This is a genomic window from Sphingorhabdus sp. (assembly GCF_044338195.1).
Classification (GTDB): domain Bacteria; phylum Pseudomonadota; class Alphaproteobacteria; order Sphingomonadales; family Sphingomonadaceae; genus Sphingorhabdus_B.
In genome coordinates, this window is the sequence record NZ_JBIIMC010000019.1 from 1 (window position 1) to 42,521 (window position 42,521).

General features: G+C 56.7%; 46 protein-coding genes, 1 tRNA gene and 1 pseudogene. 26 read left to right on the plus strand and 22 right to left on the minus strand.

All coding sequences use genetic code 11. The features are described 5' to 3' along the window. The 3 genes from ACIQZK_RS06880 to ACIQZK_RS06890 all read left to right on the plus strand — a co-directional run. Window positions 1–410 (plus strand): Beta-galactosidase C-terminal domain (locus ACIQZK_RS06880; RefSeq protein ID WP_397575476.1); only part of this gene is annotated, 410 nt, incomplete at its 5' end. Between the two features lie 130 nt (window positions 411–540). After that, the gene (locus ACIQZK_RS06885; RefSeq protein WP_397575477.1) at window positions 541–1,335 is read left to right on the plus strand and encodes a DUF3703 domain-containing protein; all 795 of its coding nucleotides are present in this window, start codon (window positions 541–543) and stop codon (window positions 1,333–1,335) included. Window positions 1,336–1,530: 195 nt separating this feature from the next. Beyond that, entirely contained in the window at window positions 1,531–1,806 is a 276-nt protein-coding gene (locus ACIQZK_RS06890; protein ID WP_397575511.1) for a DUF4915 domain-containing protein, read from the plus strand. Between the two features lie 1,233 nt (window positions 1,807–3,039). Here the strand turns inward: ACIQZK_RS06890 and ACIQZK_RS06895 are convergent. The 5 genes and pseudogenes from ACIQZK_RS06895 to ACIQZK_RS06915 form a co-directional block, all read right to left on the minus strand. Continuing rightward, window positions 3,040–3,729, minus strand: a pseudogene (locus ACIQZK_RS06895) (alpha/beta hydrolase family protein); the annotation flags it as partial. Next, a complete protein-coding gene (locus tag ACIQZK_RS06900; protein ID WP_397575478.1) occupies window positions 3,692–3,946 on the minus strand; it encodes a hypothetical protein in 255 nt (84 codons plus the stop codon). The pseudogene ACIQZK_RS06895 and the gene ACIQZK_RS06900, both read right to left, overlap by 38 nt. 70 nt (window positions 3,947–4,016) lie before the next feature. Next, window positions 4,017–4,430 carry a holin family protein gene (locus tag ACIQZK_RS06905; RefSeq protein ID WP_397575479.1) on the minus strand — a complete coding sequence of 138 codons (414 nt, stop codon included), beginning with the start codon at window positions 4,428–4,430 and terminating at the stop codon, window positions 4,017–4,019. A 15-nt stretch (window positions 4,431–4,445) separates the two neighbouring features. Continuing rightward, on the minus strand, window positions 4,446–4,988 hold the full coding sequence (locus tag ACIQZK_RS06910; RefSeq protein WP_397575480.1) for a glycoside hydrolase family 108 protein: 543 nt from the start codon (window positions 4,986–4,988) through the stop codon (window positions 4,446–4,448). A 124-nt stretch (window positions 4,989–5,112) separates the two neighbouring features. Further along, window positions 5,113–5,189, minus strand: a tRNA-Pro gene (locus tag ACIQZK_RS06915). Between the two features lie 176 nt (window positions 5,190–5,365). On the opposite strand from ACIQZK_RS06915, the gene yajC reads away from it, so the two are divergent. The 3 genes from yajC to secF all read left to right on the plus strand — a co-directional run bounded on the left by yajC (window position 5,366) and on the right by secF (window position 8,350). After that, entirely contained in the window at window positions 5,366–5,692 is a 327-nt protein-coding gene (yajC, locus tag ACIQZK_RS06920) for a preprotein translocase subunit YajC (protein ID WP_324479720.1), read from the plus strand. A 68-nt stretch (window positions 5,693–5,760) separates the two neighbouring features. Next, window positions 5,761–7,359 (plus strand): protein translocase subunit SecD, encoded by a 1,599-nt coding sequence (gene secD / locus ACIQZK_RS06925; protein WP_397575481.1) that lies wholly within the window; start codon window positions 5,761–5,763, stop codon window positions 7,357–7,359. A gap of 10 nt (window positions 7,360–7,369) precedes the next feature. After that, a complete protein-coding gene (gene secF, locus ACIQZK_RS06930; protein WP_395636353.1) occupies window positions 7,370–8,350 on the plus strand; it encodes a protein translocase subunit SecF in 981 nt (326 codons plus the stop codon). A 94-nt stretch (window positions 8,351–8,444) separates the two neighbouring features. Here the strand turns inward: secF and ACIQZK_RS06935 are convergent, their stop codons facing one another. After that, entirely contained in the window at window positions 8,445–9,008 is a 564-nt protein-coding gene (locus ACIQZK_RS06935; RefSeq protein ID WP_397575482.1) for a helix-turn-helix domain-containing protein, read from the minus strand. A gap of 88 nt (window positions 9,009–9,096) precedes the next feature. Between ACIQZK_RS06935 and ACIQZK_RS06940 the strand changes: the two genes are divergently transcribed. Then, the gene (locus ACIQZK_RS06940) at window positions 9,097–9,612 is read left to right on the plus strand and encodes a DUF6456 domain-containing protein (RefSeq protein WP_397575483.1); all 516 of its coding nucleotides are present in this window, start codon (window positions 9,097–9,099) and stop codon (window positions 9,610–9,612) included. On the opposite strand, the gene ACIQZK_RS06945 is transcribed toward ACIQZK_RS06940, so the two are convergent. After that, window positions 9,609–11,411, minus strand: a complete 1,803-nt coding sequence (locus ACIQZK_RS06945; protein ID WP_397575512.1) for an ABC-F family ATP-binding cassette domain-containing protein — start codon at window positions 11,409–11,411, stop codon at window positions 9,609–9,611. The two genes, ACIQZK_RS06940 and ACIQZK_RS06945, sit on opposite strands and share 4 nt — an antisense overlap. 81 nt (window positions 11,412–11,492) lie before the next feature. Here ACIQZK_RS06945 and ACIQZK_RS06950 point away from each other — a divergent pair, with 81 nt between their 5' ends. From ACIQZK_RS06950 to ACIQZK_RS06970, 5 genes are all read left to right on the plus strand, one after another. Next, window positions 11,493–12,341, plus strand: a complete 849-nt coding sequence (locus ACIQZK_RS06950; protein WP_397575484.1) for a D-amino-acid transaminase — start codon at window positions 11,493–11,495, stop codon at window positions 12,339–12,341. Window positions 12,342–12,368: 27 nt separating this feature from the next. After that, window positions 12,369–13,082, plus strand: a complete 714-nt coding sequence (locus ACIQZK_RS06955) for an SIMPL domain-containing protein (RefSeq protein ID WP_397575485.1) — start codon at window positions 12,369–12,371, stop codon at window positions 13,080–13,082. 74 nt (window positions 13,083–13,156) lie between these two features. Then, on the plus strand, window positions 13,157–13,453 hold the full coding sequence (locus ACIQZK_RS06960) for a hypothetical protein (protein WP_397575486.1): 297 nt from the start codon (window positions 13,157–13,159) through the stop codon (window positions 13,451–13,453). A 72-nt stretch (window positions 13,454–13,525) separates the two neighbouring features. Beyond that, entirely contained in the window at window positions 13,526–14,191 is a 666-nt protein-coding gene (locus tag ACIQZK_RS06965) for a response regulator transcription factor (protein WP_397575487.1), read from the plus strand. 14 nt (window positions 14,192–14,205) lie between these two features. Next, window positions 14,206–15,585, plus strand: a complete 1,380-nt coding sequence (locus ACIQZK_RS06970) for an ATP-binding protein (protein ID WP_397575488.1) — start codon at window positions 14,206–14,208, stop codon at window positions 15,583–15,585. Here the strand turns inward: ACIQZK_RS06970 and ACIQZK_RS06975 are convergent, their stop codons facing one another. Further along, the gene (locus ACIQZK_RS06975) at window positions 15,586–15,873 is read right to left on the minus strand and encodes a chorismate mutase (protein ID WP_397575489.1); all 288 of its coding nucleotides are present in this window, start codon (window positions 15,871–15,873) and stop codon (window positions 15,586–15,588) included. A gap of 96 nt (window positions 15,874–15,969) precedes the next feature. Here ACIQZK_RS06975 and ACIQZK_RS06980 point away from each other — a divergent pair, with 96 nt between their 5' ends. The 3 genes from ACIQZK_RS06980 to ACIQZK_RS06990 all read left to right on the plus strand — a co-directional run bounded on the left by ACIQZK_RS06980 (window position 15,970) and on the right by ACIQZK_RS06990 (window position 19,855). After that, complete coding sequence (locus tag ACIQZK_RS06980; protein ID WP_397575490.1) at window positions 15,970–16,983, plus strand: polyprenyl synthetase family protein; 1,014 nt, start codon at window positions 15,970–15,972, stop codon at window positions 16,981–16,983. A gap of 65 nt (window positions 16,984–17,048) precedes the next feature. Continuing rightward, window positions 17,049–19,520: an ATP-dependent helicase HrpB gene (gene hrpB, locus ACIQZK_RS06985; protein ID WP_397575491.1), complete on the plus strand. Its 2,472-nt coding sequence runs from the start codon at window positions 17,049–17,051 to the stop codon at window positions 19,518–19,520. 56 nt (window positions 19,521–19,576) lie between these two features. Next, entirely contained in the window at window positions 19,577–19,855 is a 279-nt protein-coding gene (locus ACIQZK_RS06990) for an ETC complex I subunit (RefSeq protein WP_324479731.1), read from the plus strand. Here ACIQZK_RS06990 and ACIQZK_RS06995 read toward each other — a convergent pair. From ACIQZK_RS06995 to ACIQZK_RS07010, 4 genes are read right to left on the minus strand one after another with little or no spacing between them, the layout of a single operon-like run. Continuing rightward, the gene (locus tag ACIQZK_RS06995; protein ID WP_397575492.1) at window positions 19,852–20,370 is read right to left on the minus strand and encodes an NUDIX hydrolase; all 519 of its coding nucleotides are present in this window, start codon (window positions 20,368–20,370) and stop codon (window positions 19,852–19,854) included. The two genes, ACIQZK_RS06990 and ACIQZK_RS06995, sit on opposite strands and share 4 nt — an antisense overlap. Further along, a complete protein-coding gene (locus ACIQZK_RS07000; protein ID WP_397575493.1) occupies window positions 20,367–21,056 on the minus strand; it encodes a TPM domain-containing protein in 690 nt (229 codons plus the stop codon). Before ACIQZK_RS07000 ends, ACIQZK_RS06995 begins: the two co-directional genes overlap by 4 nt. A gap of 11 nt (window positions 21,057–21,067) precedes the next feature. Next, window positions 21,068–21,856, minus strand: a complete 789-nt coding sequence (locus tag ACIQZK_RS07005) for a TPM domain-containing protein (protein WP_397575494.1) — start codon at window positions 21,854–21,856, stop codon at window positions 21,068–21,070. Window positions 21,857–21,876: 20 nt separating this feature from the next. Beyond that, window positions 21,877–22,485: a LemA family protein gene (locus ACIQZK_RS07010; RefSeq protein ID WP_397575495.1), complete on the minus strand. Its 609-nt coding sequence runs from the start codon at window positions 22,483–22,485 to the stop codon at window positions 21,877–21,879. Window positions 22,486–22,753: 268 nt separating this feature from the next. Here ACIQZK_RS07010 and ACIQZK_RS07015 point away from each other — a divergent pair, with 268 nt between their 5' ends. The 5 genes from ACIQZK_RS07015 (at window position 22,754) to ACIQZK_RS07035 (ending at window position 28,101) form a co-directional block, all read left to right on the plus strand. Beyond that, window positions 22,754–23,950: a serine hydrolase domain-containing protein gene (locus tag ACIQZK_RS07015; protein ID WP_397575496.1), complete on the plus strand. Its 1,197-nt coding sequence runs from the start codon at window positions 22,754–22,756 to the stop codon at window positions 23,948–23,950. 145 nt (window positions 23,951–24,095) lie between these two features. Continuing rightward, on the plus strand, window positions 24,096–25,205 hold the full coding sequence (locus ACIQZK_RS07020; RefSeq protein ID WP_397575497.1) for a PotD/PotF family extracellular solute-binding protein: 1,110 nt from the start codon (window positions 24,096–24,098) through the stop codon (window positions 25,203–25,205). Between the two features lie 3 nt (window positions 25,206–25,208). Then, complete coding sequence (locus ACIQZK_RS07025; RefSeq protein ID WP_397575498.1) at window positions 25,209–26,120, plus strand: ABC transporter permease; 912 nt, start codon at window positions 25,209–25,211, stop codon at window positions 26,118–26,120. Between the two features lie 2 nt (window positions 26,121–26,122). Then, entirely contained in the window at window positions 26,123–26,959 is an 837-nt protein-coding gene (locus ACIQZK_RS07030) for an ABC transporter permease (RefSeq protein ID WP_395634580.1), read from the plus strand. A gap of 11 nt (window positions 26,960–26,970) precedes the next feature. Next, entirely contained in the window at window positions 26,971–28,101 is a 1,131-nt protein-coding gene (locus tag ACIQZK_RS07035) for an ABC transporter ATP-binding protein (protein ID WP_397575499.1), read from the plus strand. Window positions 28,102–28,129: 28 nt separating this feature from the next. Here ACIQZK_RS07035 and ACIQZK_RS07040 read toward each other — a convergent pair whose 3' ends face one another. The 4 genes from ACIQZK_RS07040 to ACIQZK_RS07055 all read right to left on the minus strand — a co-directional run bounded on the left by ACIQZK_RS07040 (window position 28,130) and on the right by ACIQZK_RS07055 (window position 32,512). Beyond that, the gene (locus tag ACIQZK_RS07040) at window positions 28,130–28,930 is read right to left on the minus strand and encodes an FKBP-type peptidyl-prolyl cis-trans isomerase (protein ID WP_397575500.1); all 801 of its coding nucleotides are present in this window, start codon (window positions 28,928–28,930) and stop codon (window positions 28,130–28,132) included. A 165-nt stretch (window positions 28,931–29,095) separates the two neighbouring features. Continuing rightward, entirely contained in the window at window positions 29,096–30,487 is a 1,392-nt protein-coding gene (locus ACIQZK_RS07045) for an aspartate aminotransferase family protein (protein ID WP_397575501.1), read from the minus strand. Between the two features lie 102 nt (window positions 30,488–30,589). Further along, window positions 30,590–31,324, minus strand: a complete 735-nt coding sequence (locus tag ACIQZK_RS07050; protein WP_397575502.1) for a gamma-glutamyl-gamma-aminobutyrate hydrolase family protein — start codon at window positions 31,322–31,324, stop codon at window positions 30,590–30,592. A gap of 27 nt (window positions 31,325–31,351) precedes the next feature. Next, on the minus strand, window positions 31,352–32,512 hold the full coding sequence (locus ACIQZK_RS07055; protein ID WP_333569027.1) for an isovaleryl-CoA dehydrogenase: 1,161 nt from the start codon (window positions 32,510–32,512) through the stop codon (window positions 31,352–31,354). Between the two features lie 102 nt (window positions 32,513–32,614). On the opposite strand from ACIQZK_RS07055, the gene ACIQZK_RS07060 reads away from it, so the two are divergent. From ACIQZK_RS07060 to fdxA, 4 genes are all read left to right on the plus strand, one after another. Continuing rightward, complete coding sequence (locus ACIQZK_RS07060) at window positions 32,615–33,850, plus strand: NAD(P)/FAD-dependent oxidoreductase (RefSeq protein ID WP_397575503.1); 1,236 nt, start codon at window positions 32,615–32,617, stop codon at window positions 33,848–33,850. A 4-nt stretch (window positions 33,851–33,854) separates the two neighbouring features. Continuing rightward, window positions 33,855–36,608 (plus strand): helicase-related protein, encoded by a 2,754-nt coding sequence (locus tag ACIQZK_RS07065; RefSeq protein ID WP_397575504.1) that lies wholly within the window; start codon window positions 33,855–33,857, stop codon window positions 36,606–36,608. A 15-nt stretch (window positions 36,609–36,623) separates the two neighbouring features. Further along, window positions 36,624–36,872, plus strand: a complete 249-nt coding sequence (locus ACIQZK_RS07070; protein ID WP_395637197.1) for an RNA-binding S4 domain-containing protein — start codon at window positions 36,624–36,626, stop codon at window positions 36,870–36,872. Between the two features lie 107 nt (window positions 36,873–36,979). Then, on the plus strand, window positions 36,980–37,318 hold the full coding sequence (gene fdxA / locus ACIQZK_RS07075) for a ferredoxin FdxA (protein WP_183941401.1): 339 nt from the start codon (window positions 36,980–36,982) through the stop codon (window positions 37,316–37,318). Here the strand turns inward: fdxA and ACIQZK_RS07080 are convergent. From ACIQZK_RS07080 to lipB, 3 genes are read right to left on the minus strand one after another with little or no spacing between them, the layout of a single operon-like run. Beyond that, the gene (locus tag ACIQZK_RS07080; RefSeq protein WP_397575505.1) at window positions 37,315–38,607 is read right to left on the minus strand and encodes an NADH:flavin oxidoreductase/NADH oxidase family protein; all 1,293 of its coding nucleotides are present in this window, start codon (window positions 38,605–38,607) and stop codon (window positions 37,315–37,317) included. The genes fdxA and ACIQZK_RS07080 overlap by 4 nt on opposite strands. Beyond that, window positions 38,604–38,900, minus strand: coding sequence for a hypothetical protein (locus ACIQZK_RS07085; protein WP_395634571.1), 297 nt, complete (start codon window positions 38,898–38,900; stop codon window positions 38,604–38,606). The genes ACIQZK_RS07080 and ACIQZK_RS07085 overlap by 4 nt, the downstream gene beginning before the upstream one ends. A gap of 15 nt (window positions 38,901–38,915) precedes the next feature. Then, a complete protein-coding gene (gene lipB / locus ACIQZK_RS07090) occupies window positions 38,916–39,593 on the minus strand; it encodes a lipoyl(octanoyl) transferase LipB (protein WP_397575506.1) in 678 nt (225 codons plus the stop codon). 78 nt (window positions 39,594–39,671) lie between these two features. On the opposite strand from lipB, the gene ACIQZK_RS07095 reads away from it, so the two are divergent. Continuing rightward, window positions 39,672–40,415 carry a hypothetical protein gene (locus ACIQZK_RS07095; RefSeq protein WP_397575507.1) on the plus strand — a complete coding sequence of 248 codons (744 nt, stop codon included), beginning with the start codon at window positions 39,672–39,674 and terminating at the stop codon, window positions 40,413–40,415. Here ACIQZK_RS07095 and ACIQZK_RS07100 read toward each other — a convergent pair. The 3 genes from ACIQZK_RS07100 to ACIQZK_RS07110 are packed head-to-tail and all read right to left on the minus strand — an operon-like array spanning window position 40,378 to window position 42,314. After that, window positions 40,378–40,992: a GNAT family N-acetyltransferase gene (locus tag ACIQZK_RS07100; protein WP_397575508.1), complete on the minus strand. Its 615-nt coding sequence runs from the start codon at window positions 40,990–40,992 to the stop codon at window positions 40,378–40,380. The genes ACIQZK_RS07095 and ACIQZK_RS07100 overlap by 38 nt on opposite strands. A gap of 6 nt (window positions 40,993–40,998) precedes the next feature. Beyond that, complete coding sequence (gene hemF / locus ACIQZK_RS07105; protein WP_397575509.1) at window positions 40,999–41,856, minus strand: oxygen-dependent coproporphyrinogen oxidase; 858 nt, start codon at window positions 41,854–41,856, stop codon at window positions 40,999–41,001. Next, a complete protein-coding gene (locus ACIQZK_RS07110; RefSeq protein WP_395634566.1) occupies window positions 41,853–42,314 on the minus strand; it encodes a tRNA (cytidine(34)-2'-O)-methyltransferase in 462 nt (153 codons plus the stop codon). The genes hemF and ACIQZK_RS07110 overlap by 4 nt, the downstream gene beginning before the upstream one ends. 26 nt (window positions 42,315–42,340) lie before the next feature. On the opposite strand from ACIQZK_RS07110, the gene ACIQZK_RS07115 reads away from it, so the two are divergent. Continuing rightward, on the plus strand, window positions 42,341–42,521 hold a 181-nt coding region (locus ACIQZK_RS07115), incomplete at its 3' end, for a hypothetical protein (protein WP_397575510.1).

Here is a 42,521-nt window from a genome sequence, read left to right on the forward strand (position 1 = left end):
TTTTCCCCGGTAAGGTCGTAAGGGTGGAAAGCCTGCGCCCAGGCCTGACACATCCCGGCAAGGATTGGGAGATTGAGCGATGGCTGGAACACCTTGAAACTGCCGCCGAACCTGAAATGATTGCTTTGGACGGCACAGTTGCATGCTGGCGCCATAGGCAAGTGCGCTATATGTCGGCCTGGCCCAACCAAGAAGTTGCACACGCCGTTCTAGCGCGCGCAGCCAAAGATGCCGGCCTTGCCACGCACGCTTTGCCTGAAGGACTCAGGCTACGTCGGGCTGGAAATAAGACTTTTATCTTCAACTATAGTAAAGAAACGGTTCACTTGCCGGACACCGTAACTGGGGATTTACTGCTAGGCCAAAGAACCCTTCCCCCGGCCGATGTATCGATACTCAAAGCCAACTAAGTCCTTTGCCAGCTCACCAATCTTCATCGCTTGACCATATCGTTGCTACAGGGTGTAGATAGATCTCCGGATCTAAATCTGCCGAGAAGGAAAAAATGTTTATCAAGCGTAAGATAACTGGAGAGACGCAGTGAAAGTAGATCTCTCAACCACAATAGACCTTCCGGCCGAGGCTGTCTGGGCGGAAGTGCAGACTGCGCCCTTACTGATGCACATTGCGTGGCCGCTAATGCGGTTTGTGCCAGTAGGTAAAGAGCCGCTTAACGCATTCAAAGATGGTGGCCGCTATCTTATGAAACTGCGCCTTTTCGGGTTCCTGCCGTTTGGAACGCAATGGATCGTAACCTCGCTGCACGAAGCTGAAAACGGCACATGGCCCAAGCGCCTTCGCGACGACGGCCACAGCGCGATGATCAGGAAATGGGATCATTGGATTACGGTTGCGCCAAATCCAGATGGTGGCACCGATTACCGAGATGAAGTCGAGATTTGGGCAGGTGTGCTGACCCCTTTTGTTTGGATCTTCGCGCAACTTTTCTACCGACATCGGCAGCGACGCTGGCGTGGGCTTGCGGCAACGTTGCATACCCGCCGTCTGATCAAACATGAGATGTCAGACTTCGAGAAAGCCTGCTCAGAAGGCGATAGGGACCCCGCATGGCGAGCACTCGAACGCGCACATATCATCTCGCAGCCCTTTCTTGGGCCTCATCTTGGCAATCACCGGGCAATGCTGAGATATGCAATCGAGCAGCGCGATTGGCGTGAAGTTACGGGGCAGCTAGTCAGACTTGCTCTTGCGCCACTAGGCGCGCTGACTGGACGTATTCCTATCGGCAACACTGGACGGTCGAACGTCAGTGCGTTTCAGCAAATGCCTATTCCAGATGATTTGCGCCGCGCAATCGAACGCAAGCTACCATGATGAACAATGGACGGCTTTTCGAAAATAATCACTGAGAGCCGCCTATCAGCATCCACCCACTTTCGATCATCTGTCTTTATAAAATTGTGTCTGCTTTTAGTTGTTTCAACCAGCATCGAGAATGTCTGCAACTGGGCGCAAAGCAGACATGGCGATGCTAACAAGGTACCGCTTTAATCGCTGTTTCAAAACACCATCCGCAACGGCTTTGCTTATATCGGCCTATCGAAGCCACGCTACAAACGCTTTGAAGGGCTGGCGCTCGATCAGAAGTTGAAAGACGCCGACAGCGAACCCTGGTGCGGGATCCAGATCATTGATCTGGCCAAGGGCACCTGCGCCGAATGGTTCCGCATTGATGGCGCGGTCAAAGAGCTCTTTGACGTCGCCGTCATCACCGGCCATGCCTGCCCCATGTCCATCGGCCCCAGCGCACCCGAAATTATCAAGTTCGTCACACACGCTGCTTAAGCGGCAATGGTCGCCTAGCATCAGCCGGTGGCGACCAGATCAGATTTGCGTCGCTGTTCCCGCAACGGTGTACAGCGTCACCAAAATTCCGGCTATCAGCCCGCCCGAACGATAGCTGCCCGTGCGTTGCCATGTGAATGTCGCGATGATGGCGATGGCAATCAGCACAGGCACGAACTGGATCGCAATGACGGTGCTGAGCGGATCAAATGCGGTAATCAGCGATCCGCTCATGAACAGCAGGCCGTAAATGACGCTCAACAAGACAATGAAGCCCGTTATGAGCGTGCATATTGCCGCCATGTAACGACGCCTGTCGCTGTCGCTGCGCACTGTCGCATTGGCCAGTGATTTGGTTGTGACCAGAAAGGCGAGGGTAAGCGGCACGACGTAGATCGCGGCAATCCCCCACTGGCTGGCGCTTGGTAACTTGACCGCGACGACCCAAAGCCGAAAATCTGTTAGGAACAATATATCGACGAGCCATAGCGCGGCATAGCCAGCTGCGACCGTCGCCAGAGCCAACAATATGGATTTAAACCATTCGGATTGATGCGTGGCAATGCGGCGTCCAGACAAGCGACCAATCAAAAGGCTCACACCAGCGCTGGTCACAGCCCAAAGGGTAATTTGCGTCGTCACCGCCTGCGGGAGCCATTGCGATGCCGGAAGAAGAAGATAGGCGGCAATGAACGTCGGAAAGAATAACAGAGCAGGAAGCGAGGTGCTTAATGCGAAGCCTTTCCACCACGCGCCATCGCGTTCTGCCGATGCAGGGACCGCTGTGCCTTTGACCGAAGCGAAGAACGGCAATCGGACAAGCGCATCAAACGCACCGAGCATGATCATCACAAATCCGATAAGGCCAATGCCCGTGCCAAATTCTTTCCAGTACCAAATTTGATCGCTTGCCGGCCTGGGTGTGCCACCGGTCAGTGTGGCGCCAAACCAATCAATCGCGTTTCCAATGGCTGCCGTGGACGCATGGTCACCGGGATGGGTTGTTGCCGGCTGATAAAGCTTGCGCGCGGTCCCGTCCGCAACGCTGCCATATAAACGATTTTCGACAACGGGGGCCTTCGTGCCAAACAATTTTTGCAGCTTGCTGCTTGTCGCAACATCCTGCGCACGGGCAACGCCCCACATCAAATTCGAAAACTCGTCATAGCGGCTGAAAACCACCGCAGCATTGCGTGGCCAATTGGGCGATCCTTCCTGCGCGAAAGGCGCGCCGGTGGATGATCCCTCAAGCACCATCGACGCATAGTCGTTGGGCATGGCCGCGGCCGCAGCAAGCACCGTCCAGCCGCCCATGCTGTGTCCTTCCAGCCCGATTTGATCAACATCGACCATCGGCAAGGACCGCAAATATTTCAAACCATCAGGGCCGCCAAAGCCATTTGAGAATGCGGGCCCCTGACTATAGCCATGGCCTGTTTGATCAAGGGACAAAACCACATAGCCTCTGCGGGCAAATTCAATGGCAAAACCGTCCTGCGTCTCGCGCGAGTTGATGTAACCGTGGACCGCAACTATGCCCGGCGCGGGTGTCGCTGGCGTAGCATTTTTGGGGACATAGAGCAAAGCGCTCATGACTGTCCCATTGGTGCCTTTAAACCGTATGTCGCGCACGATTGTGCCATCCGCCGTACGAACGCTTTGGGCGAGAAACGCCCCTGCCAGAACGATAGCCAATCCAATCAGGATCAACCACCAGCGGGGTTTTGTGTGTATGTTGTGGCCCATGTCTTCATCTGTGACTGACATTCGCAATACCCCCCGCCCGAATGTGCTTTTCCAGACTGCGCATAAGGTAAAATGAGATAAAAAAGCCCGCCGCTGCACTGGGCAGGGCGGACTTGATGTTTTTTCCGGAAAAAGACTCTTACTTGTCTTCTTCCTTCGTTTCATCCGCATCGGCATCAGCGGTTGCGTCGGCAGCTTCGCCTGCTGCTTCTGCAGTGGCGTCAGCTGCACCTTCAGCAGCCATCATGGCATTTTCTGCGCCAGCTTCAGCAGCTTCGCCCGTTGTTTCGGCTGCTTCTGCGGTTTCTTCAGCTGCCTTTTCGCCAGCTTCGCCGCATGCAGCGAGCGAAATTGTGAATGCGAGGGCGGCAACAGTTGCGACAACTTTCTTCATATTGGTTCTCCTCAGTCCCATAAACTCTATTGGGTATTGAGGGGTAACGGATGAAGGCCTGCATAGGCAACTATTTTTCCGTTCCCCGCGAAATCCCCCATTGGCGGGCGACGGTGTAGCCAAGATAGCCTGTACCAAATAGCGCGTATAATGGCTCTGGCAGGCCGTTGAGATAGGCATTCATGCCCGCGGCGATGTTGGCGGCGGTCTCGGGCTGGATGGCGGAAATCAGCCCCATCGGAATAGCCCAAAGCAGCATGGCATACATGACGTATAAAAAGCTTGGCCGCGCTCTGCTTGTCCATGGGTCCGCCGATTGCGCTTCGGCCAAGATGCCCGACAGCTGCGTCTTTATATTCTCGAGCTCCTGACTGCCCTGTAATTTAAGCAGTTCAAGCTTGGCGGTATCCCGCGCCTTCGGATCGGGAATGATTTTGTCGATGATGCTGGCAATTGGCCCAATTAATCCGTCAACAAGTGCCATAATGAAATCCTTTTTTTATCCAATACGGTTCGATAACCAGCCATACAGAAAGGCTTCCTGCGATGGCCGCGCTTCGGCCAACCGGACATAATGGGCGCCCTGCAGCGCATCCATTGCCTTCAGCAGAACATTTTCTGCGGCGCGTCCACGTGTGTCGAAAAAGGCAGACAGCGCCGACAAAGTTGCCGCACCCATTTTGCGATCCACCACAATATCCGCATAGTCGCGCCCATTCCGGTTCAATGCGTTCAACGCGCGTTGCAGAAATCCTGTTGCCGTTCCGGTGCCCATATTGACGCCGGTATCAAACAATTCCGCCGCCAATTTGGCCGCAATTGCGGCGACATCGGCAAAGCCGGGTGCGTCCCAATATATGCGTTTATAAATGGCTGCGGCTTCGGCCCGGGGCAGCTGGGTCATCTTATCATGATAGCCGTGCCGACGCGCCACCGCCTCAGTAATGCCCCAACGGGTCGGGCCGCCTCTGTCCGCCGGATGATGTACATAGTCGCCTTCGCGGGCAATCAGCTCATCAATCAGATCGTCAATATGTACCATTGTCGTCGAGTCCTCACTTTCGCAACAATAATAACCAATATGGTTATTTGTAGGAAAGTGAAAAACGCAAAGCCGCAGCGCTGGCGCGTTGCGGGCATATTTGATGAATATTTTTTGGAATAATTGGTCGGGACGACAGGATTCGAACCTGCGACCCCCACACCCCCAGTGTGATGCGCTACCAGGCTGCGCTACGTCCCGACCGCCAAAGACCTCGCCGAGGCCAGTGGAAGCGCGCCTATATGGCGCTGGTTTCCTAAAAGCAAGCGCGGTTTGGACGCTTTGACGTTGCGTCCGATGGGTGCAGGTGATAATCGCGCCCGATTGTTCAGGACCGCGCCTGCATTGGGCGCCTTTTTTAAAATGTGAGGTTTCCGATGGAGTTTGTTATCTTGAGCGCTGCAGCTGGTGGCGCGGGTGGTTCGGCATTTTTTGTGCAGCTGTTCCCACTGCTTTTGATCTTCGTCGTTTTCTACATGTTTCTCATTCGCCCGCAGCAAAAGCGCGCCAAGGAGCATGAGGCTAAAATCAACGCGGTGCAGAAGAATGATGAAGTCGTTACAGCAGGCGGCCTGATGGGCAAGGTAACGAAAGTTGCTGATGACTATGTCGAAGTCGAAATCGCGCCAAATGTGCGGGTGAAGGCGGTTAAATCCACCATCGCCAATGTCCAGCCGCGCGGCGCCAAGGCTGCTAACGATTAATCGCTGGGGTTGAACAGCCGTTCTGCCGACCCCAAATTCCGTTTTCCCAGTTCGTTCGGACCCAGCCTATGCTTGATTTCCCCCGTTGGCGCGTATGGATGCTCAACACCCTGATTATTCTGGGTGTGCTTTTTGCCATACCAAGCGTGTTGCCTACCCACATCAGGGCGCAGCTCGCGCAATTTGTGCCGACGCCGACCATCAACCTTGGGCTCGACCTTGCGGGTGGTAGCCACATTCTGCTTGAGGCCGACACCTCGCAGCTTGCCGAAACGCGGTTGGAAGCTTTGGAAGATAGCGTCAGAACGGCAATGCGCCGCGCCGAACCGCGGATTGCGATTTCGGATGTGTCGCGTGCCAACGGGCAATTGAGCTTCACCGTCGATAGCCCCGCGCAAATCGACGCAGCCCGCGAGGCGCTGTTGCCGCTGACCAGCAATGCGACCGGCAGCCGCGACTGGAACATCGGCGTGAACGACGGCAACCGCATGATCCTGACGCCAGCGGGCGCGGGCGATGAAACCGCTCTCGACCAAGCCATGGACACGGCGAAGGATGTTATCGATCGCCGCATCAACGCCTTGGGCACGCTTGAGCCGACGATCATTCGTCAGGGTGAAAATCGCATCGTCGTTCAGGTCCCCGGATTGGATGATCCAGAGGCGCTGAAGGCGTTGATTGGTAAGACGGCCAAGCTTGAGTTCAAACTTGTCGATGAACAAGCCGATCCCGATCAGACCGCGCAGGGCAAGGCCCGCGTTGGTAGCCAAGTTCTGCCCTATCCCGATAACCCCTCCGGTCTGCCGTACATTGCCGTGCGCCGGTTGGGCGGCATTTCGGGCGACAAGCTGGTGAAGGCAGACCCGACATTCGACTCGCAGACAAATGAGCCAGCGGTCACCATTCAGTTCGATAGCGAAGGCGGGCAGAAATTTGCCCGTATGACGCAGCAGAATGTCAACAAGCTGTTCGCTATCGTGTTGGACGGACAGGTGATTTCCGCGCCGCAAATTCGTGAGCCCATTTTTGGTGGTGTCTCGCAGATTTCTGGAAGCTTCACGACGGAAAGTGCGAACGCGCTGTCCATCTCGCTGCGGTCGGGCGCATTGCCCGTTGACCTGAAGATTGTTGAGGAACGTTCGGTTGGCCCGGATTTGGGTGCCGACTCCATTCGTCGCGGCATTTTGGCCGCGGTTATCGGCACCACTGCAATTCTGGTGCTGATGTTCCTCGTTTATGGTCGCTTCGGCATGTATGCCAACGTCGCGTTGATCATCAACGTCGCCATGATCCTTGGCGTGATGGCATTTGCCAATGCAACGCTGACGCTGCCGGGTATTGCGGGCTTCGTTCTGACCATTGGTGCTGCGGTTGACGCAAACGTGCTGATCAACGAACGTATCCGCGAAGAATTGAAACGGGGCCGCCGTGTCGTGCAGGCGATTGAATTTGGCTATAAAGAAGCCAGCCGCGCCATTTTCGACGCGAACAGCACCAACGTCATTGCCGCGGTATTGCTGTTCATTTTTGGCTCCGGACCCATTCGCGGTTTCGCAGTGGTATTGATGATCGGGATCGTCACATCGGTTTTCACCGCAGTTACCATCACGCGCATGTGGGTCTCACGCTGGGTGAAACGCACGCGTCCCCATGAACTGACGATTTGAGGATATTGACATGAAACTGCTCAAAGTCGTTCCTGACGATACAAATATCGATTTCCTGAAATGGCGGACCTGGGCCTTTGGCATCAGCCTGTTGCTCATGGTCGCTTCGGTTGGTTTGGTGGCCACAAAGGGCCTGAACTTTGGCGTCGATTTTATCGGCGGCCAAATGATCCGCGCGACATTCACGGAGAGCACCTCCGCGCCGGTCGGCGAGCTGCGCGAAACGGTTGCGAAGCTCGGCTACGGCGATCCGACCATTCAGCGGTTTGGCGCTGAAAATCAGGTCTCGATCCGCATGAAATTGCCGGAAGGCGCCGATAAGAATCCTGAGCTTGCCAATGCCATGGCGACAAAGATCACCGATACATTGAAAGCAGGTCACCCCGACGTCCGCATTGACGGTGTGGATTCGGTGTCCGGTAAGGTGTCGGAGGAATTGTTCAGCAAGGGTATCCTCGCGCTGCTCGCGGCGATGGCTGGTGTATCGATTTACATCTGGTTCCGCTTCGAATGGCAGTTCGGCGTGGGTGCCATTTGGTCTCTTGTCCACGACGTTACGCTCACCTTCGGCCTGTTTGCGCTGACGGGTTGGGAGTTCGACCTGAACATCATCGCGGCCCTGCTGACGATCATCGGTTATTCGTTGAACGATACCGTGGTTGTGTATGACCGTATTCGCGAAAATCTGATGAAATTCCGCAAGATGGAAATGGCATCGCTCTTGAACCTTTCGGTCAACGAAACATTGTCGCGTACGGTCATGACCAGCGTGTCGATCTCGCTGCCGTTGATCGTGCTCGTGTTGTTCGGGCCAGACGTTATTTTCGGGTTCAGCGCGGCGATGGCGTTCGGTATTGTCGTCGGAACATATTCGTCGATTTATCAGGCTGCGCCAATCCTCATCTGGCTTAAGGTCGGCTCGCACAGCTTTGTGCCGTCCGATGAAGCCGGTTCAAAGGCCGAGCGCATCAGCGAAGGTTTTGAATCTTAATCCTGGTGTCCGGAAAAAGTCAGCAAGTTGGCGGGCATTCTCTTTCCACGAGAATGCCCGCACGTTCGCAGTGACATATGCTGCTGCAATCGTTCTAAAGCTTGCGGACGAGCCGTACGGCTTTTGCAATCCACGCGGGGTCTGTGACGACCTGTTGCCGTGCGCCTGCTTCCAGCGGCAGCAAATGCAGCTTGCCCGCCTCGCGCCCCAACAATCGGCCAAAGAGGAAACGGCCACCGGGGCGTGGAATCAAAACGTCGAGATTGAGCGCAGATCCAAAAGCATCGGGCTGAATCTGTTCAAGCCATAATTCGTCACCACGGCGATATTCTCCCGTTGCCGCGGCAATACGCAGGCCGACCATCGTCCCGCCCACGTTCGGCACCATGATGCGCTCTTCCTTGGTCGGCGCATGTGTGCCGTCCTCGCTTAAGATAGCTGCCACCGGCAAAAACTGCTGGTCGGGCAGGGCCACCAAATCACTCGATTCAACACCCAAGGCGTCTGCAATGCGGTTAATCCAAATCAGCGACAGCACCCGCGTCCCGGTTTCGAGCCGTCCAATGGTCTGCGCCGTCGTTGCGGGTTTGCAGCGTTCGGCCACATCGGCAAGCGTCATCCCCTTGGCCCTGCGCACATCACGAATTCGGCTTTGCATAAAATACTCCATCACCAGATAGGTTTTTTCTTTCCTACAATATTTACCACATGGCAAGGGTGATTCGCTGATGAAGCGGAGAATAAATATGCCCTCAAAGTCCCATTCAAATCGCAACCTGCCCGATCCAAGGCTATTGGCTGAGCGCGGGTTGCGCGAAAGCGGGCCAGTGACGCGAAATGCGAAAACACGCCGCACGGTGACCGTCAATCTCGCGGAATCTCCGCTTTCATGGTTGCATGCGCGCGGCCACTTGTCGGACCGGCAGATGTTGGCGGGGGAAACCTTGCGCCGCGATTATGAATTGGCGGCGCTTGGCCCGCATGTCACCATGTCTTGGGAAAATATTCCGATCGGCCGCCAAAAACGCGCTGCACCGTCTGGCTTGAACCGGACCGAGCGGATGATGACCGAAAAGGCGCGTTTTGACGACGCCTTGTCCGCGCTTGGTCCTGACCTGTCGGACATCGCGTGGCGGGTGATTTGCGTGGGCGAGAGTATGCCTGCGGCAGAACGTGAAATGTCTTGGCCTGTGCGGTCTGGAAAGCTCGTGTTGAAAATCGCGCTCGACCGGCTTGTGACCTTCTACCGGATAGCGGGTTAGGTCGCCGCTTCTTCAACCATCATGGCCAATTCGAGCCAACGCTCCTCCGCCGCATCCTTTTCGGCGCGCAGCTTTTCGGCCTTTGCCGTCAGTTCGGCAAATCGCGCCGGGTTTTTTGTGTAGAGCGTCGGCTCACCCATTTCCTTTTCTGCGGCCGCAACCTCGGCATCGATCTCGGCAATGCGGCTGGGCAGCAGATCATAGTCGCGCTGGTCTTTGTAGGTCAGCTTAACCCTTTTGACGGGCGCAGTGACGCTGTTCGCCTCTGGTCGCGCGGCGGGTTTGTCGGCTTTTTTCGCTGCGGGTTTGTCGCGTTTGTCCCGCTTGGCTTCCCAATCGGCATAACCGCCGGCAATGATATCGACATGCCCTGATCCATCGAGGCCAAGGGTGAGCGTCACCGTTCGGTCAAGGAAATCGCGGTCATGGCTGACGATCAGAACCGTACCGTCATAATCGGCAATGACTTCTTGCAGCAGATCCAACGTTTCTAGGTCGAGGTCGTTTGTGGGTTCGTCCAGCACCAGCAAATTGGCTTCACGCGCGAATTCGCGGGCCAACAAAATGCGCGATTGCTCGCCACCCGATAATGAGCCGATCCGCGCCTCAATCAATGCCGGGTCAAACAGAAACTCTTTCAAATAACCCTGAACATGTTTGCGCACGCCGCGCACATCAATCCAGTCGCTGCCATCGGCGAGCACATCGCGCACGCGCTTTTCGGGGGTCAGCAATTTGCGTTGCTGGTCGATGACGATGCCGGTCAGCGTTGGCGAAAGCGTGATGCTGCCGCTGTCGGGCTGCGTTTCACCGGTCAGGATACGGATTAAGGTCGTTTTGCCGGTGCCGTTTGCGCCGACAATGCCGATGCGGTCTCCACGCTGGATACGCAGCGTGAAATCCTTGATAATCGTCCGGTCGCCAAAGCTTTTGCCGATGCCTTCGGCGCTGATAACGGTTTTGGTTTTGCTATCGTCGCTTGCGGCGGCAAGCTTGGCAGTGCCTTGCGGGCCGATCATTGCGGCGCGTGCGGCGCGCATTTCCCAAAGCTTCGCGAGCCGTCCCTGATTGCGCTTACGCCGCGCAGTGACGCCGCGCTCAAGCCAATGTGCCTCGATCTTCAGCTTGGCATCCAGCCGGTCCGCATTGCGCGCATCTTCGGCATAGACGCGCTCGGTCCACGCATCATAACCGCCAAAGCCAATCTCATTCCGGCGCAGCAGGCCACGGTCCAGCCAGAATGTCTGCCGCGTCAGCCGCGTTAAAAACGTCCGGTCATGGCTGATGACCATGAAGGCGCCGCGATACCGCGTCAGCCAATCCTCAAGCCATTCAATCGCGGCGAGGTCCAAATGGTTGGTCGGCTCGTCCAGCAACAGCAAATCGGGTTCGCTGGCCAATGCGCGGCAAATCGCAGCGCGCCGTTTCTCACCGCCGCTTGCGGTCTTGGCTTCGCGGTCCAGATTAATGCCCAGTTGGTCCGCAATGGCGCGCACCGCATATTCAGGCGGGCCTTTTTCGCCATGAATGGCAAAATCGACGAGCCGTTCGAATGATGTCACGTCGGGGTCTTGTTCCAGCATCACGATATTTGTGCCGGGAACGACAACGCGCGTGCCTTTGTCCGCCTCGACCGAGCCAGCGACCAATTTCATCAACGTTGTCTTGCCCGCGCCATTGCGGCCAATCAGCGCAAGGCGATCACGTGCGCCAATAAACAGGTCGATATCCTGAAACAGCCAGCCGCCACCTTGTTGCAGCGCGAGATTTTCGAATGCGAAGATTGGGGGTTGGGACATATGCGCTGGCGGATAGGGGGTCGCAACGGGAATGACAATGTCGATGTTGACGATTAGCGACGCTTCCAGCACAGACGTCATATGCGCACTATTTATCTCAACGGGGCATATGTTCCCGAAATCGACGGCAAAGTATCGGTATTTGACCGGGGCTTTCTGTTTTCTGACTCGGTCTATGAAGTCGTCTCTGTGCTGGGCGGCAAGCTCGTGGATTTCGAAGGCCATGTGCAGCGGCTGGCCCGATCGCTGGGCGAACTGGGCATCAAAGGCGCGCCTGATGCCGCAGCATGGCTCACGATTTGCCGCGAGCTTGTTGCGCGCAATGCTGTAGAGGAAGGCATGATCTATTGGCAAGTCACGCGCGGCGCGCCGACGGACCGCGATTTTGTCTTCCCACCCGAAGACACAACGCCGACCGTTCTGGCCTTTAGCCAAAGCCGTGCATTGGCGGACACGCCATTGGCAAAGCGCGGCATTCGTGTGGTCACTTTGCCTGATTTGCGCTGGGGCAGGGCCGATATCAAAACGACGCAATTGCTTTACGCGTCGCTGATGAAGAATGAGGCGATTGCCCGCGGTGTCGACGATGCGTGGATGGAACGTGGCGGCGTCGTGACTGAGGGGACCGCGCAAAACGCGCATATCATTACGCATTATGGCGTGCTGGTGACGCACCCGCTGAACCGCGAAATCCTGCATGGCATCACCCGTGCAGCCGTTTTGCCAATGGTCGCGCAAACAATCGAAGAGCGGCCATTTTCGGTCGCCGAGGCGGAACAAGCGGCGGAAGCATTTGTTTCATCAGCCTCGGGTTTCGTGATGCCCGTGGTAGAAATAAATGGGAAAACCATCGGCAATGGAACGCCCGGTTCGGCAACCGTTCAGCTTCGCCAAGCCTATATCGATTGGGCACGCCAAACCGCGATATAATTGGTTGGCATCACATAGGAGCATCTTATGCGTAAAATGTTTTTTGCAGCGTTACTGGCAACCGCAGCTTTGGCATCGGGCCAAGCGATGGCGACGCAGGTCAATATCACCGCCGCAAATCCCGTCATTGATTTGACGATCACCGAATCTGTAGACACCAAGCCAGATATCGCCACCTTCTCAACGGGTGTCCAAAATATGGCACCAACAGCGACCGAGGCGGTTCGGGCGAATAATGTGCAAATGGCTTCTGTCGTTGCGCGGCTGAAGAAATTGGGCATTGCCGAACGCGATATCCAAACCACGCAGATTAGCCTCAATCAGCAATTTGACTATCGCGACGGGCAGCAGATTTTCAAAGGCTATCAGGCGTCGAACATGGTGACATCGAAACTGCGCGACCTGAAGAAATTGGGTGCGTTTTTGGATGCGCTTGCGGTCGATGGCGCGACAAGCTTCAATGGTCCGACATTCAGCATTGATGACGACAGTGCGTTTCGCGGCGCTGCCCGTGACAAGGTTTGGGCAACGGCGATGAACCGCGCACAAAACCTTGCACGAAAGGCCGGATATAATGATGTCCGCGTGTTGCGCGTTGAAGAAACCGACAGCCAAGGCGGTGGCTATCCACGGCCCATGGTCATGCGCGCGATGGATGCGTCTGAAAAGTCGACACCCATCGCGCCGGGTGCGCTAAGCGTCGCGGCAACGCTTTCCTTCACCTTTGAAATGGTGAAATAATCTTGTCGGAGGCCGGTTGTGATGATCGGCCTCCATTCATTTTACGTTCAATGCCATGGGGGTAGTGCGCAGGAATGTTGAACCGAATTTCAGTTTTTGCAGGGCTTTCCGCAATTGCGTTGCTTGCTGCCTTTCCCGCCGATGCGCGTCGCGGGGAACAGGACGATGCGCGTCAGGATATGGCGGCTGGAAAAGTGAAATCGCTGCGCGAGATCGAGGCAAGCGTTGTGCCGCGCATGCGCGGGATGCAGTATCTGGGCCCTGAATATGATCCAAGCGCGCAGGTTTACCGGTTGAAGTTCATCAACAAGGACCGCGTCATCTTCGTTGATGTAGATGCCCGAACCGGTAACATTTTACGCCAACGCTGATAGGATTTTGTGGCTGCACGTGAATCTGCTAGCCCGATTTCGACATCATAATTAATATTTGAAGGGGACAGCATGCGCATCTTGATCGTCGAAGACGAACCCACATTGGGCAAGCAACTGAAGTCCACCCTTGAAGGTGCTGGCTATGCGGTTGATTTGTCGACCGACGGCGAAGACGGCCATTATATGGGTTCGACCGAAAATTATGATGCGGTCGTTCTTGACCTTGGCTTGCCCGAAATTGACGGCCTGACGGTTCTCGATCGCTGGCGCAAGGAAGGCCGCAAATTCCCTGTTCTGGTGCTGACGGCGCGTGACAGCTGGTCCGACAAGGTTGCTGGTCTGGATGCGGGTGCCGACGATTATTTGGCCAAGCCATTCCAGACCGAAGAGCTGATCGCGCGTCTTCGTGCGCTCATCCGCCGCGCATCGGGCAATGCTTCGTCCGAGCTGACCGTTGGCGAGGTTCGCCTTGATACACGCTCGGGCCGCGTCACGCTGGGTGGCCAGCCCGTGAAATTGACCGCGCAGGAATATAAATTGCTGTCGTACCTGATGCACCACAAGGGCAAGGTTGTTTCGCGGACCGAGTTGATCGAGCATATTTATGATCAGGATTTCGACCGCGATTCCAACACGATTGAAGTGTTCGTAACGCGCATCCGCAAAAAGCTTGGCCAAGATGTGATCTCGACGATCCGCGGCCTTGGCTACAGCCTTGAGGAACCGGTCAGCTGAAACCGCCGGTCGCCATGAAAACGGCCAATCAAGCACCGACGTGGCGAAGCCAGTTTCAGAGCACGGGTTCGCTGACCCGCCGGATGATTCTGACCGCTGCGGCGTGGATTACGATTTTGTTGATCGGCGGCGGTGCCGCGCTTGACCGCGTGTTGGTCAATTCGGTCGAGCAGAATTTTGACAATCAGTTGGAATATGTTCTGACGGCGATGATTGCTTCTGCGGAAATCGGTCCCGATGGTGAAATCCGGATGAACCGCCCATTGGGCGATCAGCGTTTTCTTGAACCCAATAGCGGCCTGTATTGGCAAATTACCGGCAAGGGTGCGATGCCGTTCCCATCCCGGTCATTATGGGACCGCGCATTGAGTGCGCCGGCCAATCATAACGACCAAGCCGTTCATTTCCGGAACAGCAACGAATTTAACGACGAACCGCTGCGCATTGCCGAACGCGCGATCAAGCTGCCCGATTCCGACATCGCATGGACCTTCATGGTCGCGCAAAGCCGTGGCAGCCTTGATCGGCAAATTATCGAGCTACGGTCCGTTCTGGTAACGAGTTTTCTTTTGCTCGGTCTTGGTCTCATTATCTTGGCCGCGCTCCAGACATTTTATGGCCTATGGCCGCTGCGTGCGGTGCGCAAAGCGATTGCGCAGATGCGCAGTGGCCGCGAAAGCCGGGTTACCGATGCTTTGCCGGACGAAGTGATGCCGATGGTCAATGAACTGAACGCCTTGCTTGACCATAACGAGAAGCAGGCCGAAGAATCGCGGCGGCATGCAGGGAACTTGGCGCATGCGCTCAAGACGCCGCTCACGGTCATCATGAACAGCGCCACCGCGCAATCACCCGACCTCGCCGACACCATCATTCGCGAAGCCACGACGATGCGGCGTCAGGTGGACCACCATCTGGCGCGTGCGCGTGCCGTCGGACGGCGCGGACATAGCCATAGCCGCGCGCAAGTGTGGGACAGCCTTGAGTCCGTCGAACGCGCCGTCAGCCGCCTATATTCGCACGTCCGGCTCGACATGGCCGGCGATAAGGAAATTGCCGCGCGTGTCGAACGGCAGGATCTCGATGAAATGCTGGGCAACGTGATCGAAAACGCAGCCAAATATGGCGGCGGCAGCGTGTTTGTGACGGTCGAGGACGCGGGCGATTTTGTCGAAATGCTAATTGAGGACGATGGCAGAGGCATACCCGAGGGCGAGCGTGAGCGTTTGTTCGACCGCGGTGCGCGTCTCGATACCGGTAAGCCAGGCACGGGGCTTGGCTTGGCAATTGTTCGCGATGTTGTGGAAATTTACGGCGGGACCGTCCGCCTTGAAGAAAGCGAAGATTTGGGCGGGTTGCTCGTCCGCCTCAGGTTACCCAAAGCAACAAGCTAATCAGCTGGCGTCGCGGATCTGCTGATGGTGGCGGATGACTTCATCGATGATGAAGCGCAGGAATTTTTCGGTAAAATCCGGATCAAGCTTGGCATCGCGGGCCAGTTGCCGAAGCCGTTCAATCTGCCGTTCTTCGCGGGCAGGGTCGGCTGGCGGTAGCGCAGACTTTGCCTTAAACTCGCCCACCGCCTGCGTTATTTTAAACCGCTCAGCCAGCATGAATACAAGCGCAGCGTCGATATTGTCGATGCTTTCACGAAAGCGGGTGAGGGTCTCTTTATCGTCCATAACTGCATCCTGTGCCGATATTGACTGCAACGGACAAGAGGAAATACGCCATTTGCACTTGCCTTGCGACGCGGCTGTCGTCAGAGCGAAACGATTATGACTGCAACCATACATAAAATCGGCGGAAATCGTGCGCCATCGTTGGAACCCATGTTCAAGCTGGTCGCACCCGGAATGAACAAGGTAAACGCGGTCATTTTGGACCGTATGCAGTCTGAAATCCCGCTTATTCCTGAACTCGCCGGGCATCTTATCGCTGGCGGTGGCAAGCGGATGCGCCCGATGCTGACATTGGCGTGCGCGCAGCTTCTCGATTATCCCGGTGATCGTCATCACAAGCTTGCGGCAGCTGTCGAGTTTATTCACACCGCAACCTTGCTGCACGATGATGTTGTCGATGGCAGCGACATGCGCCGTGGCAAAACCGCCGCCAACCTCATTTTCGGCAACCCTGCCGCCGTGTTGGTCGGTGACTTCCTGTTCAGCCGCTCATTTGAGCTGATGGTCGAGGATGGATCGCTTAAGGTTCTCAAAATCTTGTCGAACGCCTCTGCTGTCATTGCCGAGGGTGAGGTCAATCAATTGACCGCCCAGCGGCAGATTTCGACGACCGAAGAGAAATATCTCGAAATCATTGGGTCGAAGACTGCTGCCTTGTTCGCAGCTGCCTGCCGGATTGCGGCGGTCGTCGCCGAAAGCGGTGACGCGCAAGAAATGTCGCTGGACGCTTATGGCCGCAATCTGGGGATCGCATTTCAATTGGTCGACGACGCGATTGACTATGTTTCCGATGGCGCAACCATGGGCAAAGACAGCGGTGACGATTTCCGCGATGGCAAGGTAACCTTGCCCGTCATTCTGGCCCATATCCGTGGCAATGCCGATGAACAGAAATTCTGGCGCGACGCGATGCTTGGCAACCGCATTTCGGATGCGGATTTGCAGCATGCGCGGACGTTGCTGCAGGCGCATAATGCGATTGATGATACGCTGGATCGCGCGCGGCATTATGGCCAACGCGCAATTGATGCGATTGCGCATTTCCCCAATGGTGAAGCCAAATCTGCGCTGACTGAGGCGGTCGAATTCGCCATTGCACGCGCATATTGATCGCACGGTCAGTGCCGATGCAGCACGGGCACAGGCGGTATTCATGATGACAGCCGGAAACCACCATGGCTGAAAAGATGTCGGACCATATGCTGCCCGTTATGGCCGTGATGCCAGACCTGTTGGCATCGTTGCGTTCATCGCCCAATGCCGTCCTGATTGCGCCCCCGGGCGCTGGCAAAACCACGATGGTCGCCCCTGCATTGTTGGACGAGCCTTATTGTGATGGCCAGATTTTGCTGTTGTCCCCACGCCGCCTCGCCGCGCGTATGGCGGCAGAACGCATATCGGAGGGGCTGGGCGAAGCCGTCGGGGGGCGGGTTGGCTACACGACACGGCTGGATAGCAAACAAGGCCCCAATAGCCGTATCTTGGTCATGACCGAGGGCATCTTCCGCAACCGCATCATCAGCGACCCGGAGCTTGTCGGCGTTTCTGCGGTGCTGTTTGACGAAGTCCATGAACGCAGCATCGACAGCGATTTTGGCCTTGCGCTTGCGCTTGAGGCACAAGCGGCATTCCGGCCCGATCTGCGTGTGCTTGCCATGTCTGCCACGTTGGATGGTTCTAGATTCTCGCAGTTGATGGGCGATGCGCCAGTCGTCGAGAGTGATGGCAAAAGATGGCCGCTGGATTTCCAATATGTCGGCCGGCGCGCTGAACAGGCAATCGAAAACGATATCGTGCGCGCGGTGCGGCTGGCGCTGTCCGAGGAAGAGGGCGATATTCTGGTTTTCTTGCCCGGCGTGCGCGAAATTGACCGCGCCGTGGACAGTCTGGGCGCAATTGGCGAAGACATCGTCGTCCATAAATTGCATGGCCAAATTGACCCGGCGGCCCAAAGGCTGGCCGTCCGCCGCGACCCGCAGCAACGTCGGAAAATCATTTTTGCGACCAACATTGCCGAGACCAGCCTGACGATCGATGGCGTTCGCATTGTCATCGACAGCGGCTTGGCACGGCGCGCGCGGTTCGACCAAGCCGCCGGCGTCACGCGACTGGTGACCGAGCGCGCGAGCCTGTCTGCGGTAACCCAGCGGGCAGGGCGTGCTGCGCGGCAGCAGGCGGGCATTGCCTATCGGTTGTGGCAGGAAGCAGGCAATGGCGGACTTCCGCCATTTGACCCGCCCGAAATATTGGAAAGCGACCTTGCGCCGTTGCTGCTCGACTGCGCACGTTGGGGAGAGAATGACCCGACCAAGTTACGTTGGCTTGATGGCCCGCCAGCACCCGCGCTTCAGCAAGCGCGCAAGCTTTTGCTGTCCATCAACGCACTCGATGCGTCGGGGCATATTACACCGCATGGCATTCAGCTTGCGGACCTCCCATTACCGCCACCGCTCGCACATATGGTCGTTGAAGCGTCAAAGAGCGGACAGGCCGAGGATGCGGCGATGCTGGCCCTACTGTTGCAGGAACGCGGCCTTGGCGGGCAAGGCGAAAATATCGAAACGCGATTTGAACGCTTTGTGGGCGAACGCAGCCCTAAGGCGGATGCCGCACGCAAGCTCGCACAGCGCATATCGCGGATGTGCCGCAGCGGTACTGGCGAACAAGAGCCGCTCAGCATCGGCGGCCTCATCGCCACTTCCTATCCCGATCGCATTGCCAAGCGGCGCGACAACAAAGGCGAAAAATGGATTAGCGCGATGGGACGCGGGTTGCAGTTGGACACGGCGTCGCTTCTGGCGCGTGAAGAATGGCTCGCGGTGGCCGATGTTCAAGGCGCTGCATCGGGCGCGCGCATATTGTCGGCGGCGCCACTGACGGAAGCGGAGATACTCGGCAATTTCGCCCATCGGATAACGCAGGAAGAGGCCCTGTCTTACGATAAGAATATCGACCGCGTGGATGCGCGCGCGCAACGGCGGCTTGGTGCGATAGTCTTAAGCGAAGGTCGCATAGAAAAACCCGACCAGACGGCCGTGGCGCGTGCGTTACTGGCCGCAGTGCGCGAAATGGGCGTGGGCGCGCTGCCATGGTCAAAAGCGGCGCTGGCGCTTCGGGAGCGCGCACAATTTGCGGGTATAGCAACGGTCAGTGACCAGGCATTGGGTGAAGCGGCCGAGCAGTGGCTTTTGCCGCTGCTGATGGGTGTGAACCGGCTGCGCGATGTCTCACCCGCGGCATTGTCGACAGCGCTCGACAATATGCTTGGCTGGGATCAGCGCACGCGCATTGACCAAATCGCGCCAGCATCCTTTGTTAGCCCGGCTGGAACGACGCATGCCATCGATTATGCGGCAGAGGCCGGGCCAACGGTTGAGCTGCGCGTACAGGGTTTGTTTGGCCTTGATAGCCATCCCACGGTTGGTGCGGAGCGCATTGCGTTGGTGTTGAGCCTGACATCGCCTGCTGGTCGTCCAATACAGACCACCCGCAATCTGCCAGAGTTTTGGCGTGGTAGCTGGCGTGACGTGGCCAAGGAAATGCGGGGGAGATATCCGCGGCATAATTGGCCCGATGCGCCTTGGGAGAGTGTGGCCAGCCTAAAGACGAAAAAGGCGCAAGCGCGTGATGTGCCCCGCAACGCTTGACGAATCCATTGCCGTTCGGGCAAGGTAGCCGCGAACGTAATTTTCAGGAAACATCCATGTCTGCCCGTATTTTTCAGCGTCCCAAAAATGCCATGCAATCGGGCCGTGGCCGCACGAACGAATGGGTGCTGGAATTTCAGTCGAATGAACCGCGCAAGGCCGACCCGTTGATGGGTTGGGCGGGTTCAGGCGATACGCAATCGCAGGTCCAGTTGACCTTTCCAACGCTTGATGCCGCGCGCGCTTATGCCGACAAAAAAGGCATCGCCGCGACCTACATTCCTACGCCGCCCAAGACCCTGAAGCTTCAGGCGTACGCGGATAATTTCCGTTAAAACAGCATCCCGGGCAGCATCAGCAGCTTGACGTCGACGGCGCAGCCCTCGTCGCGCTTTGATTGAACGAAGCGGGGCAAATCGGGCAGGGCGACGCGATGCACAATGATATTCTCGCCATCAACACCGCCGCCATCGCTTATTTTGGTAAGGCCATGTGCGCGCACCAGTGAAAAGCTTTCGCTGACCATGCCGGGGGATGAGAAAAACTCGCCGACGATTTCAAGCCTGTCTGCCCGATAGCCGGTTTCTTCCTCAAGCTCGCGTGCAGCAGACGTAAGCGTGTCCTCGCCTTCCTCATGGTCGCCAATCAGACCAGCGGGAAGCTCGATACAATTCGCGCCAAGTGGCACGCGATATTGTTCGACGAGTAGGACATGGTCATCTTCGACAGCGAGGATAACGCCGGCCTTGATACCGCGCGCGCGGCTGACATATTCCCATTTGCCGCGTGTCTTCGCCGTGATGAAGCGGCCTTGCCACATCACGTTTTCGACGTCTTCGTCTGCATTCATAACTGGATGAGCCTGTCCGGTAGTTCGTTGGGGTTTTCGCTGCCTTTGGGGAAATGCTCCGCCAAAACAACACCCATTTGCGCAACAGCGGCGGCGACACCCTGTCCGGGGTTGCCCGCCTTCACATGGTCAAGCAGCGCGACCATGGCATCGCCCCAAACCTCTGGCGCGACCTTTGATGCAATGGCTTCGTCCGCGACGATTTCGGCGCGATGTTCCAGCATCGACAAATATAGCAAAACGCCGGTGCGGCCGACAGTCTTGGATTCGGTGCCGACTTTGAACAGGCTGATCGCATGGTTACGCACGCGTGCCAATTTGGTCGCTTTGGGTGTTAAAAATAGGCGCAAAGGCATCCATTTCAGGATCAGCCATGTTCCAACCCATTTCAGGGCAACCGCTGTCAGAAGCAGCGCGACATATTCGTTGGTGGTATATTCATGGCCCCAACCACCGGTCAGGCGGTTGATGAGACCGATGTAGATGTCCGGGAAGGTCGCATAGGTTGCAAGCGCCACAAAGGCGACGCCGCTTGCCCATGCAATGCCGATGTCTTCATAATGGTCGGACAGATCGGTGACGATGGTCACGATTTCGCCGCTTGTGTGATGTTCGGCATCCGCAACTGCGGCCGTTACCAACACGTGGTCGGCTTCGATCATCCGGCTAATTTTAGTTAAGGCCATAACGATACTTTCTACCAACCACCCGAAGCACCGCCGCCGCCGAAGCTGCCGCCGCCTCCGCCAAAACCGCCGCCGAAGCCACCACCAAAGCCACCGCCACCGAAGCCACCGCCACCGCCCCAGATGATGACCGGAGCGATGCCGCGGCGCCGGTGCTTGCGCCCGCCACCGTTTGTCGATCGGATCATGGGCAGAAATACAAAGAAGATCATGAACAGAATGAAGATAATCGCGCCAAACGGTATGCCTTCGTCCTTGCCCTGACGTTGCTCTGCCGCTTGCGCAATTTTGGCGGCTTCGTCGGCTGGTAACTCAAGCTGCGTGACGATGCGGTCGACCCCGGCATTGATGCCGCCCGCAAAATCACCCGCCTTAAAAAGCGGCCTGATGTCGTTGCGAATGATGGTTGATGACAAGCCATCGGTCAGGACGGGTTCAAGGCCATAGCCAACCTCGATACGCATTTTGCGTTCATTGGGCGCGATGATCAGGATGGCGCCATTGTCTTTTTCGGTCTCGCCTTTGCCGTCCTGCCCAAGCGCCCATTGGCGACCAAGCCGATATCCATAATCGGATATTTCATAGCCTTCGAGGCTGCTCAATGTGGCCACCACCACTTGTCGCTTGGTGCGCGTCTCGAGCCCTTGCAACTTGGCGGTCAACGCCGCCTCTTGCTGCGGATCGAGCAAGTTCGCCTGATCGACAACGCGGCCCGAAAGCTTGGGGAAGTTTTGCGCAAGCGCTGCCTGACCGGTTAAGGCCAAAAGCAGCGCTGTCAGCAGGCCAAGGGCCTTTTTCATGTGTGTAATCCCAAAAGGGGTTAGTTTGCGGGCGCCATATCAAGCGTCGGTGCGGTTTCGGCGCCTTGCGTGGTGGCTTGATATGGGACCATCGGTTCCGCGCCGTGAATGATCTTTGCGCCGATGATATCGGGGAAAGTGCGGATGGTGGTGTTATACCCACGCACAGCCTCGTTATAATCGCGCAAGGTGATGCGCACCCGGTTTTCCTGACCTTCAAGCTGATCCTGCAGTTTCAAATAGCCCTCTTGGCTCTTCAACTGCGGATATTGCTCAACCGATACGAGCAGGCGTGAGAGGCTGCCCGACAATTGGTTTTGTGCGGACTGGAAAGCGGCCATCTTGGCCGGGTTGGCCAGATCATCAGGATTGACCTGAATATTTGGCGATGTCGCGCGCGCGCGCGCCTCGATGACTTCGGTCAACGTCTTGTTTTCCTGCGCAGCTGCGCCTTTGACGATATTTGCCAGATTTGGAATAAGGTTGGCGCGCTCTTGAAACGCGGCCTGAACGTCGGCCCATTTTGCCTTGGCATTTTCCTCAGCGGTCGGAACGCTGTTGATACCGCAGCTTGCAAGAGAGAGGGCTGCAGCGGTTAATAGCAAAGATTTTACAACTTGGTTACGCATCGAAAGAGCTCCTCCAATGGGCTGTCGCCCAGATTTCAGCCGTTTAATCGGCGTGTGTTACATACATAAGGCGCAGCTATGGCTTTCGCAATGTCTGCTATCGGCAATATGTCATGTTTTGCTGTGGGGCATTGTAAAGAGATGCGCCGCCCAATGGATGTGATGATAAATTCATTTCGCTTTCGCGCTATTTTCTGATGTATTGCGAAGGTAGATTCAGGGGCGGCGGAATGAACGTCGCTCAAAAAATAACCACTGGGGGAGCAAGATGAAAAAATGGATATTCGGTATATTGATTGTGACCGCGGCTGCGGCTGGCGGTTTCTGGGCCAGCGCGGACAAGGATATGAAAGCGCTCATCTCTCACCTACCAACGGACGCTAACGTGCTGTTCTGGAGCGTAGAGCAGCGCGACGCCGGTTTCCGCGCATTGGACCGCATTCCCATATTGGCGAAATCGAACATCATTAAAGCCGGTGATACGGTTTATCCGATGCCCAAGGGCGAACCGCTGACCATTGATATGGATGTCGACGCCTATATGAAGGCGCAGCGCATGGCTGGCCTCGTCATTGTCCAAGATGGCAAGATCCGTGTTGAAAAATATGGTCTCGATTTTGACGCAAAGGGCAAGTGGACAAGCTTCTCCGTCGCCAAGTCCTTCACCTCGACGCTTGTCGGCGCGGCCATCAAGGATGGCTACATCAAAAGCGTCGACGACATGGTTTCGGCCTATATTCCCGACCTAAAGGGTTCTGCCTATGATGACGTGACGATTGCGCAGCTGCTGACGATGACGTCGGGCGTGAAATGGAATGAGGATTATGCCGATCCCAAATCCGACGTCGCATTGTTCAACCTGCACAAGCCCGAAAAGGGCATGGACGTCACGGTCAGCTATATGCGCAATTTGCCGCGTGAAGCGCCCGCCGGAACGAAGTGGGTGTATAAGACCGGCGAAACCAACCTGATTGGCGTGTTGGTCAGCTCTGCCACAAAGAAAAAGCTGTCTGACTATCTGTCCGAAAAAGTCTGGGCACCTTATGGCATGGAACAAGACGCAAGCTGGCTCTTGGGTTCAACCGGACATGAAATCAGCGGCTGCTGCATTCAGGCCTCGACCCGTGACTATGCCCGTTTTGGCTTGTTCGTTATGGGCGGTGCCAAGATAAACGGGCAAAGCATATGGCCGGATAACTGGATGGCATCTGCAACAGTCAAACAGGCCGACATCGGCATGGCTGGCAAGGGCTATGGCTATCAATGGTGGACCTATGATGACGGTAGTTACGCCGCCCAAGGTATTTTCGGGCAGGGCATCTTCATTGATCCCAAACGGAAGCTGATCATCGCGTCCAATAGCAATTGGCCGAAGGCGACCGATCCAGACACGGTCGGCGCAGGGCGCGAAGCTTTCTACAAGGCGGTCCAAGCTGCGGTAGATGCCGACGCGAAAAAGCGCTGAATAGAGCCTCATGTTGCGGTGCACAATAATTGCGTTAAATCGTAATAAAATTGCGCCGCAACATGCGGGAAAAAGGGTCTTTTCTAAGTCCGATTAATAGTCCAGCATGTGCATGTTAACGATATGCTTCTGCTGGAGAAAAATCATGGACTTTAAGACGTTTTTACACGCGGGCAGCAACCGCCGGGCCATGTTAAAAGGGATGGGCGTTGCGGCTGTGGGTTTCTCGCTGACCGGCGCGCTTGCTGGCTGCGGTGAGAAAGAAGCCAAGAAGCTGGCCAATGGCGAAGAGGCCAAGCTGAACTTCTACAATTGGGACACCTATATTGGTGAAACCACGTTGGAAGATTATAAGGACAAAGCTGGCGTAGACGTCAACATGACGCTGTTCGCGAGCAATGACGAACTGTTCGCGAAGCTGCGCGCCGGAAACCCGGGCTATGACGTCATCGTCCCGTCCAACGATTTTGTGGAGCGCATGGCCGCGGCCGATATGCTCATGCCGCTTGATCAGGCGCAAATTCCGAACTTCAAAAATGTTGCCAAAGATTATCAGGATGTTCCCTATGATCCGGCACGCAAATATTCGATGCCCTACACCTGGCTGGCGCTGGGCATTGGCTATCGTAAGTCCAAGGTGAAGGCGGTGCCGGATAGTTGGAAAGTGCTGTTCGACAGCGATGAATATAAAGGCCGCATCGCGGTGCTGTCCGAGGCGGGCGACATGTTCCGGCTATATGGCAAATATATGGGCAAGTCGGTCAACAGCCTCACCGATGCCGATTTGAAGGCCATTGAAGCCATGATGACCAAGCAAAAGCCGAACATTAAAGCCTTCCACGAAGACAATGGTCAGGACTTGTTGCTCAAGGGCGAAGTCGATGTGGTGCTCGAATATAATGGCGACATTGCGCAGGCGATGGTCGAAGATTCCGACATTGGTTTTGTCATCCCCAAAGAGGGCAGCCAGCTGAACTCGGACAATCTGTGCATTCCCAAGGGCGCGCCGCATCCGAAAAATGCCCACGCATTCATCAATTATTTGCTGGATGCCGAAGCCGGCAAAAAGATTACCGAAACCATCTTGTATCCAACGCCAAATGACGCGGCAAAGGCGCTGATGCCCGATGCGTACAAGAACAATCCGGTGATCTTCCCGCCAGCAGATGTTTTGGCGAAATGCGAATATGCAAAGTTCAATCCAGAGCTTCAGCCAAAATATGAGGAGGCGTTCACCCGCGTGCGGGCGGCCTAAAATATGTCGGGGGCGCTGCAAGACTGGAAAAGCCAGAAGAAACCTTTTGCCGCCGTTGTGACGGCACCTGTGTTCTGGCTTGCCCTATTCTTTGTGGCGCCCATGGCCATCGTTTGGCTGTACAGCTTTGGGCAGAATGCCGGGCCTGCCGACATTGAAATTTCCGGCACGCTCGACAATTACAAGCGCGCGACCGAGTGGCTGTATCTATCGATTTTCCTGAAAAGCTTTGCGGTCGCGGCACTCACCACGCTCTTGTGCCTCATCATCGGCTTTCCGGTTGCCATGGCGATTACCTTCGCCGCGCCGAAATGGCGACCATGGTTGCTGCTGGGCATCATGCTGCCCTTTTGGACCAACCTGTTGATCCGTACTTATGCGTTGATGGCACTGATGGGCAGCAACGGATATATGAACAAGGGTCTGGGCGGACTGTGGGAAGGCGCAAGTTGGCTGCGCACGCTTGTTGGGATGCAGCCGCTTGAGGCGTGGACGCCCGTGCAGTTGCTCTACAACAATTTCGCGGTCGTGCTTGGGCTGGTCTATGTCCATCTGCCATTCATGGTCTTGCCGCTCTATTCCGCGCTCGACCGGCTGGACAAAAGCCTGATTGAGGCCAGCCTCGACTTAGGCGCAGGGCATTTCAAAACCTTCATGCAGATCGTGGTTCCGCTGGCCGCGCCGGGCATATTCGCGGGCGTGATGATTACCTTGATCCCTGCACTTGGCGCCTATCTGACCCCTGACCTTATGGGCGGAACAGACAGCCAGATGATCGCCAATGTGATTGAGCGGCAATTCAAACGTGCGAATGACTGGCCATTTGGCGCTGCGCTTTCGTTCCTGTTGATCTACGCGATGTTCATTCTGATCGCGTTCCAATCGATGCGCGCGAACAAAGTGAAGGCGGCGTGAGGATGTTTAATCGCACCCCCATCGCGCCTTTGGAATATACCAGAAAGCTGTGGATGCGCAGTTGGGTCGGATTGACCATGCTGTTTCTCTACGCGCCGCTGATCGTATTGATGGTCTTCAGTTTTAACGACAGTAAGCGCAATGTCGTTTGGAAGGGCTTTACGCTCAAATATTATGAGAAAGCGCTGAACAACGATAGTCTGGTGGAGGCGTTGGTCAACTCGCTTACCATCGCGGCGCTCGCGACCATCGTCAGCCTGGTGATTGGTGCGCTTGCGGCGGTTGCGCTTTGGCGGTTCCGGTTTCCGTTCAAGGGGCTGGTCGAAGGGACCATGTCCCTGCCGATTATCGTGCCTGAGATTTGTTTGGGCGTCGCATTTTTGATCTTTTTTGCAAAGGTCGACTGGCCAACCGATTTGCCATGGCCGCTCAATCTTTCCGCGATCACGATTGCGCATATCACATTCTGTTTCCCATTCGTTGCGATGGTTGTTCGCGCACGGCTGGCGAGCTTTAACAAGGAAGAGGAAGAGGCCGCAAAAGACCTTGGCGCAACGGAATGGCAGGCGTTTCGCGATGTCTTGCTGCCGCACATACGGCCTGCGCTGGTGGCGGGGGCGCTTTTGGCTTTCACGCTTAGCCTTGATGATTTCGTCATCACCTTTTTCACCAGCGGTCCGGACACGATTACCTTCCCGGTGAAGGTATATTCGATGGTCCGTTTCTCGGTCACGCCAGAGGTGAACGCTGCGTCGACAATCCTCATCCTCCTTACTGTCATCCTGACCTTCATCGCGCTGAAATTGCAGGGCGTGAAGGGCATTGCGGAAACCCATTAGAGATCATCCTTATGACCCAAGCCAAACAGCCCATCATTCAAATCCGCAATGTGTCCAAACGCTTTGGCAAGGTGACCGCTGTCGACAATATCAGTCTGGATATTCTCGCAGGCGAATTCTTCGTTCTGTTGGGACCGTCTGGCTGCGGCAAAACCACGTTGCTGCGGATGATCGCAGGCTTTGAAATGCCGACCGAGGGGCAGATCATTATCGATGGGCAGGATATGAGCCTTGTGCCGCCGAACAAGCGGCCGGTGAACATGGTATTCCAAAGCTATGCCGTTTTCCCGCACATGAACGTCACCGACAATGTCGGCTATGGCCTGCGCATATCCGGCGTATCAAAGGGTGAGATCCGCGACCGCGTGGCTGAGGCGCTTGAGCTGGTAAAACTGGGCGGATTTGAAGACCGGATGCCGGACCAGATGTCGGGTGGTCAGCGCCAGCGGGTTGCACTCGCGCGCAGCCTAGTGATGCGGCCAAAGGTGCTGTTGCTCGACGAGCCCTTGTCAGCGCTGGATGCCAAATTGCGTGCGCAAATGCAGTTTGAATTATCGGACCTGCAGGACAAGGTCGGGATTACCTTTGTCACGGTCACGCATGATCAGGATGAGGCGTTGTCGATGGCAAGCCGGGTTGCCGTCATCAACAAAGGCGAAGTTGCGCAGCTCGCGCCGCCCGCTGATCTGTATGAATATCCCGCCAACCGCTTCGTCGCCGATTTCGTCGGCTCCGTGAACATATTCGAGGGCAAGTTGACGCTGGACGAGCCGGATAAGGCCGCCGTTGATTGCCCCGGCCTTGGCAAAATTTACCTCAATCATGGTGTCACCGGGCCGCATGGCGCCGACGTCTGGGTCGCGCTGCGTCCGGAAAAGATTTACCTGCACGTGCCCGGCGAAGGCAAAGCCATTCGCGCAGCTGCCCAAGACGCGCCCGATGGCCACAACCTCGCGCGCGGCACGATTAAGGGCATGAGCTATCTTGGTGATATCACGCTGTATGAAATCCAGCTGGAGGGCGGGCAGATGATCCGCGTCAGCCGCCCGAACCTGTCACGCCATGATCAAGAGGATTTCACATGGGATGACAAGGTCAGCATGCACTGGCGTGCGGACAGCCCGGTAGTCCTATTAAGCTAGACGCAAAGCGCGTCCGCCGCGTCCGGCCTTAATTGTCAGCGGTTGGCGCAGGCCGGACATCCAACAAGGCCACGATGATGTTGCTTTCTGGGCCGGAATCGGCGGACTTGGGCATGCAAAAACGATAGATTGATCCTGTCTGCATCATTTTCAGGCCCTCGCCGAACACGGGCGATGCTTGGCTCAACGGAATTTTTTCCCATTCGCGCTGTTGCTGCACAACGCCGGTGCTGGCGTCAAAAACGGTGAAGTCGACAAGTGCCATGTCGCTATCGGTCGCGCTCTTGCCTGCGCCGGCCTTTATGAGGTCAAAGCCCAATCCGGTTGCGGTGGTTTGCGAACAACTGCGGTCGGCCACTGGAATGACTGGCTTTGGCGCTGGATTTTTGAAGGACAGCAAATCGACTTCGAACACCAGATCCGCATTGGCCGGGATGGGGCCAGTGCCAGCTTCGCCATAGCCAAGCTTTGACGGGATGCAGAGACGGTAGCTGCCGCCTGCCTGCATCAATTGCAGACCCTGCGCAAAACCGGGGATAACACCGCCAACGGGGAACTGTGCATTCTGCCCGGAATCAAACTCGGTGCCGTCAGCGGTCAGCATGCCCTTATAATTGACCATGACGCGCGATTCAGCATTCGGGCGTTCGCCTTTGCCCGCCTTAATGACGGTGTAGGACAGACCTTCGGGGGTCGTGGTCGTGCATGTCAGAACGGGTGGCTTGGGCTTTGCCGCAACGGGGGCCGCCGCGTATGCAGGCGCAAATTGAAGAAGCAGAGTAGGGGTGATCGCAGCCGTGAGGGCGCGCTGGAGCATTTTGGATGTCATGGGGCCAAGGTAATCATTGGATGTGGTTTGTCTAGCGTGAAGAGGCCGCCGCGATAACCATCCCGACCCGTCACCCTGAACTTGGTTCAGGGACTTACTTATTGGCCGCCGCAAGTAAGATGCTGAAACAAGTTCAGCATGACGGAAATAGACGGACTAAATAACCTACCCGATCGCGCGCAGCTTCGGCTCGGCTTCATCCAGTGACTTGCGAATGATGCCAATCAAATCATCGATCTGCGATGGCGTGATAATCAGTGGCGGGCACATGACGATGCTGTCGCGGATGCCGCGGACCATCAGGCCGTTGCGGATGCAGATATCGCGCACCAATGGCCCTGCCGTGCCTTCAGCCCCGCCGAAACGCGCGCCAGTGGCCTTGTCGGCGACAACCTCCACTGCACCCAGCAAGCCAACCGAGCGGGCTTCACCGACCAGCGGGTGGTCGCTCAGTGTCGTCAGTCTCTCGGCAAGATAGGGGCCTGTTTCGTTCCGGACTTTTTCAAACAGCCCCTCGCGCTCCATGATCTCGATATTGCGCAAGGCTACGGCGGACGCGACGGGGTGGCCGGAATAGGTGTAGCCATGGACGAAATCGCCACCGGTTTTGATAACCTTGACGATCTCCGCGCTGACGGCGACAGCGGAAATCGGCATGTAACCCGACGACAGCCCCTTGGCCATCGCGATGATGTCGGGCTTTACGCCAACGGTTTCGTGGCCCCAAATATTGCCCGTCCGGCCAAAGCCGCAGATGACCTCATCACAGACCAACAATATGCCATATTTGCGGCAGATCGCTTCCACCTGTGGCCAGTAATTGGCTGGCGGAATGATGACGCCGCCTGCGCCTTGGACAGGCTCACCAATGAAGGCGGCGACATTTTCCGGGCCTACTTCTAATATCTTGTCCTCAATCGCCTGCGCGCATGCGGTGCCGAAATCTTCGGGCGTCATGTCGCGGCCTTCATTATACCAATAAGGCTGGCGGACATGTTCAATGCCGGCCATTGGCAAGACGCCGGGGGCAGGGAAGCCTTGCCCGTGCATGACTTTCATTCCACCCATGCTGACGCCTGCCACGGTGGAACCATGATAGGCATTGTGGCGGCTGATGACGATGGTGCGGCTATGTTCGCCCTTCACCTGCCAATAATGGCGTACCATCCGCAATATGGTGTCATTGGCTTCGGAACCGGAGCTGTTGAAAAATACATGCGGCAAGCGGCCGCCAGTCAGGCCCGCAATTTTTTCGGCCAGCAAGATGGCAGGTGCGTTCGCGGTTTTGAAGAAGCTGTTATAATATGGCAGCTCAAGCATTTGTTCGCGCGCAACCTCTGCAAGCTCATCGCGGCCATAGCCCGCGTTGACACACCACAGGCCAGCCATCCCGTCCAATATGCGATTGCCGTCGCCATCATGGATATAGCAGCCTTCTGCATGGGTGATGATGCGGCTACCGCCCAGGTCTTCGATTTCCTGCCAGTCGGCTTGCGCGGGCAAATGGTGGGCGATGTCTAAACGGCGAAGTTCGGCGATGTCGTAATTGCGGGGCATGAGTTTTCTCCTTGATATTGATTGCATTTGCGGAGTGCGCAAAGCGTCAGGGAGAAAAGCCTATCCGCGCTTGATAGCGGTTATAACGGGTCACGGTCGTATTCACAGATTACCTCTTAACGCCTTTCCCAAAAGGTGGAAATAGGTTTGCGAATCTGTGTCATTTTCCGTGCCCCATTCGGGGTGCCACTGGACCGCCAGCAAGGGGGCGCCATTGGGTCGGGCGCTATAGGCTTCGATAAGTCCATCGGGTGCGCGTGCCTCAACCGTCAGCCCATCCGCGAGCGTGCCGATGCCTTGAAAATGCACCGAGTTTACGTCCAAAGCGCCTTTGGCATAGGCAGTGGACAGCATGCCACCGTCCGCAAGTTCAACCGGATGGCGGTGGTCGAACATGGCGTCGAAATCAACATCATCGGGTGCGTGATGGCGGATGAGCGCATCGCTCGCGCTCGTGTCACGGCGCAAGGTACCGCCTAAGGCGACATTGATTTCCTGAAAGCCGCGGCAAATGCCAAAGACGGGCTTGCGCGCGTCAATCATGCGGTCGACCATCGACATTGCGATCTCGTCGCGGCCGTCGTCGAACGGACCATCGCCGCCTTCTTCCCCATAATGCCGCGTTGCGACATTTGACGGGCTGCCGGTCAACAATATGCCATCTATCCGTGGCGCGACTTCAGCGGCGGTCATCAGGTCGGGCAGTGAGGGGATGATTAACGCCGCGACATCGGCATAGGTCATGGCCGCGCGGATATAGCGGTTCATCACAGCTTGGGCGACTTCGCTGCCGACCATGCGGTTACACGCGATGACACCCAATACCGGACGGCTCATTCTGCTTACTCCTGCGCTATTTCTTGCTCACGCTGCTCCGATCAGCTCCCGGCCAATCAACATCCGGCGAATTTCATTTGTCCCTGCGCCAATGTCGAGCAATTTGGCATCGCGCCAATAACGCTCGACAGGCCAATCCTTGGTATAGCCAGCGCCGCCCAGTGCCTGAATGGCTTCGCCCGCAACCTTGACGGCGTTTTCGCTCGCCAACAATATTGCGCCGGCTGCGTCAAAGCGGGTGGTCTGCCCGGCGTCGCACGCCCGCGCGACATTATAGACATAGCTGCGTGCAGAATTGAGCGCGACATACATATCCGCGATCTTCGCCTGCATCAGCTGGAAACTGCCGATGGGTTTGCCGAACTGCTTGCGTTCGCGGACATAGGGCAAGACGACGTCGAGGCAGGCCTGCATCACGCCAAGCTGAAGCCCGGCAAGCACAACACGTTCATAATCGAGGCCCGACATCAGCACGCCAACGCCGCCATGCAATGGGCCCATCATCTGTTCTTCGGATACGAAACAGTCGTTGAACACGAGCTCCGCAGTCGGCGATCCGCGCATCCCGACCTTGTCGATTTTTTGGCCGATCGAAAAACCCTCCATGCCCTTTTCGATCAGAAAGGCAGTGATGCCGCGTGATGCAGCCTCAGGCGCGGTCTTGGCATAGACGACCAAAGTGTCTGCATAAGGCGCGTTGGTAATCCAGAATTTCGTGCCATTCAGGATGTAACCGCCCTGAACCGCTTCGGCCTTTAGCTTCATCGAAACAACGTCCGAACCTGCGCCGGTTTCGGACATGGCCAAACTGCCGACATGTTCGCCCGAAATCAGCTTGGGCAGATATTTCGCCTTTTGCTCAGGCGAGGCCCAACGCGCGATCTGGTTGACGCACAGATTGGAATGCGCGCCATAAGACAGTCCGATGGATGCGGACGCCCGGCTAACTTCCTCAACGGCGACAACATGTTCCAAATAGCCAAGGCCAAGGCCGCCATCTTCTTGCGCAACCGTCAGCCCGTGAAGCCCAAGCGCACCCATGGCTGGCCATAATTCCTCACGCGGAAACCAGTCATCGGCATCGATTTTGGTGGCCAAGGGCGCGATTTTATCCGTCGCAAAGCGCTTGGTGGTATCGCGGATCATGTCGGCATTTTCGCCGAGGGCAAAGTCTAAAGTCATCGCCATCCTCTGCCATTTATTTGATAGTGCCGCAAGCATGGGACTAGCCAGTTGCTGACCTTTTGCTTACCGCACTTTGATATTTTCCTAACGAGCGAATCTTTAACGATGCATTATGACATTCTCATCGTCGGTGGCGGCCATGGCGGCGCGCAAGCGGCCATCGCATTGCGGCAGGCAAAATTCGAAGGCAGCATCGCTATCGTCAATGCCGAGCCTGAATATCCTTATGAGCGCCCACCATTGTCCAAGGACTATTTTGCTGGCGACAAGGCGTTTGAACGCATCATGATCCGGCCTGCTGCGTTTTGGGCGGAGCGTTCGGTGGATATGCTGCTTGGCCAGCGCGTGGAGACGGTGGATGCCGCCGCGCATTCCGTCACGACGTCTGACGGCACAGTCATCACTTATGGCCATATGATCTGGGCCACAGGTGGCGATCCGCGGCAATTGCCGGTCACCGGGGGTAACCTACGCGGTGTGCATGTTGTCAGAACCCGGGCCGATGTGGATCACATGGTCGAAGGGCTTGATGATGTCGCTGACGTTGTGATTGTTGGCGGCGGCTATATCGGGCTTGAGGCCGCAGCGGTGCTGCGCAAAATGGGTAAGAAAGTGACTGTGCTGGAGGCGATGGATCGCGTGCTTGCGCGGGTCGCTGGCGAACCGTTGTCACGCTTTTATGAATCCGAACATCGCAGCCATGGCGTTGATCTACGCCTCAACGTCGGCATTACGGCGATTGAAGGCGACGACGTCGCCACCGGCGTGCGTTTGGCCGATGGCGACGTTATACCAACGCAAATGGTCATCGTTGGCATTGGCATCATCCCGTCGGTCGCGCCTTTGTTGACGGCAGGCGCGGCTGGTGGCGCTGGTGTTGATGTCGACGCTTATTGCCGGACGTCCTTGCCAGATATCTTTGCCATTGGTGACTGCGCTGCCCATGCCAACAGCTTTGCCGGCGGCAATGTCATGCGCGTGGAATCGGTGCAGAATGCCAATGACATGGCCAATGCAGTGGCGAAAAGCCTGACGGGTGTGCTGACCGAATATCATGCGGTGCCGTGGTTCTGGTCAAACCAATATGACTTAAGGCTGCAAACCGTTGGCATCAGCGCCGGTTATGACGCAACGGTGCTGCGCGGCGATTTGGATGCACGCAGCTTTTCGCTCATCTATTTGAAATCGGGCCGTGTCATTGCCCTCGATTGTGTGAACGCGACCAAGGATTATGTGCAGGGCCGCGCCTTTGTGACAGAGGGCTTGTCACCTTCCGCTGAACAATTGGCAAACACCGAAGTTCCCTTGAAAGAACTCGCCGCAGAATTGACAGCCACCTAAACTTTTGCCTCCAGTCCGTTCAGCCCTCACGGCCATTTTAGGTCCAACGAACACCGGCAAGACCCATCTCGCTGTTGAGCGGATGTGTGCGCATTCGAGCGGGATGATCGGCTTTCCTTTGCGGTTGCTGGCGCGGGAAATCTATGACCGGCTGGTGGCGATCAAAGGCGCGCAAAATGTCGCGCTGATTACCGGCGAAGAGCGGATCGAGCCGCCGCAAGCCCGCTGGTATTGCTGCACCGTTGAAAGCATGCCCATCCACAAGGAATTTGCCTTCGTTGCGATTGACGAAGCGCAATTGGGGGCGGACCCCGAACGCGGGCATATTTTTACAGACCGCATCTTGCATGCCCGCGGGCGTGAGGAAACGATGATCTTGGGTTCGGAAAGTCTGCGCCCGATCATCCGGTCGCTGCTGCCCGATGCGGAGATCATCTCTCGCCCGCGCTTTTCCACATTAAGCTATGCCGGCGCAAAGAAGCTGTCCCGCCTGCCCAAACGGTCTGCCATCGTCGCGTTTTCAATTGAGCAGGTGTATGCGGTCGCCGAAACATTACGCCGGATGCGCGGCGGCGCTGCGGTGGTGATGGGTGCTTTGTCGCCGCGCACCCGCAATGCGCAGGTGGCGATGTTTCAGTCGGGTGAGGTTGATTATCTCGTGGCCACCGATGCGATTGGCATGGGGCTGAACCTTGATGTCGCCCATGTCGCCTTTGTCAGCCTGTCGAAATTCGACGGTTCCCGCAGGCGCAGGTTGACCGTCGCCGAAATGGCGCAAATTGCCGGGCGGGCCGGACGACATCAACGGGACGGAAGCTTTGGCACGCTCGCGGGCGAAGGCAGCGAGTTTACCCCCGAAGAGGTGCTGGCGATTGAGGGGCACAGTTTCCCACGGCTAGACTGGCTATATTGGCGTGAAGCCAAGCCAAGATTTAACGACATCGCGACGCTGATCGCGGATCTTGAGAAAAAACCGGGCCGTCCGGGCCTGTTACCCGCGCCCAAGGTCATTGACCTTTTGGTGCTGAAGCGGCTGGCCGAAATGCCCGACGTAAAATCGCTAATCCGGCATCCTGTTGACGTCGCCCGGTTATGGGAAGTGGCCTGCTTGCCCGATTTCCGGCAAATGGGTGAGGAACATCATAGCCGCTTTGTCGCGTCCTTGTGGCAATATCTGGGGCAGGGCGAGCGTGTCATTCCGCACGGCATTTACGCAAATGAGCTCGCGCGGCTGGATAATATTCAAGGCGACGTCGACACGCTGTCCGCCCGAATCGCAGCGGTGCGGACTTGGACCTATATCGCGCACCGGAACGATTGGCTGGCGAACCCGCCGGCGATGGCCGAACGCGCGCGGGCGCTCGAAGAAAAATTATCGGACGCGTTGCACGATGCGCTGCGTCAGCGGTTTGTCGACAAACGGACATCGATGTTGCTGCGCAAAGGTGCTGGCGATGTCGGGCTGTTGCCCGTTGAAATCCAGCCAGATAATCGCGTTCTTGTGGATGGCGAAGACATTGGGACTTTACAAGGATTTGCCTTTCGGGTTGACCCGGCGGCAAAAGCGGGTGACCGTAAATTGTTATTGGCTGCCGCAGAACGACATCTGGCAGCGCATTTGAGACAAAAGGCAAAGGACGTATCTATGGCAGAGGATAGCGAATTCTCGCTCGCAGCCGATGGGGAGGGCAAACCTTCGATCTTTTGGAAGGATGACCTTCTGGGCACATTGACCAAAGGCCGCACGCTGCTTCAACCTGCATTTACGCCAATGAAGGCCGTCGCCGGACTTGAGGGCGACGCGCTGCGCGAGATTGTGACGCGCGCTGAAAGCTGGATTGAAAGCCAGTTGGCCAAGGCGATGGGCGGCATTGTCGGATTGCTTGATCTCGCTCAACAGGCTGATGTCGACGGCAACGTTCGTGCGCTCGCCGTGCGTCTTGCGGATGAAGGCGGGATTGCGGGGCGGCATTATCTTGCCGACGCCATCGCCGCGCTTCCCAAGGAAGCCCGCGGGGCCGCACGCAAGGGCGGAATCGTATTCGGCGCGCTCGATATTTATCACCATGCCGCGTTGAAACCCGCTGCCGCCAAATGGCGCGCAGCCTTGTTTGCCGCACGCGACAGCCGCGCCATGCCCGTGCTTCCACCCGAAAGCGCGGTGCACCTGAAGACATGGAATTTTGCGAACCCGTCGGAAGCCAGAAACGCGGGCTATCGCCGGATTGGTGATGAATATGTGCGTATCGATTTGGCCGAACGCGTGATCAAAAAAGCGCATGAAGCGCGGGGGCAGAACAATGCCTTTGGCATGGACATGGCCTTTGCAACGTCGCTGGGTATTAGCGAGGCCGGTTTGAAAGCGCTGATGCGTGACGCCGGTTTCCGTCCGGCCGAAGCGGCGGTTGTAAATGAAGCGGCGGCTGACGAAACTCCCGTGGTCGAAGAAAACACGCCAGTCGAAGCAACGCCAGCGCCCGAGGCTGCAGTTGAAGCAATAGTCGCCGACGCCGTTGCACCCGAGCAAACCGCGCCGAAAGAAAGCACGCCCGTCGTCCTGACGCATTGGCGTTGGGTGGGCTTGCCCAAACCCCGTCCGCCCGAACAGCGCAGGCCGCATGCTTCTGCAGAACGAAAGCCACACGCATCGGCAAAGCTAAAGGCTAAGCCCGATCGCGCGCCGCCAGCACCAAAGCCAAGTGCGCCGCCGTCTGCATTGGCCTTGCAATTGGCTGCGCTCAAGGGCCTCAAGCTCTAAAAGGTCAGGCAAACCTTGCGGATCGACAAGCTGCTGTTCTTTCTGCGATTGGCCAAAAGCCGTTCGCTCGCGTTGAGTTGGGCGGAGGCTGGCCATATAAGGTTGAATGGCCGCCGGATCGAAAAGGGCAGCGCCGCAGTACGCGTCGGCGATATCATCACTATGCCATTGGGCGAGGCTGTTTTGACTTTAAAGCTGTTATCTGTCCCCGTTCGGCGTGGTCCGGCATCAGAGGCACAGCTTTTCTATCAGCGTATCGACTAAAAAATTGGCGACTCGGTGCAATCCGGCGTTGACTTCCCCCTGCACCTCGCAATAGGCAGACGTATTGAAACGGCTAATCCGCCGTCGTGTATGGGAGAGTTCCGCCAATGACTTATGTCGTTACCGATGCCTGCATCCGCTGCAAATATATGGACTGCGTTGAAGTATGTCCGGTGGATTGCTTCTATGAAGGCGACAATATGCTCGTCATCAACCCAAATGAGTGCATCGATTGCGGCGTGTGCGAACCTGAATGCCCTGCAGAAGCGATTTTGCCAGACACCGAAAGCGGTTTGGAACAATGGCTTGAGCTGAACGCAACCTACAGCGCAGAATGGCCGAACATTACTTCAAGCCGCGAACCGCCTGCAGACGCAGACGAGCATAAGGGCGAAGAAGGCAAATTCGACAAATATTTCAGCGCGGAGCCCGGCGAAGGCGATTAAGCCTTCGCGCCGCGCCGCTCTTTAAGCCAGCTTCTTTGATAGGATTCTACTTCACGTAGAGCCTCGAAGACCGTGACGGTCGGCTTAGTCCGGCCGGTACGTCCCAGCGCGTATATCTGGCTGTAAAACCAATATTGGATCGCAAAGCCCTCAATACTGCGCACGGCCTTTATCTTGCGCAGGCCGGATAGCCATTCGGGCAACAGCTTAAGCTGGTTTTCAACCTTGGGCAGCATCGCCAAGCCACCGAGCAGGCGCTTAGGCGCTTCGGGCATGACGCATAATGGCCGCGCCAATCCGATAACATCAGCCGCCCTGTTGCGCAGCGCCTGTTCCATGGCCGATGCGCTGCGGAAACCGCCTGTGACCATCAATGGAATGGTCAACTCGCTCTTCATCGCTTTTGCAAAATCAACGAAATAGGCTTCACGTGCGAGTGTGGTTTCCGCGACGGTTTGCGTCTCTTCGGCTTCCATCCCCTCGATACCCAATAGCTTAGGTTGCTCATAAGTGCCGCCCGATATCTCGATAAGATCAACGCCAGCATCCTGAAGCCAGCGGGCCACCTGAAGGCTGTCTTCAAACGCAAAGCCGCCGCGTTGGAAATCCGCGCTGTTTAGCTTCACCGAAATCGGGAACTCAGGGCCAACCAGTGTGCGAACGGTGTTGACGGTGAACATCAGGAAGCGGGCGCGGTTGACGAGGCTGCCACCCCAGCGATCGTTGCGCTGGTTTGACTTCGGGCTGAGGAATTGGGAGATCAAATAGCCATGCGCTGCATGGATCTGAACGCCCGTGAACCCGGCGTTTTTGCAATGCAGTGCCGCCTGGCCGAACCGGCCAATCAGATTTAGAATTTCATCCTCGGTCAGTGCAACCGGCATTCCAAATTGTCCGCCGGGCAGGCCCAGCTTCACGGCGGAAGGTGCCTTGGGACGTGGATTGATGCCCCGCATGGTCTGGCGGCCCGCATGGCTTATCTGCGCCCAAAAATGGTTGCCATTGCGCGTCGCGGCCTTGGTCCACGATTTGAGCGCGTCCATCATGGCCTCGTCCGGCTGTCCGCCGAAAAAGACGTTTCCGGCCCGTTCCAGATGGTCGGCGTCAATATGGATGTTGCCCGAAATCTGGAGGCCCGCGCCTCCGTCAGACCAGACACCGTACAGGCGCTGCAATTCGGGCGTAGGTACACCTTGCGTGTCCGCCAACCCTTCGGTCATCGCGGCTTTTGCGATTCTGTTGTTGAGTACGGCCCCACAGGGCAGTTGTATGGCGCTACTTAAGATCACTTTGGCTCACTTGGTTCTTCAATTTTTGGTTCATCTGAACCATCGGTTTTGGGTTCGTCGCTTTCTTCCGGCGTTGCTTTTGCAGCATCGGTATCGGCACGTACGGGCATCGCTTCAACAGGTGCCTCATCGGTGGATTCGTCGGTGTTAATCATGTCGTCACTGATCGTGCCTTTAAGGCTTTCGAGATCATCCATCCGCGATTTGGTTACCTGATTGTCTTCTTTGCCGCTGCCACATGCGGACAATGCCAGCAAGGCTGCAAAGGCAGGTGCTATGATGGTGAAACGCATATCGTCCTCAGTTCTCTATTCCGGCGCGACCGTACAATTTCCGCCCGCTTTGGCAAGGCTAATGAGAAAGTCGGGGAAGGTGGCGCGCAAAGCTGCGTCGAAGTCTTGAAGCGATGCTTCAATGCCAAGGTCTGCGAGGCTGGTGACCGGATATTCGGATAGCCCGCACGGCACGATGCCGCCGAAATGATTTAAATCAGGCGCAATATTGACCGCAAAGCCATGCATCGTCACCCATCTGCGGATGCGCACGCCAATTGCGCCGATTTTTGCTTCCTGACCATTTTTGGTGTCGCACCATATGCCAACGCGGCCCTCGGCGCGGCGTGCCTCCACCCCGAAACGGCCAAGCGCGGCGATCACCCAACCCTCTAGCGCATGCACGTAACAGCGGACATCTTTGCAATGCTTGGCAAGGTCGACCATGACATAGCCCACACGCTGCCCCGGCCCATGATAAGTGTACCGTCCGCCGCGTCCGGTGTCGTAAACCGGAAATGCGGTGCTCAACAATTCGGCCGGGTCTGCGCTTGTCCCGCCTGTGTATAATGGCGGGTGCTCCAGCAGCCAGATAAGTTCCCGTGCGTTTTCGTCACGTATGGCCGCCTGCAACGTTTCCATACGGGCAACGGCTTCGGGATAGGGGGTTAGCCCTTCGGAAACGTCCCAATCAATATTGCAATCGATCTTCATGCGCGGTGCTTAGCATGGTGCAAGCCGCTTGCCACCGGATATGTCAGCCTCTACGCCGCGAAGGGTCAGGGAGTGTATATGCAAAAGAAGCTTGATTATCGTGCGGTGGCAAAAGATGCGCGCGCTTCATTCGCTGCGCATCGTGAAGCCATCATCGCCATTGCGGGCTTTTTCATTTTCATGTCGAATTGGATCGCTGGCTATCTGGCCCCACCGCTCATCCTTGAAAGCTTTGACGACACCGCCAAAGTCATCGCGGCTTTCAGCAGCTATTTCGAAGCAAATTGGCGGGTCTTGTTACCGGCCATGCTCGTGACAATGTATGGTAGCCTTGCGCTTTATGTCCTGATTTCGGGACGCAAACTGGCCAAAGTCGGCGATGCGCTTGTCATCGCCGCCGCTTTGTTCCCGACATATTTAACCGCGACAATATTGACCGGCTGGGCGACATTTGCAGGGTTCTTGCTGTTCATCATTCCCGGACTTTATCTCACGGGCCGTTTTGCCGTGTTGCCTGCGGTCATGGCACGAGAACCGGCACTGGGCATCATAGATGCGGTGAAGCAGACTTGGGCGACAACGCGCACATGCGGTTGGGCCATAGTGATACTGACTTTGTTTATCGCCATCGCCATACGCCTGGTTTCAGGGATCGTTGGTGATGCAGTCGCCGGGATATGCCAAGCATTGGCTGGCGAGGGCGGCGTACCTATCGTTCAAGCTGCGGTCAGCGCGTTTTTCGCAGCGGTTGAGGCTGTTATTTATGTTATCGCTGTGACGGCGGTTAACCGTCAGCTTGGGGCACAGACGGCACCCCAATAATCGGAATATGCGGGGCGGCGTCTCGTGGGATGAGCCCGCTGATCCGTGGGTCCTTAAATGTCTCCAATTGCCTTTGATAGGCCGTGAACCCAGCCTTTTGGTAAAAGGCGAGCGCCGTTGGACCGTCTAGCGTGCATGTATGCACCCACATGCGTTGCACGCCCGCCTCTGCCCAGCCCAGCTGAAGCGCCATGGCCATCAGCCATTTTCCGTGGCCCTTACCGCCGAGTTCAGGGATCAGGCCAAAAAAGGCGATTTCACATGCGCCATCGGTTCTGAAGTCGAGTTCCAATATGCCAACTTCAATCCCCCGCCTGTCGACCACCGCCCAAATCCGTACCTTGGGGTCGTGAATGGTCTCAATCAGCGTCTCGTCGTCCATCTCAAGGCGTGAGAACCAGAGCCATGGTTCGCCAATGCGGCGATAGAGCGTCCGGTATTTGTCGGCATGCGGGGCGTGCCAAGGCTCTAACCGCAAATCCGAAGCTGGCAGCGCGCGCAAGGGCGGACGCTTGGTCATTTCCAGCGAGGTTACAATGGCACCAAGGTCGCCATCCGCAATCGGGCTAAACGGCATTTAGGCTTAGTCCCAAGACACTTCGGGCGGAAGGCTCATCAAAATCGCGTCAACATTTCCGCCGGTTTTCAGTCCAAAGGTCGTGCCGCGGTCATAGACAAGGTTGAATTCGGCATAGAGCCCGCGCCAGCGGCGCTGCGCTTGTTTTTCTTCGGCTGTGAATGGCTGATTCATCCGGCGGCGCACCAGCTTGGGGAAGATATCGAGGAAGGCTTCACCTACATCACGGGTCAGTGCAAAATTCTGGTCGAAAAGCGCATCGCTGCTGTTTTCCAGATGGTCGTAGAAAATACCGCCAACACCGCGATGCACATTGCGATGGGGAATCCAGAAATAATCCTCCGCCCATTTGCGATAACGTTCGTACACGTCGGGGCCATAAGGCGCGCATGCCGCACGCAGGCGGGCGTGGAAGTCTGCCGTATCTTCTTCATACGGGATGGGCGGGTTGAGGTCGGCACCGCCGCCAAACCAGCTTTTCGTCGTCACAAGATAGCGCGTGTTCATATGCACGGCGGGCACATGTGGATTGGCCATATGCGCGACAAGGCTGATGCCGGTCGCGAAAAAATTGGGATCTTCAGCCGCGCCATGAATGGTCTTGGCAAATTCGGGGTTGAAGCTGCCACCGACGGTCGAAACGTTCACGCCGACCTTTTCAAAGATTTTACCCTTCATCACGCCGCGTACGCCGCCGCCACCGGGCGAGCCATCATGGTCGTGGCGATCCCAAGGGATATATTCGAATGATGCGTCTGATCCGGCCTCACGTTCGATGGCTTCAAACGCCGCACAAATGCTGTCACGCAGCGATTCGAACCAACTGCGCGCTGCTTGCTGACGATTGTCTAGGACCAGAGTCATACTGCACCTTCCGGAAATTGCTGGGTCTGCCGAAGACCTTCTGCCAGCGCGATGCCAGCCGACACCGAAATGTTCAAGGACCGAAATCCAGCGCCCATTGGAATATATACGCGGGCGTCGGCGCGGGCATGCACTTCGGGCGGGGCGCCGCTGCTTTCGGACCCCATCAGGATGACATCATCGGGCCGAAAGGCGAATGTGGGCAGGGCGGTTGACGCCTTGCTCGACATCAGCACCAACCGCGCACCGTTCAATGTTTCAAGAAACGCTGACCAGTCGGTATGGCGCTGGATCTTTGCATGCGCGACATAATCCATACCGGCACGCCTAAGTGCGCGTTCTGAAAAGGGAAAGCCGCAAGGTTCAATGATGTCGCATTGGACACAAAAGCATGCGGTTGTGCGTAATACCGCCCCGACATTGCCGGCCATGTCCGGCTGATAGAGCGCGATGCGCATGAAAACTCTCCGATGGAAACCAATATATGACGATTAGACCCTATGTGGCCCTCATGGCAACCGCGCCCGCGCGCAATGGCACGCGCGATGGTAAGGCCCAATCCGGAACCGCCTGTGGAGCGGCTCCGGCCAAGAACGACACGGTCAAGCAGGGGGAAGAGACCGCGCTAGAAAAGTCTGTTAACCGCCGTTGGGCTGGGCAGGGGG

Bases quoted from the DNA above. Each gene is read 5' to 3' on its own strand.
- ACIQZK_RS06945 (WP_397575512.1), bottom strand. From the start codon at position 11,411: ATGTCCCAACCCCCAATCTTCGCATTCGAAAATCTCGCGCTGCAACAA.
- hemF (WP_397575509.1), bottom strand. From the start codon at position 41,856: ATGACTCTGGTCCTAGACAATCGTCAGCAAGCAGCGCGCAGTTGGTTC.
- ACIQZK_RS07025 (WP_397575498.1), top strand. From the start codon at position 25,209: ATGTCGGGGGCGCTGCAAGACTGGAAAAGCCAGAAGAAACCTTTTGCC.
- ACIQZK_RS06995 (WP_397575492.1), bottom strand. From the start codon at position 20,370: ATGAATGCAGACGAAGACGTCGAAAACGTGATGTGGCAAGGCCGCTTC.
- lipB (WP_397575506.1), bottom strand. From the start codon at position 39,593: ATGAAGATCGATTGCAATATTGATTGGGACGTTTCCGAAGGGCTAACC.
- hrpB (WP_397575491.1), top strand. From the start codon at position 17,049: ATGGCTGAAAAGATGTCGGACCATATGCTGCCCGTTATGGCCGTGATG.
- ACIQZK_RS07100 (WP_397575508.1), bottom strand. From the start codon at position 40,992: ATGCCGTTTAGCCCGATTGCGGATGGCGACCTTGGTGCCATTGTAACC.
- ACIQZK_RS06910 (WP_397575480.1), bottom strand. From the start codon at position 4,988: ATGGTACATATTGACGATCTGATTGATGAGCTGATTGCCCGCGAAGGC.
- ACIQZK_RS07050 (WP_397575502.1), bottom strand. From the start codon at position 31,324: ATGAGCCGTCCGGTATTGGGTGTCATCGCGTGTAACCGCATGGTCGGC.
- ACIQZK_RS07020 (WP_397575497.1), top strand. From the start codon at position 24,096: ATGGACTTTAAGACGTTTTTACACGCGGGCAGCAACCGCCGGGCCATG.
- ACIQZK_RS06905 (WP_397575479.1), bottom strand. From the start codon at position 4,430: ATGGCACTTGTTGACGGATTAATTGGGCCAATTGCCAGCATCATCGAC.
- ACIQZK_RS06980 (WP_397575490.1), top strand. From the start codon at position 15,970: ATGACTGCAACCATACATAAAATCGGCGGAAATCGTGCGCCATCGTTG.
- ACIQZK_RS07095 (WP_397575507.1), top strand. From the start codon at position 39,672: ATGCAAAAGAAGCTTGATTATCGTGCGGTGGCAAAAGATGCGCGCGCT.
- secD (WP_397575481.1), top strand. From the start codon at position 5,761: ATGCTTGATTTCCCCCGTTGGCGCGTATGGATGCTCAACACCCTGATT.
- ACIQZK_RS07055 (WP_333569027.1), bottom strand. From the start codon at position 32,512: ATGGCGATGACTTTAGACTTTGCCCTCGGCGAAAATGCCGACATGATC.
- ACIQZK_RS07035 (WP_397575499.1), top strand. From the start codon at position 26,971: ATGACCCAAGCCAAACAGCCCATCATTCAAATCCGCAATGTGTCCAAA.
- ACIQZK_RS07045 (WP_397575501.1), bottom strand. From the start codon at position 30,487: ATGCCCCGCAATTACGACATCGCCGAACTTCGCCGTTTAGACATCGCC.
- fdxA (WP_183941401.1), top strand. From the start codon at position 36,980: ATGACTTATGTCGTTACCGATGCCTGCATCCGCTGCAAATATATGGAC.
- ACIQZK_RS07085 (WP_395634571.1), bottom strand. From the start codon at position 38,900: ATGCGTTTCACCATCATAGCACCTGCCTTTGCAGCCTTGCTGGCATTG.
- ACIQZK_RS07005 (WP_397575494.1), bottom strand. From the start codon at position 21,856: ATGAAAAAGGCCCTTGGCCTGCTGACAGCGCTGCTTTTGGCCTTAACC.
- ACIQZK_RS07015 (WP_397575496.1), top strand. From the start codon at position 22,754: ATGAAAAAATGGATATTCGGTATATTGATTGTGACCGCGGCTGCGGCT.
- ACIQZK_RS06900 (WP_397575478.1), bottom strand. From the start codon at position 3,946: ATGAAGAAAGTTGTCGCAACTGTTGCCGCCCTCGCATTCACAATTTCG.
- ACIQZK_RS06970 (WP_397575488.1), top strand. From the start codon at position 14,206: ATGAAAACGGCCAATCAAGCACCGACGTGGCGAAGCCAGTTTCAGAGC.
- ACIQZK_RS07010 (WP_397575495.1), bottom strand. From the start codon at position 22,485: ATGCGTAACCAAGTTGTAAAATCTTTGCTATTAACCGCTGCAGCCCTC.
- ACIQZK_RS06935 (WP_397575482.1), bottom strand. From the start codon at position 9,008: ATGCAAAGCCGAATTCGTGATGTGCGCAGGGCCAAGGGGATGACGCTT.
- ACIQZK_RS06965 (WP_397575487.1), top strand. From the start codon at position 13,526: ATGCGCATCTTGATCGTCGAAGACGAACCCACATTGGGCAAGCAACTG.
- yajC (WP_324479720.1), top strand. From the start codon at position 5,366: ATGGAGTTTGTTATCTTGAGCGCTGCAGCTGGTGGCGCGGGTGGTTCG.
- ACIQZK_RS06955 (WP_397575485.1), top strand. From the start codon at position 12,369: ATGCGTAAAATGTTTTTTGCAGCGTTACTGGCAACCGCAGCTTTGGCA.
- ACIQZK_RS06990 (WP_324479731.1), top strand. From the start codon at position 19,577: ATGTCTGCCCGTATTTTTCAGCGTCCCAAAAATGCCATGCAATCGGGC.
- ACIQZK_RS07060 (WP_397575503.1), top strand. From the start codon at position 32,615: ATGCATTATGACATTCTCATCGTCGGTGGCGGCCATGGCGGCGCGCAA.
- secF (WP_395636353.1), top strand. From the start codon at position 7,370: ATGAAACTGCTCAAAGTCGTTCCTGACGATACAAATATCGATTTCCTG.
- ACIQZK_RS06940 (WP_397575483.1), top strand. From the start codon at position 9,097: ATGCCCTCAAAGTCCCATTCAAATCGCAACCTGCCCGATCCAAGGCTA.
- ACIQZK_RS06950 (WP_397575484.1), top strand. From the start codon at position 11,493: ATGCGCACTATTTATCTCAACGGGGCATATGTTCCCGAAATCGACGGC.
- ACIQZK_RS07110 (WP_395634566.1), bottom strand. From the start codon at position 42,314: ATGCGCATCGCGCTCTATCAGCCGGACATGGCCGGCAATGTCGGGGCG.
- ACIQZK_RS06960 (WP_397575486.1), top strand. From the start codon at position 13,157: ATGTTGAACCGAATTTCAGTTTTTGCAGGGCTTTCCGCAATTGCGTTG.
- ACIQZK_RS06975 (WP_397575489.1), bottom strand. From the start codon at position 15,873: ATGGACGATAAAGAGACCCTCACCCGCTTTCGTGAAAGCATCGACAAT.
- ACIQZK_RS07040 (WP_397575500.1), bottom strand. From the start codon at position 28,930: ATGACATCCAAAATGCTCCAGCGCGCCCTCACGGCTGCGATCACCCCT.
- ACIQZK_RS07000 (WP_397575493.1), bottom strand. From the start codon at position 21,056: ATGGCCTTAACTAAAATTAGCCGGATGATCGAAGCCGACCACGTGTTG.
- ACIQZK_RS07030 (WP_395634580.1), top strand. From the start codon at position 26,123: ATGTTTAATCGCACCCCCATCGCGCCTTTGGAATATACCAGAAAGCTG.